Annotated in this window: 60 protein-coding genes, 1 tRNA gene and 2 rRNA genes (2 of these 63 cut by a window edge); 48 read left to right on the forward strand and 15 right to left on the reverse strand. The window is 43.5% G+C overall.

The features are described 5' to 3' along the window. From QWZ13_RS10460 to QWZ13_RS10470, 3 genes are all read left to right on the forward strand, one after another. Positions 1-1547, forward strand: a 23S ribosomal RNA gene (locus QWZ13_RS10460); it begins 1455 nt to the left of the window's first position. 163 nt (positions 1548-1710) lie between these two features. Next, positions 1711-1826: ribosomal RNA gene (rrf, locus tag QWZ13_RS10465) — 5S ribosomal RNA — on the forward strand. A gap of 96 nt (positions 1827-1922) precedes the next feature. Continuing rightward, positions 1923-2057 (forward strand): hypothetical protein, encoded by a 135-nt coding sequence (locus QWZ13_RS10470; protein WP_290281724.1) that lies wholly within the window; start codon positions 1923-1925, stop codon positions 2055-2057. Here the strand turns inward: QWZ13_RS10470 and QWZ13_RS10475 are convergent. Continuing rightward, positions 2054-2287: a hypothetical protein gene (locus QWZ13_RS10475; RefSeq protein WP_290281725.1), complete on the reverse strand. Its 234-nt coding sequence runs from the start codon at positions 2285-2287 to the stop codon at positions 2054-2056. The genes QWZ13_RS10470 and QWZ13_RS10475 overlap by 4 nt on opposite strands. Before the next feature lie 48 nt (positions 2288-2335). Continuing rightward, on the reverse strand, positions 2336-2845 hold the full coding sequence (locus tag QWZ13_RS10480) for a hypothetical protein (protein WP_290281726.1): 510 nt from the start codon (positions 2843-2845) through the stop codon (positions 2336-2338). Between the two features lie 236 nt (positions 2846-3081). Here QWZ13_RS10480 and QWZ13_RS10485 point away from each other — a divergent pair, with 236 nt between their 5' ends. The 8 genes from QWZ13_RS10485 (at position 3082) to QWZ13_RS10520 (ending at position 12299) form a co-directional block, all read left to right on the forward strand. Continuing rightward, entirely contained in the window at positions 3082-3384 is a 303-nt protein-coding gene (locus tag QWZ13_RS10485) for a ComEA family DNA-binding protein (RefSeq protein WP_353958978.1), read from the forward strand. A 195-nt stretch (positions 3385-3579) separates the two neighbouring features. Then, positions 3580-3819 carry a hypothetical protein gene (locus QWZ13_RS10490; protein ID WP_290281727.1) on the forward strand — a complete coding sequence of 80 codons (240 nt, stop codon included), beginning with the start codon at positions 3580-3582 and terminating at the stop codon, positions 3817-3819. Next, entirely contained in the window at positions 3812-4534 is a 723-nt protein-coding gene (locus QWZ13_RS10495) for a pseudouridine synthase (protein ID WP_290281729.1), read from the forward strand. Before QWZ13_RS10490 ends, QWZ13_RS10495 begins: the two co-directional genes overlap by 8 nt. 172 nt (positions 4535-4706) lie before the next feature. Beyond that, positions 4707-5462: an SDR family NAD(P)-dependent oxidoreductase gene (locus tag QWZ13_RS10500; protein WP_290281730.1), complete on the forward strand. Its 756-nt coding sequence runs from the start codon at positions 4707-4709 to the stop codon at positions 5460-5462. A gap of 38 nt (positions 5463-5500) precedes the next feature. Continuing rightward, the gene (locus QWZ13_RS10505; protein ID WP_290281731.1) at positions 5501-6676 is read left to right on the forward strand and encodes a thiolase family protein; all 1176 of its coding nucleotides are present in this window, start codon (positions 5501-5503) and stop codon (positions 6674-6676) included. 313 nt (positions 6677-6989) lie between these two features. After that, on the forward strand, positions 6990-8618 hold the full coding sequence (locus QWZ13_RS10510; protein WP_290281732.1) for a long-chain fatty acid--CoA ligase: 1629 nt from the start codon (positions 6990-6992) through the stop codon (positions 8616-8618). 42 nt (positions 8619-8660) lie between these two features. After that, positions 8661-12113 (forward strand): hybrid sensor histidine kinase/response regulator, encoded by a 3453-nt coding sequence (locus QWZ13_RS10515; protein WP_290281733.1) that lies wholly within the window; start codon positions 8661-8663, stop codon positions 12111-12113. 109 nt (positions 12114-12222) lie between these two features. Next, positions 12223-12299, forward strand: a tRNA-Arg gene (locus QWZ13_RS10520). Positions 12300-12351: 52 nt separating this feature from the next. On the opposite strand, the gene QWZ13_RS10525 is transcribed toward QWZ13_RS10520, so the two are convergent. Then, on the reverse strand, positions 12352-12747 hold the full coding sequence (locus QWZ13_RS10525) for a hypothetical protein (protein ID WP_290281734.1): 396 nt from the start codon (positions 12745-12747) through the stop codon (positions 12352-12354). 185 nt (positions 12748-12932) lie between these two features. After that, complete coding sequence (locus tag QWZ13_RS10530) at positions 12933-13124, reverse strand: hypothetical protein (protein ID WP_290281735.1); 192 nt, start codon at positions 13122-13124, stop codon at positions 12933-12935. 92 nt (positions 13125-13216) lie between these two features. Here QWZ13_RS10530 and QWZ13_RS10535 point away from each other — a divergent pair, with 92 nt between their 5' ends. Continuing rightward, positions 13217-13351, forward strand: coding sequence for a hypothetical protein (locus QWZ13_RS10535; protein WP_290281736.1), 135 nt, complete (start codon positions 13217-13219; stop codon positions 13349-13351). Here the strand turns inward: QWZ13_RS10535 and QWZ13_RS10540 are convergent. Next, positions 13334-13546: a hypothetical protein gene (locus QWZ13_RS10540; RefSeq protein WP_290281737.1), complete on the reverse strand. Its 213-nt coding sequence runs from the start codon at positions 13544-13546 to the stop codon at positions 13334-13336. The genes QWZ13_RS10535 and QWZ13_RS10540 overlap by 18 nt on opposite strands. A 287-nt stretch (positions 13547-13833) precedes the next feature. Between QWZ13_RS10540 and QWZ13_RS10545 the strand changes: the two genes are divergently transcribed. From QWZ13_RS10545 to efpL, 3 genes are all read left to right on the forward strand, one after another. Next, a complete protein-coding gene (locus tag QWZ13_RS10545; protein WP_290281738.1) occupies positions 13834-14589 on the forward strand; it encodes a tRNA-uridine aminocarboxypropyltransferase in 756 nt (251 codons plus the stop codon). Between the two features lie 175 nt (positions 14590-14764). Further along, on the forward strand, positions 14765-16177 hold the full coding sequence (gene nhaD, locus QWZ13_RS10550) for a sodium:proton antiporter NhaD (protein WP_290281739.1): 1413 nt from the start codon (positions 14765-14767) through the stop codon (positions 16175-16177). Between the two features lie 72 nt (positions 16178-16249). Beyond that, positions 16250-16822 carry an elongation factor P-like protein EfpL gene (efpL, locus tag QWZ13_RS10555; RefSeq protein ID WP_290281740.1) on the forward strand — a complete coding sequence of 191 codons (573 nt, stop codon included), beginning with the start codon at positions 16250-16252 and terminating at the stop codon, positions 16820-16822. 7 nt (positions 16823-16829) lie between these two features. On the opposite strand, the gene QWZ13_RS10560 is transcribed toward efpL, so the two are convergent. Continuing rightward, positions 16830-19052: a methyltransferase domain-containing protein gene (locus QWZ13_RS10560; RefSeq protein WP_290281741.1), complete on the reverse strand. Its 2223-nt coding sequence runs from the start codon at positions 19050-19052 to the stop codon at positions 16830-16832. Here QWZ13_RS10560 and QWZ13_RS10565 point away from each other — a divergent pair. From QWZ13_RS10565 to QWZ13_RS10585, 5 genes are all read left to right on the forward strand, one after another. Then, a complete protein-coding gene (locus QWZ13_RS10565) occupies positions 19028-19201 on the forward strand; it encodes a hypothetical protein (RefSeq protein WP_290281742.1) in 174 nt (57 codons plus the stop codon). The two genes, QWZ13_RS10560 and QWZ13_RS10565, sit on opposite strands and share 25 nt — an antisense overlap. Next, on the forward strand, positions 19165-19557 hold the full coding sequence (gene fliS / locus QWZ13_RS10570; RefSeq protein WP_290281743.1) for a flagellar export chaperone FliS: 393 nt from the start codon (positions 19165-19167) through the stop codon (positions 19555-19557). Before QWZ13_RS10565 ends, fliS begins: the two co-directional genes overlap by 37 nt. Positions 19558-19841: 284 nt before the next feature. Beyond that, the gene (locus tag QWZ13_RS10575; protein ID WP_290281744.1) at positions 19842-21299 is read left to right on the forward strand and encodes a sigma-54 dependent transcriptional regulator; all 1458 of its coding nucleotides are present in this window, start codon (positions 19842-19844) and stop codon (positions 21297-21299) included. Positions 21300-21406: 107 nt separating this feature from the next. Beyond that, positions 21407-22645: a sensor histidine kinase gene (locus QWZ13_RS10580; RefSeq protein ID WP_290281745.1), complete on the forward strand. Its 1239-nt coding sequence runs from the start codon at positions 21407-21409 to the stop codon at positions 22643-22645. After that, positions 22642-24078, forward strand: a complete 1437-nt coding sequence (locus tag QWZ13_RS10585) for a sigma-54-dependent transcriptional regulator (protein WP_290281746.1) — start codon at positions 22642-22644, stop codon at positions 24076-24078. Before QWZ13_RS10580 ends, QWZ13_RS10585 begins: the two co-directional genes overlap by 4 nt. A gap of 73 nt (positions 24079-24151) precedes the next feature. On the opposite strand, the gene QWZ13_RS10590 is transcribed toward QWZ13_RS10585, so the two are convergent. Beyond that, positions 24152-24313 carry a hypothetical protein gene (locus tag QWZ13_RS10590; protein WP_290281747.1) on the reverse strand — a complete coding sequence of 54 codons (162 nt, stop codon included), beginning with the start codon at positions 24311-24313 and terminating at the stop codon, positions 24152-24154. Between QWZ13_RS10590 and fliE the strand changes: the two genes are divergently transcribed. From fliE to flhB, 18 genes are all read left to right on the forward strand, one after another. Then, entirely contained in the window at positions 24313-24756 is a 444-nt protein-coding gene (fliE, locus tag QWZ13_RS10595; protein ID WP_290283334.1) for a flagellar hook-basal body complex protein FliE, read from the forward strand. The genes QWZ13_RS10590 and fliE overlap by 1 nt on opposite strands. A gap of 29 nt (positions 24757-24785) precedes the next feature. Continuing rightward, positions 24786-26555 (forward strand): flagellar basal-body MS-ring/collar protein FliF, encoded by a 1770-nt coding sequence (gene fliF, locus QWZ13_RS10600; protein WP_290281748.1) that lies wholly within the window; start codon positions 24786-24788, stop codon positions 26553-26555. Further along, positions 26548-27603, forward strand: coding sequence for a flagellar motor switch protein FliG (gene fliG / locus QWZ13_RS10605; protein ID WP_215999552.1), 1056 nt, complete (start codon positions 26548-26550; stop codon positions 27601-27603). The genes fliF and fliG overlap by 8 nt, the downstream gene beginning before the upstream one ends. A gap of 16 nt (positions 27604-27619) precedes the next feature. Then, positions 27620-28756 (forward strand): flagellar assembly protein FliH, encoded by a 1137-nt coding sequence (locus QWZ13_RS10610; protein ID WP_290281749.1) that lies wholly within the window; start codon positions 27620-27622, stop codon positions 28754-28756. Continuing rightward, entirely contained in the window at positions 28746-30158 is a 1413-nt protein-coding gene (gene fliI, locus QWZ13_RS10615) for a flagellar protein export ATPase FliI (RefSeq protein WP_215999554.1), read from the forward strand. The genes QWZ13_RS10610 and fliI overlap by 11 nt, the downstream gene beginning before the upstream one ends. Next, positions 30155-30598 (forward strand): flagellar export protein FliJ, encoded by a 444-nt coding sequence (gene fliJ / locus QWZ13_RS10620; protein WP_290281750.1) that lies wholly within the window; start codon positions 30155-30157, stop codon positions 30596-30598. Before fliI ends, fliJ begins: the two co-directional genes overlap by 4 nt. A gap of 164 nt (positions 30599-30762) precedes the next feature. Further along, positions 30763-31062 (forward strand): STAS domain-containing protein, encoded by a 300-nt coding sequence (locus tag QWZ13_RS10625; protein ID WP_290281751.1) that lies wholly within the window; start codon positions 30763-30765, stop codon positions 31060-31062. 33 nt (positions 31063-31095) lie between these two features. Then, a complete protein-coding gene (locus tag QWZ13_RS10630) occupies positions 31096-32778 on the forward strand; it encodes an ATP-binding SpoIIE family protein phosphatase (protein WP_290281752.1) in 1683 nt (560 codons plus the stop codon). Between the two features lie 5 nt (positions 32779-32783). After that, entirely contained in the window at positions 32784-33116 is a 333-nt protein-coding gene (locus QWZ13_RS10635; protein WP_290281753.1) for an Hpt domain-containing protein, read from the forward strand. A 68-nt stretch (positions 33117-33184) separates the two neighbouring features. Beyond that, positions 33185-34795: a flagellar hook-length control protein FliK gene (locus tag QWZ13_RS10640; protein ID WP_290281754.1), complete on the forward strand. Its 1611-nt coding sequence runs from the start codon at positions 33185-33187 to the stop codon at positions 34793-34795. A gap of 116 nt (positions 34796-34911) precedes the next feature. Continuing rightward, a complete protein-coding gene (locus QWZ13_RS10645) occupies positions 34912-35448 on the forward strand; it encodes a flagellar basal body-associated FliL family protein (protein WP_290281755.1) in 537 nt (178 codons plus the stop codon). Between the two features lie 8 nt (positions 35449-35456). Next, entirely contained in the window at positions 35457-36536 is a 1080-nt protein-coding gene (gene fliM / locus QWZ13_RS10650; RefSeq protein WP_290281756.1) for a flagellar motor switch protein FliM, read from the forward strand. Then, a complete protein-coding gene (fliN, locus tag QWZ13_RS10655; RefSeq protein ID WP_290281757.1) occupies positions 36529-37017 on the forward strand; it encodes a flagellar motor switch protein FliN in 489 nt (162 codons plus the stop codon). Before fliM ends, fliN begins: the two co-directional genes overlap by 8 nt. Continuing rightward, positions 37014-37454 (forward strand): flagellar biosynthetic protein FliO, encoded by a 441-nt coding sequence (gene fliO / locus QWZ13_RS10660; RefSeq protein ID WP_290281758.1) that lies wholly within the window; start codon positions 37014-37016, stop codon positions 37452-37454. Before fliN ends, fliO begins: the two co-directional genes overlap by 4 nt. A 19-nt stretch (positions 37455-37473) precedes the next feature. Continuing rightward, positions 37474-38202, forward strand: coding sequence for a flagellar type III secretion system pore protein FliP (gene fliP / locus QWZ13_RS10665; protein WP_290283336.1), 729 nt, complete (start codon positions 37474-37476; stop codon positions 38200-38202). A gap of 10 nt (positions 38203-38212) precedes the next feature. Continuing rightward, on the forward strand, positions 38213-38482 hold the full coding sequence (locus tag QWZ13_RS10670; RefSeq protein WP_215999564.1) for a flagellar biosynthetic protein FliQ: 270 nt from the start codon (positions 38213-38215) through the stop codon (positions 38480-38482). A 3-nt stretch (positions 38483-38485) separates the two neighbouring features. After that, positions 38486-39262, forward strand: a complete 777-nt coding sequence (gene fliR / locus QWZ13_RS10675; RefSeq protein ID WP_215999565.1) for a flagellar biosynthetic protein FliR — start codon at positions 38486-38488, stop codon at positions 39260-39262. Positions 39263-39272: 10 nt separating this feature from the next. Next, on the forward strand, positions 39273-40409 hold the full coding sequence (gene flhB, locus QWZ13_RS10680) for a flagellar biosynthesis protein FlhB (protein ID WP_290281759.1): 1137 nt from the start codon (positions 39273-39275) through the stop codon (positions 40407-40409). Here flhB and QWZ13_RS10685 read toward each other — a convergent pair. The 4 genes from QWZ13_RS10685 to QWZ13_RS10700 form a co-directional block, all read right to left on the reverse strand. Beyond that, positions 40406-41128, reverse strand: a complete 723-nt coding sequence (locus QWZ13_RS10685) for a heparan-alpha-glucosaminide N-acetyltransferase (RefSeq protein ID WP_290281760.1) — start codon at positions 41126-41128, stop codon at positions 40406-40408. The two genes, flhB and QWZ13_RS10685, sit on opposite strands and share 4 nt — an antisense overlap. Further along, a complete protein-coding gene (locus tag QWZ13_RS10690) occupies positions 41103-41438 on the reverse strand; it encodes a hypothetical protein (protein ID WP_215999568.1) in 336 nt (111 codons plus the stop codon). The genes QWZ13_RS10685 and QWZ13_RS10690 overlap by 26 nt, the downstream gene beginning before the upstream one ends. A gap of 159 nt (positions 41439-41597) precedes the next feature. Next, the gene (locus QWZ13_RS10695; protein WP_290281761.1) at positions 41598-41870 is read right to left on the reverse strand and encodes a PilZ domain-containing protein; all 273 of its coding nucleotides are present in this window, start codon (positions 41868-41870) and stop codon (positions 41598-41600) included. Between the two features lie 3 nt (positions 41871-41873). Then, on the reverse strand, positions 41874-42596 hold the full coding sequence (locus QWZ13_RS10700; RefSeq protein WP_290281762.1) for a hydroxyacylglutathione hydrolase family protein: 723 nt from the start codon (positions 42594-42596) through the stop codon (positions 41874-41876). Here QWZ13_RS10700 and yaaA point away from each other — a divergent pair. From yaaA to QWZ13_RS10715, 3 genes are read left to right on the forward strand one after another with little or no spacing between them, the layout of a single operon-like run. Beyond that, positions 42595-43434 carry a peroxide stress protein YaaA gene (gene yaaA, locus QWZ13_RS10705; RefSeq protein ID WP_290281763.1) on the forward strand — a complete coding sequence of 280 codons (840 nt, stop codon included), beginning with the start codon at positions 42595-42597 and terminating at the stop codon, positions 43432-43434. The genes QWZ13_RS10700 and yaaA overlap by 2 nt on opposite strands. A 12-nt stretch (positions 43435-43446) precedes the next feature. Continuing rightward, a complete protein-coding gene (locus QWZ13_RS10710) occupies positions 43447-44034 on the forward strand; it encodes a YajG family lipoprotein (protein ID WP_290281764.1) in 588 nt (195 codons plus the stop codon). Positions 44035-44093: 59 nt separating this feature from the next. Further along, positions 44094-44495 carry an MAPEG family protein gene (locus QWZ13_RS10715; protein WP_215999572.1) on the forward strand — a complete coding sequence of 134 codons (402 nt, stop codon included), beginning with the start codon at positions 44094-44096 and terminating at the stop codon, positions 44493-44495. A 44-nt stretch (positions 44496-44539) separates the two neighbouring features. On the opposite strand, the gene QWZ13_RS10720 is transcribed toward QWZ13_RS10715, so the two are convergent. Then, positions 44540-45445, reverse strand: a complete 906-nt coding sequence (locus QWZ13_RS10720) for a LysR family transcriptional regulator (RefSeq protein WP_290281765.1) — start codon at positions 45443-45445, stop codon at positions 44540-44542. Positions 45446-45808: 363 nt separating this feature from the next. Here QWZ13_RS10720 and QWZ13_RS10725 point away from each other — a divergent pair, with 363 nt between their 5' ends. From QWZ13_RS10725 to QWZ13_RS10750, 6 genes are all read left to right on the forward strand, one after another. Then, positions 45809-46873: a DUF5610 domain-containing protein gene (locus QWZ13_RS10725; RefSeq protein WP_290281766.1), complete on the forward strand. Its 1065-nt coding sequence runs from the start codon at positions 45809-45811 to the stop codon at positions 46871-46873. A gap of 65 nt (positions 46874-46938) precedes the next feature. Beyond that, positions 46939-47190: a glutaredoxin family protein gene (locus tag QWZ13_RS10730; protein ID WP_290281767.1), complete on the forward strand. Its 252-nt coding sequence runs from the start codon at positions 46939-46941 to the stop codon at positions 47188-47190. 15 nt (positions 47191-47205) lie between these two features. Then, complete coding sequence (locus QWZ13_RS10735) at positions 47206-47910, forward strand: hypothetical protein (protein WP_290281768.1); 705 nt, start codon at positions 47206-47208, stop codon at positions 47908-47910. Beyond that, positions 47840-48460, forward strand: coding sequence for a DUF6436 domain-containing protein (locus QWZ13_RS10740; protein ID WP_290281769.1), 621 nt, complete (start codon positions 47840-47842; stop codon positions 48458-48460). The genes QWZ13_RS10735 and QWZ13_RS10740 overlap by 71 nt, the downstream gene beginning before the upstream one ends. A gap of 6 nt (positions 48461-48466) precedes the next feature. Further along, positions 48467-49471 (forward strand): chemotaxis protein, encoded by a 1005-nt coding sequence (locus QWZ13_RS10745; RefSeq protein ID WP_435406990.1) that lies wholly within the window; start codon positions 48467-48469, stop codon positions 49469-49471. Between the two features lie 42 nt (positions 49472-49513). Continuing rightward, complete coding sequence (locus tag QWZ13_RS10750) at positions 49514-50305, forward strand: MOSC domain-containing protein (protein WP_290281770.1); 792 nt, start codon at positions 49514-49516, stop codon at positions 50303-50305. Between the two features lie 22 nt (positions 50306-50327). Here QWZ13_RS10750 and QWZ13_RS10755 read toward each other — a convergent pair whose 3' ends face one another. The 3 genes from QWZ13_RS10755 to QWZ13_RS10765 form a co-directional block, all read right to left on the reverse strand. After that, on the reverse strand, positions 50328-52217 hold the full coding sequence (locus QWZ13_RS10755) for a lytic transglycosylase domain-containing protein (RefSeq protein ID WP_290281771.1): 1890 nt from the start codon (positions 52215-52217) through the stop codon (positions 50328-50330). Between the two features lie 128 nt (positions 52218-52345). Further along, entirely contained in the window at positions 52346-55465 is a 3120-nt protein-coding gene (locus tag QWZ13_RS10760; RefSeq protein WP_290281772.1) for an efflux RND transporter permease subunit, read from the reverse strand. Positions 55466-55474: 9 nt separating this feature from the next. Continuing rightward, positions 55475-56572 carry an efflux RND transporter periplasmic adaptor subunit gene (locus tag QWZ13_RS10765; protein ID WP_290281773.1) on the reverse strand — a complete coding sequence of 366 codons (1098 nt, stop codon included), beginning with the start codon at positions 56570-56572 and terminating at the stop codon, positions 55475-55477. 43 nt (positions 56573-56615) lie between these two features. Here QWZ13_RS10765 and QWZ13_RS10770 point away from each other — a divergent pair, with 43 nt between their 5' ends. Continuing rightward, positions 56616-57180, forward strand: the beginning of a protein-coding gene (locus QWZ13_RS10770) for an ATP-binding cassette domain-containing protein (protein WP_290281774.1). It continues 1379 nt past the right edge of the window; the window shows 565 of its 1944 coding nt (coding positions 1-565); its start codon is at positions 56616-56618; its stop codon lies beyond the right edge, outside the window.

Here is a 57180-nt window from a genome sequence, read left to right on the forward strand (position 1 = left end):
GCTGAGAAGCGTAGTCGATGGGAAACGGGTTAATATTCCCGTACTTGAGTGTAGTGCGAAGGGGGGACGGAGCAGGCTAGGTCATCCACGCGTTGGTTGTCGTGGTTCAAGCGTGTAGGCTGAGTGTTTAGGTAAATCCGGACACTCGTGAAGGCTGAGACGTGATGACGGTGTCTCTACGGAGACCGAAGTGATTGATGCCATACTTCCAGGAAAAGCCTCTAAGCTCCAGCTACACTGAAACCGTACTCTAAACCGACACAGGTGATCAGGTAGAGAATACCAAGGCGCTTGAGAGAACTCGGGTGAAGGAACTAGGCAAAATGGTGCCGTAACTTCGGGAGAAGGCACGCTGCTGGCGGTGACGAGATTTACTCTCTGAGCTACTGGCAGTCGAAGATACCAGGCCCCTGCGACTGTTTACTTAAAACACAGCACTCTGCAAACACGAAAGTGGACGTATAGGGTGTGACACCTGCCCGGTGCCGGAAGGTTAATTGATGGGGTTAGCGTAAGCGAAGCTCTTGATCGAAGCCCCGGTAAACGGCGGCCGTAACTATAACGGTCCTAAGGTAGCGAAATTCCTTGTCGGGTAAGTTCCGACCTGCACGAATGGTGTAACGATGGGGGCGCTGTCTCCACCCGAGACTCAGTGAAATTGAAATCGCTGTTAAGATGCAGTGTATCCGCGGCTAGACGGAAAGACCCCGTGAACCTTTACTATAGCTTCACACTGGACTTTGAATGTATTTGTGTAGGATAGGTGGGAGGCTTTGAAGCAGCGACGCTAGTTGTTGTGGAGCCAACCTTGAAATACCACCCTGATACATTTGAGGTTCTAACGCAGGCCTCGAAACGAGGTTGCGGACCGTGTGTGGTGGGTAGTTTGACTGGGGCGGTCTCCTCCCAAAGAGTAACGGAGGAGTACGAAGGTGCGCTAAGCATGGTCGGAAATCATGCGGTTAGTATAATGGCAAAAGCGCGCTTGACTGCGAGACGGACAGGTCGAGCAGGTACGAAAGTAGGTCATAGTGATCCGGTGGTTCTGTATGGAAGGGCCATCGCTCAACGGATAAAAGGTACTCCGGGGATAACAGGCTGATACCGCCCAAGAGTTCACATCGACGGCGGTGTTTGGCACCTCGATGTCGGCTCATCACATCCTGGGGCTGAAGCCGGTCCCAAGGGTATGGCTGTTCGCCATTTAAAGTGGTACGCGAGCTGGGTTTAGAACGTCGTGAGACAGTTCGGTCCCTATCTGCCGTGGACGTTGGAAAATTGAGAAGAGCTGCTCCTAGTACGAGAGGACCGGAGTGGACGAACCGCTGGTGTTCGGGTTGTCATGCCAATGGCATTGCCCGGTAGCTACGTTCGGACGGGATAACCGCTGAAAGCATCTAAGCGGGAAGCCCCCTTCAAGATAAGTTTTCCCTGAGACTTTAAGTCTCCTGAAGGGCCCAGTAAGACTAACTGGTTGATAGGCAGGGTGTGTAAGCGTTGTGAGGCGTTGAGCTAACCTGTACTAATTGCCCGTGCGGCTTGGCCATATAACGCCAAAAGAGTTTTGATTGTTGATAGCTAACGTTTGAAGACATCTGTATATATAAGAACTTTCTCAGCTTAGCGGCTAAGAAAGAGAGAATCCTTCTAGTACCCAATTGCGTAAAGCGTGGTAGCGCATATACCACCACGAGTTACACAACCAGTTTGCTTGACGACCATAGAGCGTTGGAACCACCTGATCCCATACCGAACTCAGCAGTGAAACGACGTATCGCCGATGGTAGTGTGGGGTTTCCCCATGTGAGAGTAGGTCATCGTCAAGCGCCAAATAAACCCAAGAACCCAGCCTAGTGCTGGGTTTTTTGGTTTATGGCTTTTGAAATAGGTTTAGGGCTGCGAGCTGCGGGTAAGGTCAAAAGATGACCATTGAGCTGCAAGTTTATAGCTGCAAGCTGCTAGCGAGACAAACACATTGCATCACCTTAAAAGGTCGCGTCTCCGCAGGCTTCGATCGCTCCTACGCAACATTGGATATGAAAGTGCCAACCTATTAAGCCTTGAGGGTGTGGGTGGGTTGAGCGGGTATCTGAGCCATGGATGGCGAAGCTAAGCGGCGCAGGATGCGCGAACAGCGACCGCTCAAGCCATCCACTCCCTCAAGGCGACCACTGACACCTGAGGCGACTACTGGCACCAAAGGAAACGCAGCAGTAATTGAAGGTGACCACCGCCTCCGAAAACACCAAGCCGCAGTATTCAAAAACCGACCATGGCCACTAAACACAGAAGGCCCTATGCAAAAGTCATGGCAATTGCCGCGGGTGAGAAGTAATTACTCGTGCTCATCCTCTTCTTGGTGGCTGCTTTCTAATCGAGCGTTTAGGAACAGCATGGTTCTAACTACGTCTTCGCACAGGTTTGCGCTTAGGCCTTCAGTGTCCATTATCCAGCGGCGTTGATCGTCTACGTCAAAAGAGTCTAGGTGCTTGTAGAGGTCGTATTCGCTGATTATGTCGAAATCGCACTCTTTGTCGTAGGCTTCGAACAATAGGTCGAAGCAATATTGGGCTAAAATAGGGTCTTGGCAGTAAATTTCGCCATCTTCGAAGTCTAAGTCCCATTCTTTTAGAATGTCGACAACGGTTTCGCCTTTATCTATGACGTCCTGCATTGAAGGCGCGTCTATCGGTAGGTTTCCGGCTTCCCAATCTATTAGCCATTCAGGTTCAGGCTTTACTAGCACGCTTTTGTATTGGCCATCGGGTAGAGACCACGCAATCGCATAAGGGTAGCCGTGTTCAACATCGGTCACTTCGAAAGATACAAAAGAAGGGAAATTCATTAAGGCAATACTCTAAAAATAAAAGCGTATGGTCGCAAAAATAGGGATTGATATCCAGCGGCAAAGTGTCGAATTTAGGGTAAAGGTACATTCTAGTAATACCTTAGGTAGCGTATAACTATGCTTTAACTATTTATATTGAACGGTGATTGCTAGTTTACTAATCTGTTTCTCGCCGAAAGGATGGCCTGCCAGGAAGGCGGCTAAAGTTAAATTTAATCAAAAGGAAAATTGATATGAAAAAGCTAGCGTTAATGTTTGTTATTGTTCTCTCTGCTATCGCACCTAGTATGGTGTTTGCAGAATCTACAACAGCATCCAGTGCTGCGGAAGAAGTTGTATTGTTTGTTGATATTAATTTAGACAGCGCCGAAAAAATCTCAGACCTTTTAAAAAGTATCGGGCTTAAAAAGGCACAGGCTATTGTTGAGTATCGAGAAGCTAATGGTCCGTTTGAAACCATTGATGATCTTTTAAACGTTAAGGGTATTGGTCCGGCCACGTTAGAAAAAAATCGAGCGGCGATCAAGGTCAGCTAATCAAGGTGAATCAGTTTTAGAATACAGAAGGACAGTAATGCCAAGGAAAGCAACCTTGAAGGATCAAGGTTAGTCAAAGGAATGACATAGGCAAGGATGCCACAAAAGCCCAGTTAACTAAGGATAGTTAACTGGGCTTTACTCGTTTATGCATGATAAAATTAGCGGTATATTTTAATTGTACTGAGAACTCGAATGTCTGATACCAGTGAACGCATCGCACGCGATTTTTTCTCTAGAGACCCTGAAGAGCAGCAAGATTTACTTCAAAACACGTGGTGCAATAAGTGCCAAGAAGTCGACCTGGGTATGGTTAATCCGGTTGAATATGAATTCATGGAACGTATATTTATTGATGGCGAGTGTGCAAAGTGTGGAGAAGTGACGACCACTGAAATCGTCTATGAAGACGAGAATGATCTAGGGAATGAATAATTTAGACATAGTCTTTGAAGACGAAGATCTTTTGGTGGTTGATAAACCGGCAGGGTTGTTAATGCATCCGTCTTGGCTCGATAAACGAGAAAAAGACACATTGGCCAGCCGAGTGAAAACTTATCTAAATGGTGCGAAAGTGCACACGATACATCGGTTAGATAGGCCTACAAGTGGCTTGGTCGTTATTGCGAAAAAAGATAATGTCGCGAAATTACTCGCCGCTCAATTTGCTGAACGAGGCGTTAAAAAAACCTATTGGGCCATCACCAGAGGCTTCACACCGGAACATTTTATTGTTAATCACGAGCTTACCGAAGAACTCGATAAAATTGCCGATAAACACGCCTCTAAAGATCGAGAAGCGCAAACGGCAATAACCCATTTTAAACGTATTGGCATTTCTAGTGTAAACATAAACGTTGGCCGGTACCCTCAAGGGCGATATTCGTTGGTGGAATGTTCACCAATTACAGGGCGAAAGCATCAAATTCGGCGACACCTCAAGCATGAACGATTCCCTATAATCGGTGATTCTAAGTATGGTTGCCGACACAATAACCAGGCTGCCTTTGAGCACCTAAATATGAATTCATTGGCATTGCGAGCCGTACGGATTGAGTTCATACACCCAAGTACCGGTCTACCTATATCACTTGAAACCGATAAAAACAGCCAGTGGGCCCAGTGGTTTGATAGATTGGGCTGGCAGTGATGTTCATTAAAGATTCCACTGATTAATAGTCTCTATTTAGCTGCACTTATTGAATCAGCAAATTGTTTCATGCACTCTTTGACGCAATTAATGGCCATTCAAAAGCACGATAGAACCTAAATTTTGTTGTGATAGGCTGTTTGCTGATTATAAAAATTCGATTGAGGCAAAAATGGATATAGCAAATAAACATATAGTGATTACCGGTGCTGCACGTGGGTTAGGCTTTACAATGGCTGAGCACATAATGGCGAAAGGCGCAGTCGTATCGATTGTCGATATTGATCCAGAAGCGGTTGAACAGGCCGTTTCAAAGTTGTCCGAAAGTGGCAAAGCTTATGGTTATGTTGCCAATGTTGCCGATGAAGCTTCAGTTGAGTCAATGTTTGAATCAATGAAACGTGATCATAAAGAAATTAACGGTCTAATTAACAATGCCGGCATTTTAAGAGACGGGTTACTCGTTAAACAACGTGATGGGCAGCTTACAAAAATGCCTCTGTCTCAGTGGCAATCGGTAATTGATGTAAACCTGACCGGTGTTTTCCTGTGTGGTCGTGAAGCCGCCGCTTGGATGCTAGAAACCGAAACTAAAGGTGTAGTCATAAATATCAGTTCAATTGCCAAAGCCGGCAATATTGGTCAAACCAATTACAGTGCTGCCAAGGCAGGTGTTACGGCAATGAGTGTCACCTGGGCAAAAGAATTAGCGCGTTATGGTATTCGCGTTGCTGATATTGCACCAGGATTTATTGCAACCGAAATGACCAACGCTATGAAACCAGAGGCCAAAGAGCGTGTTGGCAAAATGGTTCCGTTGGGCGATTGGGGTCAACCTGTGCATATTGCACAAGGCGCTGTATTTATTCTCGAAAACGACTACTACTCAGGCCGGACCTTAGAAATTGATGCCGCTTTACGCCTGTAGCCGAGAAACGAACTAAAACAAAAAAGTAAGGATAATTTATGACTGACGTGGTGATTGTTGCAGCAAAACGAACTGCAATGGGCGGTTTTCAAGGCGTTTTTAAAGATGTTGCCGCGACCGATTTAGGCGCAGCTGCCATTCAAGGTTGTTTATCTGAAGTAGAGCAAGCTAAAGGCGCCATAGAAGAAGTCTATATGGGTTGCGTGTTACCGGCGGGTCTTAAGCAGGCACCTGCGCGCCAAGCTGCCTTAGGTGCAGGCTTAGACAAGGGCGTGCCATGCTCAACAGTAAACAAAGTATGTGGCTCAGGCATGAAAACTGTCATGATGTTGGCAGACCAAATTAAAGCTGGATCGGTTCAGGCTGGTATTGCTGGCGGTATGGAGTCTATGTCGAATGCGCCTTACTTGATGGACAAAGCGCGAGCAGGCATGCGTATGGGTCATCAATCTGTTTATGACCACATGTTTTTAGATGGTCTTGAAGATGCTTACGACGGCAAAGCTATGGGCAGCCACGCACAGCGAACCGCTGATGAGCGAAGTATCAGTCGTGAGCAAATGGATAATTTTGCTGTTGAAAGTTTAAATCGTGCAAATAACGCCATCAAAGAAGGCTATTTTGAAGCAGAAATTACACCTGTCACGGTTAAAAATAGACGTGGCGATGTAGTTGTGAGCGTTGATGAGCAACCTGGGCAAGCCAAGCCAGAAAAAATCCCTAATTTGCGTCCAGCTTTTGCAAAAGAGGGCACTATTACCGCGGCAAATGCCAGTTCAATCAGTGATGGTGCTGCTGCGCTTGTGTTAATGTCAGCTGAAAAAGCAGCCGAACTTGGCTTAAAGCCACTGGCTACTATCCGGAGCTACGCAAGCCATGCTCAGGCACCGAGTGAATTTACTTGTGCACCCATAGGCGCAATGAAAAAGGCACTTGATAAAGCGAATTGGAATGCTGCAGATGTCGAGCTAGCGGAAATTAATGAAGCTTTTGCCATGGTGACGATGCTGGGAATGCAAGATGTAGGCTTAGATCACGCTATTACCAATATTAATGGTGGCGCGACGGCCTTAGGTCACCCTTTAGGGTGTTCTGGAGCGCGAATCATGGTGACATTACTGCACAATATGATCCGCCTAGGTAAAAGCAAAGGCATGGCGGCTTTATGTATTGGCGGCGGTGAAGGTACGGCTATTTGTTTAGAACGTAGCTAGAAAGCTTATGGGAATAAAAGTCTTTTAGACTCTTTTAAGCTTCAAGCTGCAAGCTGCGAGTTTAAAATCAAAAAACTAATGTGTATTGAAGCTAATTCTCCTAAAAAGCCTTGCGATTTCTTCCAAGGCTTTTATTTTACCCGCAGCCCGCAGCCCGCAGCCCGCAGCCCGCAGCCCGCAGCCCGCAGCCCGCAGCCCGCAGCCCGCAGCCCGCAGCTTGAAAAAACCTCCTCCCTCATACAATTGTCCGATAGCTCTTTTTAAGCCACGCTGTACTATTGCTAATATACAAAAATGATAACAGGAGAGCGGTGTGGCTAACCATATGATGGATTTTCCGTTAAATACAATTGATATTCTAAAAAGTGCAGCGTTGCGGTACCCTGAAAAAGAAGTGGTATCGGCCCTGCCAGACGGGAGTATGCACCGCTATACCTACGCTGATTCTTACAAACGAGCCGCTCAGGTGGCGAACTGTCTAAAATCTCTGAGCGTTAAAAAGGGTGATCATGTTGCCACTTTAGCCGTCAATCACTACCGTCATTTCGAACTTTATTATGGCATTTCGGGCATGGGCGGTGTGGTTCATACGCTAAACGCTCGTTTGTTTGTAGAGCAACTGGAATACATCATTAATCACGCCGAAGACTCTTATCTCTTTATTGATCCTGAGTTTTTACCTCAGATTGAAGCGCTGGCGGGAAAAATTCCGACGGTTCGAGGTGTAATTATCTTATGCGATGAAGATAAAATGCCTGAGTCTTCTGTCTTTAAACTTCAAAATTATGAAACCCTTATCAAAGCTCAATCTGAAACCTATGAATGGCCACGTTTAGACAGCAAACATCCATGTGGTCTTTGCTATACCAGTGGAACAACCGGCAACCCGAAAGGCGTCATGTATGAGCAGGGTTCAACTGTTTTGCACGCTATGATGGGGGGTGGCAGTCACTTTTTGAATTTCGATGAGTGGACAGTGGCCATGCCTATCGTGCCTATGTATCACGTGGTGGCCTGGGGAATTCCATTTTCTGCGCCGCTTTATGGTGCAAAACTAGTGTTACCGGGTTGTGCATTATCGGGCGAGAATATTCATCGTTTAATTGAAGAAGAGCAGGTGAATAAATCTTATGCGGTGCCTACCGTTTGGTTGACGCTGCATAATTATTTGCAAGCCACTGGTAAAACGATAGAAAGTTTAAAGCTTGTTGGCGTTGGTGGTGCTGCATCTCCAAAAGCTTTGGTTAAAACCTTTGCTGAAAAATACGATGTGTATTGGATGGGTATTTGGGGAATGACCGAAACAAGTCCACTGGCTACCGGGGCTATTCTAACGCCAGAGATGTCTGATCTATCTGCAGAGGAGTGCTATGAATTACAATCTTCAGCAGGGAAACCCATATTCGGTGTTGAAATAGAAATATTTGATGCCAATGGTAATCCTTTACCACACGACGGTGTTACTCGGGGTGATTTACGTGTTCGCGGCCCTTGGGTACTTAGCTCATATTACAAGAGTGAAGGCAGTAATAGCTTCGTAGATGGCTGGTTTGAAACAGGCGATGTTGCGGTGATCAACCCAGAAGGTTATCTACGCGTCGTCGACCGAAGTAAAGACGTTATTAAATCTGGCGGCGAATGGATTAGCTCCGTTGAACTTGAAAATGCCGCATTAAATTACCCAGCCGTAAACGAAGCGTGCGTCATTGGTGCGGCGCATGAGAAGTGGGATGAACGCCCGATCATGTTGGTCACACTGCGCGAGGGTGAAGATTATAATGAAGATGATCTTAAGCGCGTATTGACGGAAAAAGTTGCGAAATGGTGGCTGCCCGATGCAATCATTGTGGTGGATGAATTACCGCATACTGGTACTGGGAAACTTAAGAAAGTCGATATTAGAAACGAATATCGTCAATATTTGCTTGAAAACTACAACTAAAAACAACAATCTAGTAGGTTCTTTCGAGCCTACTTAGTATTTATGTTTAATTTAGCGTTTATTACGTTCATTTCCTTGCTTTACATTGCGATCCTTTTTGGGATCGCATTGCTAGGCGACAAATACCCGATTGCAGATCGTTGGCACTCTTGGGTGTACGGCCTTTCTCTAACTATTTTTTGTACCAGTTGGACTTTCTACGGTGCAACATTGCAGTTTTCAGAAGCCGGTTGGTTTTTCTCTCCATCTCATATTGGCACCATTTTACTGTTTGCGTTTGGCATGGCATTTTGGCGTAAATTAATTCGAGTGGCCAAACAAGAGAACGTAACAACAATTTCAGATTTTATCGCCAGTCGTTATGGCCATAGCCGAATGGTGTCGATGTTAGCCGCTACCATTTGTTTAATCGGAATCATTCCTTATGTATCGTTGCAGTTAAAAGCTGTATCAACGAGTTTTAATTTAGTAACCGGAATCGATTTTCAAACCGACTCTTGGTTAAGTGATTCTGCCATCATCGTTTCTATTGCCATGGGTGGTTTTGCCATTCTATTTGGTACTCGGCATTTAGATACTTCTGAACATCATCCCGGCATGATGCTCGCCATCGCATTCGAATCGATTGTTAAACTGGTTGCCTTTATCGTTGTGGCCTATTGGGCCGTTAGCCAAGTAGGTGGAGGTTTTGGTCAAGTATGGGACGATTGGCAAAACGCGCCAGAAACCGCCATCATGCGCAGCAGTTTCGATCAATCTTATGTTTACATGACTCAAGTGTTATTGGGCGTTTTTGGTATTTTTGTCTTACCTAGACAATTTCATGTAGCCGTCGTTGAATACCGAAACGATCAAGACATTAAACGCGCCCGGTGGTTGTTTCCTGTATATCTACTTGCTATCAACTTTTTGATTGCCCCTTTGACTATTGTCGGCTTAAAGCACTTTTCCTCTAATGCCATAGACTTAGAATATTTAATTTTAAAATTACCGCTTTCGCTGGGTCGCAGTGATATGGCTGTTCTGGCTTTTATTGGTGGTTTATCCGCGGCTACTTCCATGGTTATTGTTGCCACGGTAGCGTTGAGCACAATGTTATCGAATGAAATCCTGTTGCCACTTTTGATCCGTATGGGCTGGTGGAACGCCGATTCAAAAAATATTGGTTGGCGTGTTTTACAGTTGCGACGCATTGGTATCATGATCATTGTTGTTGCGGCGTTTTTTTATTACCGCCTGATTGTTGCCTTTGAAGGTTTAGTGTCAATTGGGCTTATCTCATTCGCTGCTGCTTCGCAATTTGTACCTGCACTCGTTTTGGGGCTGTTCTGGTCGGGTGTAAACCGTAATGGTGCTATCTGGGGCTTGAGCATCGGGTTTTTAACTTGGTTCTATACGATGCTGTTACCCTTGTTCGCGCGCGCAGGGATATTGTCGTTTGAATTCAGTGAGTGGTTTTTTAGTTTAAATTTATTAAACCCTCATGCCTTGTTTGGGTTAACTGGTTTAGATCCGGTTGTTCATGGATTAGCATGGAGCTTAGCGCTCAATACCATCGCATTACTTTTAGGTTCAGCCTATGGCAAGGAATCGTTAAAAGACCGAATTCAAGCGTCTCGCTTTGTTCACTCTACCCACACCAAAACCAGTAACTTTTCTGATCGGCATATCACCATTGGTGATTTGCATTTGTTGATAGGGAAGTTTGTAACCAAAGAAAAACAACACAGCTTATTCGAAAGTTATGTGAACCCTTTAAACGGTCGACTGCTATCAGATGATGTTGCAGATCCTGAATTTTTACATTCAGCGGAACGTATGCTGACTTCAGTATTAGGTGCTCCAGCTTCTCGATTACTCTTCGAAAAAATTGAGCAAAAGGAAGGGCAGAACTGGCGTGATGTCACCAGTATTGTTGATGAGGCCTCCCAGGTTTTAAAATTTAATCGAGACTTATTGAACTCAGCGCTGCAGTCAATAAACCAAGGGATTAGCATTGTAGATCGCGATCTAAATATTGTGGCGTGGAACCAAACTTACCAGCGTATGTTCACTTATCCAGATGATATTTTGGCGGTCGGTCGGCCAGTGCAAGATCTATTAAATCACAATGCTTTTATAGGGGAGTGCGGTGAAGGTGACCCAGATTTGCTGGTGCAAAAGCGACTCAACCATCTTATGTCTGGTACGCCATATAAATATGAGCGAAAAAGATTAGACGGGTCTTATCTAGAAATTGAAGGCCGGCCAATGGATGAAGGTGGCTACATCACAGTTTATACAGATGTTACCGCTCGTCGGCTTATCGAAGATCAGTTAAGGCGCAGTAATGAATACTTAGAAGAAACAGTGAATCGAAGAACTGAAGCTTTGCAGGCCTCTAATAAAGAGCTGGAAAAGGCAAACCGCAATAAAACTCGATTCTTAGCCGCAGCCGGACACGATTTGGTTCAACCTTTGAATTCGGCTGCATTATTTGCGGCCAGCTTACAATCTAAGTTGCAGCGGGTGGATACTTCGGGCCAGCTGGTGGCTTTGTCAGAACAAATAGAGCAGTCATTACATTCGGCTGAAAATCTGTTGAATGAATTGTTAGAAATTTCAAAGCTAGACTCGGATGTTATTAAACCTAGCATCACAACTATTCCGTTATCGGATCTTCAGCACTCTCTGGTGGCTGATTTTAGCTTGATCGCTAAGTCGAAGAAAGTTGAATTGACGATTGTGCCCAGCTCTTTGTTTATTAAATCAGATGTGCGATTACTCAGACGAATATTGCAAAACCTTCTCAGCAATGCAATTAACTACAGCCATGGCGGCCGAGTAGTCATGGGTGTTCGTCGCAAAAAGGGCGAATGTAGAATTGATATTATTGATACTGGACCTGGCTTGAATGAATACCAAACCCGAGCTATTTTTGATGAATTTTATAGGGTGGCCGAAATTGCCTCAGATGAAAAAGGCTTAGGGCTAGGGTTAGCTATTGTTAAGCGAATGGCTGATTTATTGGGGCATAGAATTGAATTGGAATCAGTGCCTGGCAAAGGCAGTCGCTTTAGCGTTGTTGTGCCTGTCACTCAAGCGGTATCAGTGGCCGTTTCCCAGCCTAGCGTTGAGGAGTCTACGGTCCATGAAGCTAGGATATTGTGCTTAGATAATGAACAACTCATTGTTGAGGGCATGAAAAGTTTGGTCAGCGAGTGGGGCTACGATGTAGACGCTGCGATGAATGAAGCAGAAGCAAATAAGCTGATTGCTCTGAATAAGCCAGACTTGGTGGTGATTGATTATCATCTCGACCATGGCGAAACCGGCTTAAATGTACTCGATCGCTGGAATCAAAGTTGGTTTAGGAATATTCCGGCAATTGTTATAACCGCCGACTATACAGAAGAAGTGCGTCAAGCTACCAAAGCTCGAGGATACCAGCTGCTTAAGAAGCCTGTAAGACCAATGCAGCTCAAAGCTTTAATCGCATCAGTGCTTAAAAATTAGAGAAAAGCATTAAATATCAGTGGCTTGCGTGAAATAATTTAGAAAGATTATAGACTATCAAAGCAAGCCCTATTACAATGCACCCCGTTCTAACTCAGAACATCTCTGCGCGCCCGTAGCTCAGCTGGATAGAGTAGGTGGCTTCGAACCACTTGGTCGGGAGTTCGAATCTCTCCGGGCGCGCCATTTACAGAAAATCTCCTTCCCAATGTCTGCCACTTAATATCAGATAACGAACTCAGCTTAAATCGCCCGGTGAGATTGTTTTGCAAAGCAAAACTAGCAAACGCAGTTTGCGTACGAACGATAAAAGTTCGACCCGAAGGGCCGCGAAGCGCATCTCTCCGGGCGCGCCATTTACAGTAAATCTCCTTCCCAATGTCTGCCACTTAATATCAGATAACGAACTCAGCTTAAATCGCCCGGTGAGATTGTTTTGCAAAGCAAAACTAGCAAACGCAGTTTGCCTACGAACGATAAGAGTTCGACCCGAAGGGCCGCGAAGCGCATCTCTCCTGTTGAGGCAATCTGTGAATTTTTTAACGTCAGTGCGGTGATAGTAATTTGAATGGTCGCTGTTCGCGCATCCAGGCGCCGCTAAACTTCGCCATCCATGGCTCAGATTCCCATTCAAATTTCTATCACCACCCTTACTTCTGTGGTGGCTTTGTTTATAGTGTTAAATACTAGAAGCGCATCTCTTCTGTTGAGGTAACCTGTGTATTATTGGTCAGCCTGTGTGGTGATAGTAATTTGAATGGTCGCTGTTCGCGCATCCAAGCGCCGCTAAACTTCGCCATCCATGGCTCAGATTCCCATTCAAATTACTATCACCACCCTTACTTCTGTAGTGGCTTTGTTTATAGTGTTAAATACTAGAAGCGCATCTCTCCTGTTGAGGCAATCTGTGAATTTTTTAACGTCAGTGCGGTGATAGTAATTTGAATGGTCGCTGTTCGCGCATCCAAGCGCCGCTAAACTTCGCCATCCATGGCTCAGATTCCCATTCAAATTTCTATCACCACCCTTACTTCTGTAGTGGCTTTTTATATAGTGTTAAAGACTAGAAGTACATCTCTCCTGTTGAGGTAACCTGTGTATTATTGTTCAGCCTGTGTGGTGATAGTAATTTGAATGTTCGCAATTCGTGCATTCATGCGCGGCTAACCTTCGCCATCCATAGTTCTGACTCTCGCTCAAACTACTTTCAGCACCGCTTTTTATGCAGTACCTTCTAGAATTTGAAGCCGATTTTGAAGTTTGTTGATTATATTCTTAAGTATCGCTGTTTCCGATGGATTGTTGGAATCTGCGATCCGCCTGTTAGTGGTCTTGTCTTCATCAAGTAATGGAGACGTGTGTTCTTGGGAAGATGGGATCGAAGTTGAAATTATTGGTGCAATAGCCATTTCTTTATAATGTGTTAGTAGCATTCGCAGGGCGGCGTTCTCTTTTTCGCAATCGCTGGCTTTCTTTCTGTAGAGATCGATTGAGGTTTTTAAAATGTTTATATCCCTCTGAGTCCAATGAGCATTTTCCACATGATCTTTGTTTTGAATAGAAATGAGTGGTGCGACATTCTGCATCTTAATAAACCTTAAAGTTGCCATTTCAGTATTAGCACCAGTTATAAACGGCTTTTACTTAACTTAACCTTAATTTGATTCATTAATGCTGACGCTCAGATAAATAGTAAACAATCGTAGCCGTATGGTTGTGAATGACTATAATGCCCGCCATGAAAAAACATGCTGTTCACCTTTTGTATGATCAACGTATTGCTCGATCCACTCGACCATTTAAAGCTCGCGGTGCGGGCGTGCGCCGTTGTTTATTTTGCCGGATAGACGAACAGTTTTGCATTTGTGCGTTGAAGCCTGAAGTGCCTGCAAACGCGGGGTTTTTATTGCTTTACTATGATGATGAGGTACTCAAACCTAGTAATACTGGGCGTTTGATTGCCGATATTGTGAGCGACACATTCGCCTTTATATGGCAGCGTACGCACGTAGAAGAGGGTCTGCTAGAGGTTTTGGACGACCCACAGTGGCAGCCGCTGGTGGTGTTTCCTTCGGAGTATGCACAAGAAGGGCGAGCGATTGTTGAGTCTGCGCTTCATTTAGACCCAACTAAGCGCCCTTTGTTTATATTGCTTGATGGCAGCTGGCGAGAAGCCAAAAAAATGTTTCGTAATAGCCCTTATTTACAGAATTTCCCCATGTTGTCGTTTAACTCGGCGCAGCGATCACGCTATTTGGTTCGCAAAGCCATTCAAGAACACCACTTAGCTACAGCGGAAGTCGCGGCTATGGCTCTAGATTGGGCTGGTGAACATCGCTGTTCTCACGTGCTTGATGCTTGGTTTGATGTCTTTAGCTTTCAATATCAAAAGGGTGTCAAAAACACCAATTTAGGGGATGAAACATCGTTAGCTAGACTTGCTGCATTAGTTGATGCAGGTGGTCAGGTACCTTAATTTTACAAAATTTGCCTTTTTGGTTCTAAATTACGCATGAACAGTGATTTAGAGCATTGCATTATTGAAATAAGGTAGGATAATGCGCCCCCTGTTTATTGATCCTATCTGGTTTTCCTAAGTTTTCTAACGAATTAAGAATACTTAGGAAAATAGATAATGAGAGAGAAACCCAATGAAAGCATTTTTGATGCTCATCGCAAGTGTTCTTTTGCCGTCCTTAGCCATTGCCAGTGGCTCTAGCAGTGGTGAAAGCCTAGATTTAACACACTCCTTTTATGGGTATGCAGCAATCGGCATTTTTGTCGTCGCATATATGTTCGTCATTTTTGAGGAACAGTTGCATTTACCTAAATCAAAACCCGTTATTGTGTCGGCCGGTGCTATTTGGGTCATTATTGCTATAGCGTACTCGACCAACAATATTCCCCATGTTGTAGAAGAAGGCATTCGTCATAATTTCTTAGAATATGCCGAGTTATTTTTCTTCTTATTAGTGGCTATGACCTACATTAATGCCATGATGGAGCGGGGTGTTTTTGAAGCATTAAGAAACTGGTTAATTGAGCGTGGTTTCAGTTATCGTCAATTGTTTTGGATTACGGGTATATTGGCGTTCTTTATTTCGCCAATCGCTGACAACCTCACAACAGCCTTAATCATGTGTGCCGTTGTAATGACCGTTGGCAAAAACAACGCAAAATTCGTATCTATGGCTTGCATTAATATTGTTGTGGCTTCCAACGCAGGTGGTGCTTTCAGCCCATTTGGTGATATCACCACGTTGATGGTATGGCAAAAAGGGAATGTACAATTTATTCAGTTCTTCGCGTTATTTATTCCTTCGGTTGTTAACTTTGTTATTCCTGCCGCGATTATGCATTTTGCATTGCCAACGGGCACGCCAGGAAAAGCCGCTACCTTGAAATATGCATCGGGCCGAATAATGAAACCGGGCGGTTTATTGATTATCACCTTGTTTATTGTAACGATTGCTACCGCGGTGAGTTTCCATAATTTCCTAGGTCTTCCACCTGTATACGGCATGATGCTCGGTTTAGGTTATTTGAAATTATTGGGCTATTACTTAAGCCGCCGTTCACGCTCTTGGCAGCGTCGTGCGGAAAACCCACCGGGCAATGCGGTAGATCCATATGAGTTTGATGTCTTCTCTAAAATTGCTCAGTCTGAGTGGGACACATTATTCTTCTTCTACGGCGTAATTTTATCGGTGGGCGGTTTAGGGTTTATCGGTTACTTAGCCGTTGCATCTGAGCTGGTTTATATAGATTTAGGGCCAACCTATGCGAATATATTGGTAGGATTTGCTTCGGCCATTATCGATAACATTCCGGTTATGTTTGCCGTCCTCACGATGCAGCCAGAAATGGATCTTTATCAGTGGTTGTTAGTAACATTAACCGCTGGCGTCGGTGGCAGTATGTTGTCTATTGGCTCTGCAGCTGGCGTTGCATTAATGGGTCAAGCAAGAGGGAAGTACACCTTCTTTGGGCATTTAAAATGGTCTCCTGTGATAATGCTCGGCTATTTCGCATCGATTTGGGTTCACTATTTAGTCAACGGTTAACATTGGTTTTATTAAGCCAAAATTGACTCATAACTCCCGTTCTTTGCGGGAGTTTTTGTATAAGGAAGAAAAATGCCAAGAGCACCAGAGATAAAAAGCGGGCAAGTCATAGAAGTTGATGACACGCAGTATGTTGTGAAATCGGTCACTGTCAGCAGTCCATCCGCACGTGGTGCGGCAACATTGTACAAAATGATCGTAAATGAAATTAAATCCGGTCGTAAGCGAGATATGACCTTTAAGGGCGACGATGTTATTAACCTAGCTGACTACCGTAACTGTACTGTATCTTACCTTTATGCCGATGGTGACATGCATACCTTTATGGACAGCGAAGACTATAGTCAGCATACGCTTTCAGCAGAGGAGTTGGGCGATCAACTGCCTTGGTTAAGTGAAGGGCTTGGCGGAATTATGGGGATGATGGTCAATGAAGTAATGGTTGCCATTGTCTTGCCACAATCTATCGAGTTGAAAATAGTGGAGTGTTCGCCTGGTATCAAGGGAGCCTCGGCTAGCGCGAGAACCAAGCCGGCTACTCTTGAAGGGGGAGTCGTTGTTCAAGTACCGGAATACATCGACGTAGGTGAAGTAATCAAAGTAAACACAGAGACACAAAAATTTATGTCTCGTGCTAAGTCTTAATTTCACATTATCTTAAAAGCTTTGCTTTGGGCTTTTGAGCGTAAAACTGAAACATTCCAGCAAATGTGTCGGGATGTTTCTTTTCAAATTGTTGCCAGCAGTCTAGGTCAATTAAACGTTTATCTTCGGGGTAGTCGGCCAAGTAGTTTCTTTTTACTTGCTCTGGCAGTATAAAACCAAGAAAGCTTAGGTGTGCTTTATTGATCATTTGTTTTAGTTCATGTGGCTCATACTGGTGTTCTTGTACGTGAAATAATAAGTCACGACAGCCGCTGAGCGAGTAAAAATCTTGGCTGTTTAAGATTCCTTTAAAATCATAAGGCATGTTGCCTTCTAAAATAGCTTGGCGCATGGTTCTTATGCCTGAAGCGCTGATTGGTAAATCATATCGTTGAATTAAATCTCGCATTTGACGCACAATTTCACGTGCTTCAAAGCTGTAAAGCCCAATTTTAATTAAGCCATTAGGTTTTAAAATAGTTAACAGTTTTTCTAAACCTGCTTCGGGTTTATCCATGTGATGCAGTACCCCAGAGCACTCAATGACATGGAAATCTTCATCAAGTGCGTCGAGATTGAGAATGTCTGCGCATAAAAAGCGTATGTTATTAATATCGTATTTCTCAGCCATTCGTTTAGCGTACGCTAGGCTTTGACGGCTTAGGTCAATTGCAACTACCTCAACATTTCTAAAATATCGCGCAACCCTAAGAGCATGCCTTCCTGTCCCGGCACCTGCAACCAGCACTTTAACTGTACCCATGTTAAAAAAATCGGGTGCTCTAAATCCTGCTAATTCTGATTCTAACGCTCGCCCATAATTAGTCGGCGTGTTGTAGCCTAAATGCAGCCATCTTGGGTACGGGTTTTCTTCATATTGTTGTTTAACATTTCTAGATACTTCGTCGGCAATTGGGCTAATTTGTTCAATACTCTGTGCGATTTTAGATTCGGCATGCCGATTTAATATGGCGTTTTGAATAAGCGTGCGGCTGTATTTTGGCCAACTGAGTAAAGGAACATCTACTGTTTTTTGAATGCTTTTCAAACTCGATAGCGGTTCGTACATGGCGTACAAGCTCAGCAGATGCGCGAAATCAATTCCTTTGGTTGGGGATTGCAAGGTTGCTTCTATTAAATCTTGGAGGGTTTCTAAGATTTCGGCTTCTTCTTTATCATACATAAACACATGTTCATTATGTTCAGCGTTTAGAGCAATGTGGGTTGCTAGGGTGAGTAATGCTTCATCGCTATAGTGTGAAGAAATACTCATTAGTAAGGTTTGCTTTCGTAACAAAATAATAAACAGTTCTAGCTCGTTGTTCGTAAAATAGAGCTTTTCAAGTGCAAGTAATAGAAGCTCGTCTTTCACTAAATCTTGGATGTCGACAACCGCATTCGGGTCAGAGAGATGGTATTTATGATTTAGCAAGGACATCACTAGTGTTGAAAGCGATTGGTGATCTACTTGCTTTAGTTTTAACCATTTTATGGCATCTTGCTCTAAATCTTCTTGGTAATAATCTGCACTGATCGAAGCCACTACTTCGAACAACTTTTCTTTAACATGGGCATCATTCGGGTGCAGCCGATACAAGTGCCTATAGGCCTGAAACGCCTCAACAATACGGCCGAGCTTAGTAAGAGTGAACGCCATAGAGGTCGCCGCACGGGTCATGCTTGGGTCATAATCTAACGCTTTAGAAAACGCACCTAATGCATCTGTGAATAGCTTTTGTGCTAATTTTATATGGCCATAGGTAAACCAATGCCCTGCAGAATTTGCCTGCTGCTCGAGTGCTTCAGAGATATGGTGCTCTGCAAGTTTATAAAAGCCTTCATCTAGAGCTATACGTGCCAATAAGTTATTGGCGGTATCGCAATATTTTTCCGATTCACGAAGTTGCAGTGCAATTTGTTTTGCTTTGCCACGGTGAGCCACTGTTTGTTCGCTGGCCGACTGTGCACATAAACTCTTTTCATAGTGAAAAAGCGCACGTTTTTCGAGCTCTTTCCAGCGCTTCAATAGGCTGCGATTAGTCTCTTTAGCGGAGCCTTGTTGTTTTTTGAGTGCCTGCGTCATGATCTGTGTCCTAACTCTTAGCTTATCGCCATTTACTTTCAGAGGTTGCCGCTTTTTTAGGTAATAACGGCAATGAATCTCCGAAAAGGTGTGAATTCGGGCGTTTGCTTGAGATATTGCAGGTGGTGTGCCAACTTCGGCTACCAAAAGAAACAGTAGAGTCTGAAAAAAGAGCTAATATTATTTGGTCTTTGGCCGATAACCTTTGTAAGCCAGTTAAGGCAATACGAAACCGTTCTATTCGTTATGAGGTAAGACTATGTACGCACAGGGTATTAAAGAGTATCAATCTGTAGGCACGCAGACGTCGATCGTTGATGCTGACCCACACCGACTTGTTCAACTATTATTCGAAGGAGCGTTGGCTCGCATTTCAGCCGCTAAAGGCCATATTGCTCGAAAAGAGTACGACAAAAAAAGTAATCAAATAAATTCAGCTATAAACATTATCGGCGGATTACAAGAGTCTCTTAATTTAGATGCGGGTGAACTGGCACTGAATTTAGAGCGACTCTACGACTATATGATTAGACGATTATTTGAAGCTAATGTCCGCAATAGCGTAGAAATGCTAGAAGAAGTCAATAATTTGCTCACTCAAATAAAAACAGCGTGGGATGAAATTAGAGAGCAAGCCCTGCAAGGAACTTGAGTAAAATTCGGCTAACTTATTAAATTTATTAGATTAATTAACCCAATTGATTAAAAATTAGATTGGGTTAGTTGATTATTTATGCAATTTTTTTTGACAAAAGATTACCTTCGTTTTTAGTTCTGACACTCATACAAAATATTACAGTCATAAATTTGACAAAATGTAACTTTACGTCTTAACTCCCCAGATATGGCACAAGGTGAAGTGACAATCGATTGACTGATGCTTCTAGAACCTTGGTAAAAATTCTCAATATTTAATGGATGTATAGGGTTGTTGAGATGTGGAGAGAAATAAATTTATTGATCGTCGACGATAACGAACAACGACGTCACGATATGAAAGTTATCCTAGATTTTCTAGATGAAGACAGTGTGGTTTTATCTAGTGAAGATTGGATAACTAAAGCTCAGCAGGCCTTTGAGGATCCTACTATGTTAGTGGGTGTCGTATTTGGTGAGTTGAATCAATCTTTAGAGAAAGCGATCAACAGTTTAGTTGAGTGGGATGCAGGATTACCATTGCTTCTGTTGGGCGACCACCCGGAAAGCGAACTTTTAGAAGATGAACTTCGTTCTAGAATTATAGCAAAGCTAAGAACACCGTTATCTTATAATAAGTTGCTCGATAATCTTCACCGGGCGCAAATGTATCGCGAACAATATGACCTAACTCGAGGTCGAGATCAGCGCCGAGAAATTAATTTATTTCGTAGCCTTATTGGCAGTAGTCGAGCGGTGCAGTCAGTTAGAGAGATGATGGCGCAAGTTGCCGATAAAGAGGTGACCGTGTTAATTCAAGGTGAAAGCGGCACCGGAAAGGAAGTTGTTGCGCGTAACTTACACTACAACTCACACCGCCGTCATAAGCCTTTCGTGCCGGTAAATTGTGGCGCAATCCCGCATGAATTAATTGAAAGTGAATTATTTGGCCACGAAAAAGGGGCTTTTACTGGGGCCATTACCTCTCGAGCTGGACGTTTTGAAATGGCTGAAGGTGGAACTCTATTTTTAGATGAAATTGGTGATTTGCCGCTCAATATGCAAGTAAAGCTACTGCGTGTTTTACAAGAGCGAACGTTTGAACGGGTCGGGGGAACTAAGACTTATACGTCTGATGTGCGAGTTGTTGCGGCTACTCACCGTAACTTGGAAGAAATGATTGATCAAGCCGAATTCCGCGAAGATTTGTTCTATCGATTGAATGTTTTTCCGATTGAAATGCCAGCGCTTCGAGATAGGCATGAAGATATCCCGTTGCTTTTAAATGAATTAGTCTCGCGACTCGAAAACGAAAAACGTGGCTCCATTCGATTCAACTCCAGCGCAATTATGTCTTTGGTTCAGCATGACTGGCCCGGTAACGTGCGTGAAATGGCAAATTTAATAGAGCGATTAGCCATCATGCATCCCTATGGAGTAGTAGGCGTGCAGGAACTGCCTGCGAAATATCGTCATGTGGAGGCCGAATCTGAAAATATGCTTCCAAATTCTGTCGTTAATGCAATGGAAGAATCGGTTAAGCCACAAATTAATTTAGATCAATCAGCGTTGTTGCCAATGAATGGCATTGATTTAAAAGAATATTTAACAGAGCTGGAGAAAAACCTGATTCAGCAAGCATTAGATGATGCGCAAGGCGTGGTAGCGCGTGCGGCTGAAAAATTACATATTCGGCGTACCACATTGGTTGAAAAAATGCGCAAGTATGAAATTAATCGAAGAGATACCGTGAATTAGTTCTGTTAGTTAAAATATGAAGGCCGCTTTATGCGGCCTTTTTTATTTTAGGTTGGCATTGCAATTGCAGTAAGGCTATTACAGTCAAATTATTGAACAAAATGCATATGCAAACACAGAATGCCAATAAAATAGCGAATTCGATGCCTCTGGCAAAGCCAGCTGAGCTTAATAAAGCGTCGTTAAACGAATTGCAGCAGGCATTCAGTGCATTTACATCTATGTCGGAACAACTCTCCGATAGCTATCATTTACTGGAAAATAGAGTTGTAGAGCTGAGCGGAGAGTTGGCCTCATTATCTGAGCAGCGCTTAAACGAATTAAATGAAAAGGAAGCGCTTGCTGAGCAGTTAGAAAGCCTTTTGCACCTAATGCCTGCGGGAGTCATCGTTGTCGACAACAGAGGCTTTGTGCAACGCATAAACCCTGCAGCCGAGCAATGGCTAAGTCAGGCATGCACAGGCTCAGAGGCGGCTTCTTTCGTTGGCTTACCTTGGGGCAAAATTGTTAAAGAAGCATTTAACCCGAAGCAAACCGATTACCATGAAGTTAGTTTAAATGATGGGCGTTTAGTCAGTTTAGAAACAAGTGCATTAGACAATGCTGGTCAGCTGATTGTAATGACGGACCAGACTGAAACACGCATGTTACAAGCTCAAGTATCTCGTCAAGAGCGTTTAACGGCCATGGGGCAAATGGTCGCCTCATTGGCGCATCAGGTTAGAACACCGCTATCGGCCGCCATGCTTTATGCATCGAATTTAAAAAATCCTAAGTTAGACCAACCCACGCATCATAAATTTGTAGACAAGCTTGTCGGTCGTTTACATCACCTAGAAAAACAAGTTCAAGATATGCTCTTGTTTGTGAAAGGTGATTGCCAACTGCTAAATTTAGTGACTACCGAAAAGTTGTTTGAGCTGATGTCAGACGCGGCTGTCGGAGTTTCCAATCAGAATATCAGTGCAATCAATTGGGCTAATGCCGCACCAGGTGTAAAAATTCAATGTCAGGCAGACGCGCTGGTCAGTGCGTTTATGAATATTATTAACAATGCATTTGAAGCCGGTGGCGACGGGCTTTCATTAAATATATCGGCGTTGAAAGGCGGCCGATCTTTGGTTATTTCATTCAAAGATAATGGTCCTGGCATGAGCAAAGATGAATTAGAAAAAGCGCAAGAACCCTTTGTGACCACAAAAAGTTATGGCACCGGTTTAGGTATACCGGTGGTCATAGCTACGGTTAAAGCACATAAAGGGCAACTGTCTATACAAAGTGAAGTAGGAAAAGGCACGGAATTTATCATCACGCTGCCTATTTACCAGGAGAGCAACGAGCAATGAAAATTTTAATAGTTGAAGATGACGCCACTTTACGAGAGGCCGTACAAGATACGCTTTTGCTTCAAGACTATAACGTAATTGCAGCGCAAAGTGGTGAAGATGCCATAGTGCAATTAAAGCGACATGAATTCGATTTTATTGTATCCGATGTCAGTATGCCTGGTATCAGTGGGCATGAACTATTAAATTATGTTAAAGAGCATTTTCCTCATATTCCAATGTTATTGGTAACCGCCTATGCATCGGTCGATAAAGCCGTTGATGCAATGCAAAATGGTGCTATCGATTATTTAGTTAAACCATTTGAGCCTAATCAACTTATTGAATTAATTGAAACGCATACGTGCAAAGCGCCGGTTAACCACGATGAGCCAGTCGCTGTCGATACTGGCAGTCAGCATGTATTAGCCTTGGCAAGAAAAGTGGCGAATACAGACAGTACCATTCTCATCAGTGGAGAAAGCGGCACAGGTAAGGAGGTTTTGGCGCGCTACCTACACCAGTATTCCAGCCGAGAACAAATGCCATTTGTGGCTATAAATTGCGCAGCAATTCCCGAAAATATGCTGGAAGCCACATTGTTTGGGCATGAAAAGGGCTCATTTACTGGCGCGGTTGCCAGTGCTCCGGGTAAATTTGAGCAGGCCAACGGCGGTACAATACTGCTGGATGAAATTTCAGAAATGGATTTGGGCCTTCAGGCAAAATTACTCAGAGTGTTGCAAGAAAAAGAAGTCGAAAGAATCGGTGGGCGAAACATTATAAAGCTCGATGTACGAGTCTTGGCCACAACGAACCGATCGCTTATTGATGAAGTGAAAGCAGGACGCTTCCGTGAAGACTTGTATTATCGATTGAGTGTGTTTCCATTGCAATGGCAGCCTTTGCGCCAGCGTAAAGCCGATATTATTCCGTTGGCCGAACGCTTGCTTAAGAAGCACAGTCGTAAGATGCAAAAGCAAAATATTTTACTGGATGAATCCGCCAAGCAGGTGTTATTGAGTCATGCATGGCCAGGAAATGTACGTGAGCTAGATAACGCGATTCAAAGAGCCTTGATACTTCAGTCGGGTTCAAAAATCACTCAAACCGATCTAGGTTTGAGTGGCGAGCACCTCATCGATTTCGAACCGAATCGAAATTTAGCAATAGCTGGGGCGGACAAGCAATGTTTAGACAATGAGTCGGCTTTTGAGGAAATTGAAACCGCCAATATTAGCCATGAGGCACTGGGAAATAAATCTGAAGGCATTCATGTAGATCTTAAGCAAAAAGAGTTTGAAATTATATTAGATGCGTTACGAATTCATAATGGACGTAAGAATAAGGCCGCAGATCATCTTGGCATTTCTTCTAGAACGTTGCGCTATAAACTGGCCAAAATGCGAGAAATGGGCATGGACGTTGATTCTGCCATCGCGGCCATCCGATAAATAGTCTACTGAACCAAAAAAAGAACGCCTAGCGTTCTTTTTTTGGTTCTAAAGATCTAAAAAATCTACACACCTAGTCTTTGAATGGCATGAAATTATTAAAAGCGGCTAAAGTTGGCCTGCCTATTGCAAAATCTATTACAGAAGCGGACAAATGTGAATGAATCGACAATTTGTTGGCAGTTTTGGAATGAATTCGAAGGGATCGTTCTGTATTTAGACTAAATTTTGACAATGGGCTGGTGGGTCATGGTAGATCGAGTGGATATTCAGAGTGTTTTAAATCAAATGCAAAACTTGCGCAGTCAGATGCAGGTTCCTGAGAGCGCTAATCCAACAAATACTCAATTTGCAAATACCGTTGAACAAATGCGTAAGCAAATTTCTTCTGCTGAACAACCTTCTTCATTAACAGACAATTCGGTACAAGATTCTGTAACACCAAAAGGTAATGTGCCTTCTTTTGGCGAAATGTTTAAAGATGCCGTTGATACGGTTAATGACAATCAAAAGGTAGCGGGTGATTTAGCCACGCGTTATGAAATGGGTGACCCCAAAGTTGATCTACCCGAAGTTATGATTGCCCTTCAAAAATCCAGTGTGTCATTTCAAGCCATGACCCAAGTTAGAAATAAGATGATTGAGGCCTATAAAGAAATCATCAATATGCCTTTATAAACTCGGCGTTATAAAGGAAAGGAAATATTATGACTGAAAATGTGCCCGTAGCTAATGCGAATCAAATGTCTGAAGACTCAGTGAGCCAACAGGTTCCGCAAACTTCTTCAAATGCTCAAGGCATGGCGACTGAGCGAACTGAATTAATCGATAAAGATGAGTCCAGTATTTCGGCGATGCATCCAATAGTAGTGGGTTTCAACAAGCTCACTATGATGCGGCAATTTGGCTTACTGATCGGGTTAGCAGCCAGTATTGCACTGGGTTTAGGTATTGTACTTTGGTCTCAGAAAGAGTCTTATAGGCCATTGATGAATAGCAACAACAGCTACGACGCTCGTGAGCTTATCGAAGTGTTGCAATCGAATAAAATTGATTTTGACATCGATCCAGCCAGCGGTGTTTTGCTAGTTCGGCAAGATGATTTACATCAAGCTCGCCTGCTAGTTGCAGGTGCTGGTTTGTCGGATGATCAAACGGTCGGTTACGAGTTGCTTGACCAAGACCAGCCGTTAGGCCAATCTCAGTTTATGGAAAATGCACGTTACCTAAGAAGCCTAGAAGGTGAGCTTGCTCGTACTATTACTGCCATTAATCAAGTGAAGTCGGCTCGCGTTCATTTGGCCATTCCTAAACGGTCTGTATTTGTTCGTGATCAACGTGTTCCCACTGCATCGGTTTTCGCTGAGCTATACGCCGGTGCCGAATTAGATTCAAACTCTGTCAAAGCCATTCGAAACTTAGTGGCCACTTCCATTCCTGAAATGGATGCTAACGATGTGTCGATAGTTGATCAACGGGGAAGACTGCTCAGTGATGATGAGAAAAACCTCGAAGAGGAAATGACCAATCGGCAATTTGAATATCAACGTAAGGTTGAAGAAAGCCTGTTGGCGCGAGTCAATTCGATTTTAGCGCCAATCATTGGCACCAATAAATTTCAGGCAGAAGTTTCTGCTGATATCGATTTTACTAAAGTTGAGCAAGCAGAAGAGTTTTATAACCCCGATCTCATTGCCTTGCGCAGTGAACAAACCATTGCTGAAGAGCGCGTCGGTGAAGATCCTGGTGGCATTCCAGGTGCGTTATCTAACCAGCCGCCAACCGATGCTGAAGGTCCTGAAGTTACGGGCGCAGGCGCAGGCGCAACGGCACCTCCTACTTCGACTAGAAACGAAGCCACGCGTAATTATGAGGTAGATCGAACGTTAAGCTTCACACAGTTTCAGCAAGGTCGCGTTCGTCGTTTAACGGTCGCCGTTGTGGTGGATGACATTACCGCGACAGACCCTGAAACCGGAGAAGAGGTTGCGCAATCATGGGATGAAGAGTCAATTCTTCGCTTGCGAACACTGGTTCAAGACGCCGTGGGCTATGATCCTGCCCGTGGTGACAGTATTAATGTTATCAATTCGGCCTTTTTATCTACCGATGGTGATATTGAAGAGCCAGCCTTCTATACTCAACCTTGGTTCTGGGATATTGCCAAACAGCTATTTGCAGGCATCTTCGTTTTAGCGATGGTATTTGGAGTGCTCAGACCCGCCGTGAAAAATATTCTTTCACGAGGTGAAGATGAAATTTCTGGCACGGAGGAAGACGCAGCCTTGGCCGATTTAGACGTCGATGAAGATTTAATTTCTGATGATCGTGTCAGTTTAAGTAGTGTAGATGAGTTTACACTGCCAGGGCCGTCTGAAAGTTTTGAACGTCAACTTGATGCACTTAGAGGGCTCATCGCTGAAGACCCTGCGAGAGTCGCATTAGTATTGAAAAGGTGGGTAATGTCTAATGACTGAGAATAGAAACTTACCAGCTACCCAAGATGGCGAAGACCTGTCGAAGATACTTGATGGCGTCACTATGCAAACGCGTGCGGCTATGTTGTTAATGAGTGTCGGTGAGCAAGATGCCGCCGAAGTGCTAAAACATATGGGCCCCAAAGAGGTTCAGCGCGTGGGTACGGCTATGTCGACCATGCCAGAAGTAAAGCAAGACCAAATTGAAGGCGTGGTTCGATTGTTTTTAGAAGAAGTAGGTGGCCAAACCAGTTTGGGTATGGGCGCTAATGATTATATTAAGAATATGTTGACTCAAGCACTGGGTGAAGACAAAGCGGCTGGCCTTATAGATCGCATCTTATTAGGCGGCAATACCACAGGGTTGGATACATTAAAATGGATGGAACCTAGAGCGGTTGCCGACATCATTCGAAATGAGCACCCTCAGATTCAAACCATTGTTATTGCTTATCTAGAGCCCGATCAATCTTCGGAAATTCTTGCGCAATTCCCCGAAAAAGTTCGACTAGACATTATCATGCGTGTAGCCGCCTTAGAATCAGTTCAACCTTCTGCTTTGCAAGAGCTTAACGCAATTTTAGAAAAACAGTTCTCAGCCAGTGCCGGAACACAAGCGCAAAGCTTAGGTGGCGTGAAAACCGCTGCAGAAATTATGAACTTCCTAGAATCTGGCGTAGAAGCCGAAATTATGGATGGTATTAAAGAAGTGGATGAAGACCTGGCCACTGAAATATCAGACCTAATGTTCGTGTTTGATAACCTGATCGATGTGGATGATCGAGGTATTCAAGGTTTACTTCGAGAAGTCTCAACCGATTCACTCAAAATTGCGCTTCGCGGCGCCGACTCCAGTTTGGCCGAGAAAATTTTGGGCAACATGTCGAAACGTGCGGCTGAAATTTTACGAGACGATATGGAAGCCATGGGGCCTGTTAAAGTATCTGAAGTTGAAGTGGCACAGAAAGAAATTCTTGGTATCGCTCGCCGTATGTCAGATGCAGGTGAAATTGCACTTGGCGGAGCGGGTGGCGAAGACATGTTGTAGTGAAGGGTTTAACTAAATGAGCACTACAAAAAAAAAGGTGATGCGAGATGCCTCAGGGGTCAGTGAATTAAACCTACCCAAGTGGGACAAAAATGGCAATGCGGTTCAATCACCCGAGCCCAAAAAACCAACGGCTAAGGTTATTCCCACTGTTACGCCTGATATCGAAGAAGAGTCTATCAGTGCACCAACAGTGAAGGAGCTTGAAAAAATTCGTGAAGACGCCTACAACGAAGGGTTTGAGCAGGGTTACGAGCAAGGGCTTAAACAAGGCAACACTGAAGGGCATACTCAAGGGCTAGAAAAAGGCTTAGAAGAGGGTAAAGAGAAAGGTTTAGCGGAAGGCCGTGAAACTGGGCATGCACAAGCTCTAGCCGAAGGAAAGGCTGAAACGGCAAAGGCATTGGAGGTGTTTAAAAGCATTTCGAGCGCTCTGCAAGAATATCGCACCGAGGATGAGCTTGAAATAGAGAAAGCACTCGGGGTGTTAGCCGTCAAAATTGCTCGGCAGGTAGTTCAAGATGAGCTGCGAACCAAACCTAGCCACATTAAGCAGGTCGTACATGCTGCAGTTCAAGCATTGCCAAACCCAGACGAGAAACTCACATTACGCATAAACCCAGTCGATTTAGAGTTTGTGAAATCGACCGCCGAAACAAATTGGCAGCTGCAATCAGATGAAGCCATTCGTTCAGGTGGCTGTACGGTAAAAAGCGGATTTAGCTATGTTGACTACACGTTAGAACATCGATTTGAAACGGCTGTAAAACAGCTCATTAATCATATTGAAGTCGATGTGCCTGAACAAAAAATCTCTCAACCAATATCGGACGATTATCTCCTTGATAATACCTTACCTGAAGTGGCAGCCGTTGATGAGGCTGAAACTCAAGATGTCGATATTGGCGACGAACAACTCGACTATTCGAGTGACACTAAAATGGAACCAAAAAATGAAGCCAATGCTCCAGAGTCCAGTGGCGAAAGTGGTGAAACAGAGAATGAGCAATATTCAGCATCGCCCGATATAAACACAGATTCAGAAACCACTGCGCCGGTTGAAAGCAGTACAGATAAAGAGCTTGATGACACGGCTGATGGGCCTGTTGAAACAGGTTTATCGCCTCAAGAAAGTGATGATCATGAGCCATAGGTTTTCAGATTACTTAGCGGATTGTGAGCATTTTGTGGCGCACGCAGTAGAGCCAGTTTGCCAAGGCCGCTTAACCCGAATGGTCGGTCTAACGCTCGAAGCCGTGGGGTTAAGCGTCGCGATTGGTCAGCGTTGCCAGGTTATTGATCATCATCAAACGGTAGAAGCAGAAGTTGTTGGCTTTCAAGATGACAAAACATTCTTAATGCCGGTGCAGGCTGCTCATAATTTAAGAGCGGGCTCTAAAGTTATTCCATTGGAGTCGGCAAACGATCTGGTAATCGGCGAAGAAATGCTCGGTCGGGTAGTAAATGGCTTTGGTGAGCCCATTGATGGCAAAGGCCCTTTACGATGTCGAGAAAATCAAAGTTTAAACGGATCCTATATTAACCCGCTTCATCGTCAACCCATTCGAGAGCCTCTGGATGTAGGTATACGGTCTATTAATGCCATGTTAACGGTAGGCCGAGGTCAACGCTTGGGGTTATTCGCGGGTTCAGGTGTGGGTAAATCGGTGTTATTAGGCATGATGACTCGATTTACAACGGCAGACATCACAATCGTTGGGTTGATCGGTGAGCGTGGCCGAGAAGTAAAAGAGTTTATTGAAGAAATACTTGGAGAAGAGGGTCTAGCGAGGAGCATTATTGTCGCATCGCCTGCCGACGATGCACCACTTTTAAGGTTAAGAGCCGCTCAATACACGACCGCCATTGCGGAATACTTTCGTGCCCAAGGGAAGTCGGTTCTCTTGCTAATGGATTCTCTCACTCGGTATGCCCAAGCACAACGAGAAATAGCGCTAGCGGTTGGAGAACCTCCGGCCACCAAAGGTTACCCACCTTCGGTATTTGCACGGATTCCTCAGTTAGTTGAACGGGCAGGTAATGCCGAAGAAGGCGGAGGTTCTATCACGGCCTTTTATACAGTTTTAACAGAAGGGGATGATCAACAAGACCCCGTAGCCGATGCGTCTCGTGCCATATTAGATGGACACTTTGTGCTGAATCGAAAGCTCGCCGAAGAAGGTCATTACCCTGCGATCGATATCGAACAAAGCATTTCACGTGTGATGCCGCAAGTGGTTAGCGCAGAGCACTTACAGGTGGCGCAAAAGGCGAAGCAATTGTGGGCCACCTATGCTCAAAATAAAGATTTAATTTCCATTGGTGCCTATCAAGCAGGCTCCAACCAAGAAATAGATCAAGCGGTAAAAATGCAGCCGATCATTAGAGACTTTTTACGGCAAGGATTAAAAGAGCAGGTTACTTATGAACAATCTTCAGCACTGCTGAAAGGGATGTTGCAAGGTGGTGCGCCTGCCACAGCCCAGCAAACAGGATTAAAAGGTGGTCGCCCGCTACGAGGTGCGAAACCGACCGCACGGGGTAACCCACAATGAAACGCTCAGAACGGTTAAAAGTAATAGAAACCCTTGCTAAACAAAGAGAAGACCAGGCCGCTGCCGCTCTTGGGCAAATAAGAGCACAAGTAGAAGCCGAAGAAGGGCGCTATAAAGAGCTTGAATCGTATCGAGCAGAATACCTCGGTTATTTAGATGGCCAAGGTGGCCAGGGCATCAGTATTGAGCAGTGGCGACGAACGCAGGGATTCATTGATCAGTTGGGTGATTTAATGGTACGCCAACAAAACGCCGTTGCTCAGTGGAAAGAACGAGAAGACCAAGTCTTGCAAAAGTGGCAAGCGCTTTATCAAAAACGCAAAAATATCGCGAAGTTTATTGAAGGTATCTCAATTGAAGAAGTGATAGCGGCCGATAAGCAAGAACAACAGGCAATAGATGAGTTAGTATCGATGAGATATGGTCAGGAAGGGCCCTAGATGAAAGAGACTTGTGTAAATGAAGCCTAGAAACTTGAAACACAGTTAAATGCAGGTAATATTGTGCTAGATTAGGAATTTATTAATATGTGCCAAGAATATGGCAACTTTAATGAAAGCATCTACACTAATAAAAATTAGTTGTTTATCAATAAGGAAAAGGTATGGCCGTCACAGCGACAACTACCGACAGTACAATTATAATTAAAGTATCTGGGCGATTCGATTTTAGCTCGCATCAGGAATTTCGCCAAATTTATGAAACCGTCTCTGATGACATCAAGTCATACACGGTCGATATGGCTGAAGCGACCTATTTAGATAGCTCTGCTCTAGGTATGTTGCTGCTTATGCGTGATCACGCAGGTGGGGACAACTCTCAAATTGATATCATTAATTGTAACGACGACGTTAAAAAAATTCTTACAATTAGTAATTTTGGTCAGCTGTTTAATATCAGTTAATCACCATATCCCTTCTAAAAACGGGCCGGTTTTATGTCTAACGCACTCAATATACTTATTGCGGACGATAATGAAACCGACCGTCTTATATTGCAAAAAATTGTCGAAAAAGAAGGTCATCAGGTTGTTTTAGCTCAAAATGGCCAAGAAGCTATTGATCGATTTGTCGAACATAAGCCCGACTTGATCCTGCTTGATGTCATGATGCCTGTTCTCGATGGTCTCGAAGCTGCAAGACGCATAAAATCATTACTTGTCGATGATTTAGTCCCCATAATTTTCCTTACATCGCTTCAAGATGCTTCGTCCTTGGCGGAATGTTTGGAAGCAGGTGGCGATGACTTTCTGAGCAAGCCTTACAACCGTATTATCTTGAAGGCAAAGATTATGGCGTTTGGGCGAATGCGCGTGATGCATGAAAAGCTCCAAGTCCATAATCGGCAAATGCTAATCGAGCAGCAAGTAGCCAAAACCATTTTTGACAATGTGGCCCATTCGGGCTGTTTAAATTTAGATAATATCCGCTACAGCCTATCACCGCTCTCTGTTTTTAACGGAGATACGGTATTGGCCGAACGTAAACCAGATGGTGGTATTCACCTCTTTTTAGGCGATTTTACCGGTCACGGATTACCTGCCGCGATAGGCGCCATGCCATTAGCAGAAATATTTTATGGCATGACCGCAAAAGGTTTTTCAGTAGACGACATATTGCGTGAAATTAACAGTCGATTACAAAGCATATTGCCCGTGGGTGTTTTTTGCTGTGGTTGCTTCGTTGAATTAGATCTCTTCGAAAAGAAAGCTCGGATATGGTTAGGTGGACTGCCCGATATAGTCATGTACCGCAATAAATCACAGAGCTTTGAAACGTTGCCCTCTAATAATTTGCCATTAGGGGTGTTGTCTTCTAGTAAATTTGCTCCAGTAATCGTTGAAGTTTCCATGGATAACGATGATGAGCTTTTTGTTTGGTCCGACGGAATTATTGAGTCGCGCAACTCAGATAATGAAATGTTTGGGGAAGAGCGATTACTCGAGATATTTAAACGCTCGAAAGACCAATCTACCTTATTTGATACAATTCTAAATCAAGTGGATCAGTTCGTATCGACCGCTAGCGTGGAAGATGACCTTACCTTGGCGACTATAAAAATGATTGATATGGACTCAATTGGGTTGCCTGATTTTGAAAGTACCCGAGGCTCTTTGGTGGGTCCACAAGAGTGGGACTTTGATTACTACCTGCGTGGACAATCACTCAAAAGTTTTAACCCGTTGCCTATGATTCTAAATATCCTGACGGAAGTTGAAGGTCTTCGCAGCTTAAGTGGACAGCTCTATACCTTGATGGCTGAATTATATTCTAATGCGCTGGAACATGGTGTATTGGGCTTAGATTCAAAAGTGAAAGCTTCTTCCGATGGGTTTCAAAAGTATTATTTAGAGCGCGAATCAAAACTGGAAGCGCTTACAGAAGGGTTCGTTAGAATTTCGATAAAACATATACCTGTAGAAGGAGGAGGCGAGCTGGTCTTGCAGATAGAAGACAGTGGTCCTGGGTTTAATCATCAAGCTTTTATGCAAAAAGACACGCCATTAGAAGGCTATACAGGACGAGGCATTCCATTAATTAGAGGAATTTGTCGCGAATTTAATTACAATGGTTCGGGTAACAAGGTCACAGCAACGTTGACCTGGAATCAAAAAGGATAAATTCCATGTTCGATGAAGAAGTACTCAATGATTTAAAGGATTTATTAGAGGAAGACTTTAGCCAGTTAATAAATGCTTATGTTCGAGATTTAAAACTAAAAGTGCCTAAAATGATAGAAAGTCTCGAAACTGGCGATATTGCTGAGGTACAAAGCCTTTCTCATAGTTTAAAAGGGGCCAGTAAAAATATTGGTGTGCGAAAGTTTTCTGAATCTTGCAGTGCCATAGAGCAACTGGCTAAACAATCCGAGGTAGATGAGTTGAAAAACCTCATTCCATTAGCTCAACAGCAAGCGTTAGAGTTATCCGATAAATTGTCGGAGTTATATTTAAGCTAAAAAAACCAAAGTGGCCTTGTTATTGCAAATTACACTTAAGTAATAACATCTGTAAGGCTGAAACCTACATGATAAACCTACAAAATGGTGTCGCACTGAGCGAGCCAAACTCTTCTGGTAACCCCATTATAAGCGGGGGCGCGCAACTTTCGAGTGATCTGAAACCACAAGGGCCGACAACGTTTGAAGCGGCCTTTCAGACCTCCAAAAGCGAACAACTTTCGCCGCCCAATGTGAAAAAACTTGCCGTTGCCGTATTGCAAGCCAACGAATCGGCTCCTTTAGATGCGCCCTCTAAGGCATTGCTGTCCTCTTTGTCCTCTGAAGAGTTGATGCAATTATTAATGACCCAATCTGAATCTTCTATCTCTACTGAGCCTGCTGAAATACCTGAGTCGCTCCAAGAGTGGATAGCCGCCGAAACGGGCGCTAATCAAACGATAGACCCTCTAAAAGTGAACAAACTTGGTGTAAGTGCTCAGGCTGAAGGCGAAAGAGCCAATGAATTAGCCAACACAGCTTTAACTTTAGAATCCGAATCAGTTGCGAGTACAGTCGCGCCAAGTGAAGCGTTGAACAAAGAAGGGAAGTCTGTGGTTGATGGGTCAGCGTTGGCTGAAAAGGTAGGTGATCATTCCGTTTTGATGTCGGGCGAAAATTCAGCTGACGCCGGTGTACGTGTCGAACTCGAAACAGGTCATTCGCAACAAATGCAAAGCACGCTGTTAAGTAATGAAGACGGAATAAATGTTTTAACAGACGATGAAAAACTTGACGCAGAATTTCATAAACTTCAAACAAAATTGGGTGCGGAAGATGAGACTGGTCACAGTAACGTCACAAACATGACCGACGGTGAGACGGTGGTTCAATCTAGGAATCAAAACCTAGAGAATAAACAAACCGTTAAAGAGTCCATAGGTTTTCAGAGTGAAAGTCAGAAGGGATCCAACAAAATCGATGTGTCGGCTGTAGTGGAGCCAAAAGCGAAACCTGATTCAGAAATAAAGCCCTTAAGTATATTGGTTAGTTCAAGTGAACCGAAAACAACCGAAGAGCTTAAGTCACCCTTTATTGAGAACTCAACAGCGAAGTCTACCGAGAAACCACCAGAGACGAAAATATCGGACGTAATGATGAATTTTGCGGGTAACAAAGAACAAGAGCCTGACACTACGTCGCTGGTACGACCCATGAATCCTAACGAGCCGGTTAAAATAGAGCGAGTTCCGCAAGAGTTACCTCAGGCGCAAGCACTATTGCAAAAAGCAATCAAATTGCCTGAAGTTATACCGACGTTGAGTGATCGTATTCACACCATGATTAAAAAAGATATTCAACATGGTTTTATAAGATTAGATCCACCGGAGCTGGGAGCGTTAGAAGTCCGAATTCAGGTCACACAGGAAACCACTCAGATACAAATTGTGAGTCAATCGCCACAGGTTAGAGAAGCATTAGAATCTCAAAGTATAAGGTTGCGGGAATCGTTGGCTGAACAAGGATTAACGTTAGCTGACCTGGATGTCAGTGATCAGTCTTCTCAGGGTGCTGAAAATTCATCTGAAGATGGTCAAGATAACCACGCTAACGCGGATGATGACGAGATTGACAGCCAAAATATTGACTCAGAAGTTTCAAGTCAGTCGACAAATGGCCTAGTTGATCATTACGTATAAGCTAGAAAGCTGGATATACAGCCGTTTAACGCTACACTATGCAACATGAGTGTTTCTGGCGCGCAGCTTGCTAGAAAGAATCCAATGAACCACATTTATGGGTATGAGGTAGTTCGATGGCAGATGAAGAGCCAATTGAAGAAGTCGAAGAAGAGGGTGAGAAAAAGGGTGGTGGACTAAAGAAGATCATCATGATTGTGGTGGGCTTTTTATTAGTTTCAGGGCTATCAGCTGGAGGCATGTGGTTTTTTCTAAAAGATAAACTAGCCGACCCTGAAGCCGCAGCTATAGATGAAATCCCGATGGAAGAACCCATCACAACACCTGAAAACGGTGAAGCTATTTATCATGCGCTGCAACCCGCTTTCATTATTAACTTTAACACAAATGGCAAATCTCGATTTTTACAGACGGAGTTGACGGTATTAACCCGAGACCCAGAAAGCATCGAAGTAATGATTTTGCATAATCCATTAATTCGTAACAACTTGTTAGATGTTTTTACGTTGCACAATTTTGATGAATTAATGACGGCTGAAGGCAAAATGGCTTTAGCTGAAGATTTAACCAAAACCATACAAGATATATTGGTAAAAGAAATGGGTCGACCTGGTATTGAATCCATTTTATTTCGCAGCTTTGTAATGCAATAGGAAACAGTGTGCAAGATTTACTCTCGCAAGACGAAATTGACGCGCTCTTACACGGTATCGACGATGGTGCTGTGGACGACGACGACGGTGGTGATGTTGAAGGCGTAAAATCTTATGATTTAACCAGTCAAGATCGCATTGTTCGTGGTCGAATGCCAACGCTCGAAATGATAAACGAGCGGTTTGCGCGTTATACACGTATCAGCATGTTCAACTTTTTGCGACGCAGCGCTGATGTCGCAACTGGCGGCATACAAATATTGAAGTTTGGCGAGTATATCCACACACTTTATGTACCGACCAGTTTAAACTTGGTCAAAGTGCGTCCTTTACGGGGTACCGCTTTGTTTATTTTAGACGCAAAGTTGGTGTTTAAATTGGTTGATAACTTTTTTGGTGGCGATGGCCGGCACGCAAAAATTGAAGGTCGGGAATTTACGCCAACAGAAATACGTGTTGTACAAATGGTGTTATCTCAAGTTTTCCAAGATATGAAAGAGGCTTGGGGCGCCGTACTCGATGTTGAATTTGAGTATGTTTCCAGTGAGGTAAACCCATCAATGGCTAACATTGTTTCGCCAAGTGAAGTGGTCGTGGTAAGCACTTTTCATATTGAACTCGATGGTGGTGGTGGTGATTTACACATGACCTTGCCGTATTCGATGATTGAGCCCGTCCGAGAAGTATTGGATGCTGGTGTTCAGTCGGACATCGATGAAATTGATGATCGATGGGTAGAATCGTTACGGCATGATATTTTAGGCGCTAAAGTACCGACAAATGCAACCATAGTTGAACGTGAGATTAAACTGGGTGAATTGGTCGATTTGCAGCCAGGAGACATCATACCGATCGATATGCCTCCGACCATTACCTTTAAGGCAAACAGCATTCCATTGTTTGAAACAAAACTAGGGCAGTGTGGTGAAAATTTAGCGTTAAAAGTTGAACGTAACGTGAGTGGACCCAGCCGAGACATTGGTGATATGAAATCAAGATTACTGGGAATGCGCCGGAAAAAACGCGATGAACATGCAGTAGAAGTTATGGCCGATGCCGTAAAGGAAGAGGACGAGAGCAATGAGTGAAGAAGACAATAAAGATCAAGAAACAAACGAAGCTGGCTCTGATATAGATGTTGATGCGCTTGTCGATGAAGTTGCTGGTGGTGCCGAAGATAATGCGCTGGCCGATGAATGGGCCGCCGCGATGGAAGAGTCTGGTGATTCAGAAACAGATTCAGACGATGCGCAACCAGCGCCATTAGAGCAGTTTGATAGCACGCCTGCCGGTGATTTTAGCGAATCAAACCCTAACCTTGATGTCATTTTAGATATTCCAGTAACTATTTCGATGGAAGTCGGGGCGACACAAATACCTATCCGTAACCTATTACAATTGAACCAAGGCAGTGTTATTGAACTTGACCGGCTTGCGGGGGAACCGCTCGATGTTTTAGTGAATGGTCGATTAATTGCTCATGGAGAAGTGGTCATGGTCAATGAAAAGTTCGGTATTCGTTTAACCGATGTTGTCAGTCAGCAAGAACGAGTACAACGATTGCAATGAAGATATTTATCGTTTTAATCATGGGAGTTTTGACGTCGGCACAAAGCATAGCCGCGCCGCTTAACTATACGAGTAGCCAAGATTATGTGAAAGTATTTTTAATGCTGATATTAATAGTTGGCCTTATCTTTGCGTGTGCATGGTTAGTGCGACGGATGTCTGGCGGTTTGAGTGTAAACCAGCGCCACATTCAAGTGCTATCGGTAATGCCGTTAGGTACACGTGAAAAGCTAATGATAATAAAAGCGGCTCATGAAACCTTACTCATTGGAGTAACGCCTAATGGCATAAACACGCTTCATCGTTACGACGAACCGATAGACTTGAATGATGCGATACAACGCAGTCCGTTTGCAGATCGATTAAAAGGTTTGTTAAAAGGTGATGAGCGTGACTCAAGTTCTACCAATCAGGATAACACTTCTCAAGGTACTTAAAGGCTTTTTAGCTTCACCGCTGCTCATTACAGGTGTAGTTTTTTTTCTCTCCCAAATAGCAAACGCAGCTGGTATTCCGGCCGTAACCCTCGAAACAAACGAGGAAGGCGGTACGCAATATTCAGTGACCATCCAAATTTTGGCCATCATGACGGCCTTAACTTTTATTCCGGCCATTCTGATGATGATGACGAGCTTTACTCGCATCGTTGTCGTGTTTGCTATTTTGCGCCAAGCCATCGGTTTGCAACAAACGCCTTCGAATCAAATGCTCATTGGTTTAGCCTTGTTTCTGACGTTTTTTATAATGTCTCCAGTTTTTTATCAAGTAAACGAAGAAGCCATACAACCCTATATTGCTGAAGAAATTTTGCCGTTAGAAGCTATTGATCGTGCGGTTGTTCCATTTAGGACTTTCATGTTAGCGCAAACTCGCGAAACAGATTTAAACATGTTTGTTCGCATAGCAGGGGAGGAAGGGTCTTTTGCAAGCCCAGAAGAGGTTCCACTCAATATCTTATTGCCTTCCTTTGTAACCAGTGAATTGAAAACGGCTTTTCAAATTGGTTTTTTGTTATTCATCCCATTTTTAATTATAGATCTTGTTGTGGCCTCAATTCTTATGGCTATGGGTATGATGATGCTTTCGCCCATTATTATTTCGTTGCCCTTTAAAATAATGTTATTTGTGTTAGTTGACGGTTGGGCCATGGTGATGGGCTCTGTGGCCGCTTCCTTTAATATGTAAGGAGAAAATTATGGATGCAATGAATATAGGTGATCTCTTCTCCGAAGCGCTATTTATAGTTGTTTTAATAGTTGTGATCGTAATATTGCCGAGTTTAATTATTGGCTTAGTGGTCGCAACGTTTCAAGCGGCGACGCAGATTAATGAGCAAACATTGAGCTTTTTACCACGTTTAGTGGTCACGTTAATGATGCTAATTTTCGCAGGCCCTTATTTAGTGGGTAAAGTGACCGATTATGCAAATGCGATATTTTTAAACATTCCGACCTTGATAGGTTAAGTGATGTTATATGTCACCGATGAAGTGATTGCGAGCTGGGTAAGCCATTTTTTATGGCCGTTTTTTCGACTCAGTGGGTTTTTAGTCATCGTACCGATTATGGGGTCTAGGTTAGTGCCCGCGCGAGTTCGAATCAGTTTAGCATTCTTGATGACATTGATCATCTATCCACTGATGCCTGCTATGCCAGTTATAGAAGCCGTCAACCTACAAAACTTCATCATGATAGCTGAGCAAATAATTATCGGTACGACATTAGGCTTTATTGTATTAATGATGATGCAAGTCTTTGTACTGGCCGGTCAAACGATCTCAATGCAAATGGGCTTGGGGTTTGCGTCGATGGTAGACCCAAGTAACGGCATTTCTGTAGCGGTATTATCGCAATGGTATCAGGTGCTAGTAACCTTAGTGTTCTTAGCGATCAATGGTCATCTTTTGGTCCTCGAAGTTGTCATAGATTCATTCTATACCTTGCCAATCGGTGAAGGTTTGTTTGGCGCTGATCAATGGCGAGTGCTCGCCGAATTTGGTTCTTGGCTCTACAAGGCTTCTTTAACGTTGGCGTTACCAGCAATAACAGCATTACTGTTGGTAAATTTGGCGTTTGGTGTAATGACCCGTGCAGCACCTCAGCTTAACGTTTTTGCGTTGGGTTTTCCTGTCACCATGATGACAGGATTGGTGATTGTTTGGGTCAGCTATGCCGCCGCGGCACCGCTGGTTGAGCAATTTTTAGAAACACATGTTTCACTTATGCGTGCGCTCATAAGATTTTAAGGAACAACAGATGGCAGAAGAAGATCCTTCCCAGGAGAAGACCGAAGAACCCACGCCCAAGAAAAAGGAAAAGGCGCGGGAAGAAGGCGACGTAACTCGGTCGAAAGAGCTTAATACCAGTGGTATTTTACTGACGGCCGCCTTGTGCCTGCTTGTTTTTGGTCCATTTATCGCTTCGTCGTTCCTTAAAGTGATGGCGTTTTGTTTCAGTTTTGACCCTAGAGCAAGCTGGGACACTTCCATTGCCACTGATTACTTGCAGGTGGTGATTTATGAAATGGCTTGGGCGGTCTCCCCAATGTTTGCTTTCTTGTTATTAGCCTCGATTGTTGCCCCTATCAGTTTAGGTGGATGGAATTTCTCTACAAAAGCTATGGCACCAAAATTTTCTCGTATGAACCCTTTATCTGGATTAAAGCGAATGTTTTCAATGAACTCATTGGTTGAACTAGGAAAGGGTTGGGGCAAAGTCTTGGTTGTCGGCGCGGCCGCCGTTATAGTTTTAATTGGCTTAAAAAATGAATTCTTATCCATGGTTTTTCAACCCACGCATCAAGCCATTGGACATTCTGCAAAAGTACTCGCGTGGTCCTTTTTGTTTATTTGTGCCAGCACTATTCTCATTGTGTTAGTGGATGTTCCTTTTCAAATTCACAGTCACGCAAAAAAATTACGTATGACCATGCAGGAAGTAAAAGAGGAATTTAAAAACACTGAAGGTAAACCCGAAGTAAAAGCAAAAGTTCGTCAACTTCAGCGAGAGATGGCTAATCGACGAATGATGAGTGATGTTCCAGATGCCGATGTCATCATTACCAACCCAACGCACTATGCAGTTGCACTCAAGTATGAACCCAATGCTATGCCAGCACCGGTTTTGTTAGCCAAAGGTGTTGATGAAGTGGCCTTGAAAATTCGCGAAATTGGCTCGGAGTATAAAATTCCTATTGTAGAAATGCCGGCTTTAGCGCGGTCAATTTTTCATCATACAAAAATTGGCGGTGAAATCCCTGAAGGCTTATACATTGCTGTTGCCCAAGTGCTGGCTTACATTTACCAAATTGATATGTGGAAAAAAGGGCAAGCCGCCGAGCCGCCTAGAAAACCGACAACGCCAGTGCCTGAAGACTTAAGGCGAGATGATTAAACCCATTGTGCAATCAACCAGGCCAGAATAAATAAGGGCCCTTGGTGTACTAAATAAAACACCAAACTGTGCTTGCTCAAAAATAATAATGGTTTAGATAAGGTTGGGTTTTTTAAATGTGGAAGGTTAAACCCGCGACAATAGCCAACATATATCCCTATCCAAATCATACCGATCCACGGAACAAGGCGGGTTAAATCTTGCGTAGCTTTCGGTAAATTCAGAGGCTCGTTGAGGTGTTCCCACAAGGGTTGCAAGTTAAACCAATCGGTAGTGTTGTAAAGTATAAAAGTAGCAATACCGAATACCAACGCCGCTTTTGGCCACCGAAGCAATGGTAGCGATAATAGGCTGGCTAAGGCGATAAAGTGCAGAACGCCAAACCATACCCAACTGGTTGGGTACATAAACCAAGTCACGAGACTGATGATTCCAGCACCCCCGACTATTTTTAGTTCACGCTTCCAAAACGCAGGCCAGCAAATAGAAGGATGATTGGCCGCAAATAAGCCGTAGCCCACCGATATAAAGAATAGCGTGACAATTAGGTAACGAAAGATCGGAAAAAAACCACTTTCTGAATTGAAGGAAACGAGGCCATAAAGGCTTAGATTATAGCTGAAATGGAAAATTGCCATTAAGATCAGTGCCAAACCGCGGCACTGATCGATAAGTAGGTTTCGTTTTATACTGTTATTTGAAGAGATTGAGGAGTTCATCACCCGTCATTTCATTGAAATCTTTCTTTTCTTTCTTAACCACAGGCTTAGGTGAAACCTTTTTCGCCTGAATCTTTTGAGCTTGCTCTATACGCTTTTGAGCGCTTTGCTTACCATTGGTCGTGTCTTTTTGACCTGTTTCATCTAAAAACTTTTGGTAGGCCGATTTTTGACGAGACTTTTTGTGCTTTTCAAGGCGATTGTGCGTAGGGATTTTTCCCTTCTCACCTTGTTTGATAAAGTCTTTCTTTGACCCAGTTTTTATACCGAGCTTTCCCTTCATGGTACGGGAACCTTTACTGCGAGACATGTTAAACCTGTATGTGTGTGAAAACTGGTGGCATTATAGCCTGAATTAATCGAAATATAACGGTTTTATTGTATAAAATATCAACAATTAATGAGTATGGCTCGTAAACTTCGTTTGACTCTATGATTCAGCCTATTTGGCAGAGGGTAGCGAGTAGGGTTAACGAGGTACAATGGCTAATCCCATGGAGTTTTGTCCAACCCAGGCAACGTGTAGCTCTAAAATAGGGGCTTCTATCGGTAGGTCTTGTAGTTGGCCGGTCACCAACATACCTTTGTGCCAAAATTCGCTGTCAAATTGCTCATTGCTGAAAGCAATTCCGCCGTCGGAAATATCCCAAGTTTCACCAATGATTTGGTCTCCTGAGTCTAAAGTAAGTTTGATGGTCATTTTTACCGACGTTCTCGGATGATTGCGCTTTTCTTGACTCATGGGTTACCACTTATCCCTTAAGGCTCTTAATTCAATAAACGCTTCGCGGTCAGGAGCGTTTAAAAAGAGGTTAATTTCTTTTTCCTGTGCCCAATTAGATATTAGACGAGTATCCGGTGTTTGCTGAGAAACTTGTTCCAAAAGGCGTGCGGCCGATTCTAAGTTTGGCTTTTGCTGTAAGGTAAATTTTAAATTTGTTTCAATGTAATCGTGCCCAGTATATACCTTAACAGTGTCTGTCATAAGGTGCTTTAAGCGTTGTACCGTGTGGTAAAGCTCAGTTGCATCGCCCGATTTAGTATTACCAATACCCGCGTTGAACACGGTGTCACCAAAAATAGCCCAATGGTCTCGCTGCCAAAAGATGCCGTGTCCAGGCGTATGGCCAGGCGTAAGTAAATGTGAAATGGCGCAATTGCCTAAAGTTATCGTTTGATTGTCTTTTAGCCATGTATCAGCATCAAACTTGCCTCTGCAGGTTTCAGGGGCATAAACATGGGCGTTGGTGAGCCTTTGAAGAGGCGTCAAGTCTTTGATGTGATCTGGATGTTCATGGGTAATCCAAATTTGCTCAACCTCTAGATTTTGCTCATTTGCGAAATTAAATAGCAAATCGGCATTAAATGGATCAACGATGGCGGCTTTACGACTATCGGGACACACCACCAAATGGTTATAATTTAACGCAGAGTTTGGGATAAAGAGTCTAACAACATCAGCAATCATGGCTGTGGCTCAGTTATTTATTGATTTATTAGATAGTGTAGGGGAGAAAGGCGAGATGTTGAAGGTATTGGCGGTAATATCGCCGTCAAAAAAGCTGGATTTTGAGCAAGAGAGTCCTATTGATCACTCCACTCAGTACCGTTTTTCAAAACAAGCACAAACATTGATCGAAGAATTAAAAAACCGCACACCTGAAGATATTAAAAAACTGATGAAACTCAGTGATAATCTGGCGCATTTAAATGTTCAGCGCTATCAAGATTGGTCTGCGAAGATGACTAAATCAAACAGTAAGCAGGCTTTGTTTGCATTTACAGGAGATGTCTACACTGGGTTGAGTGCACAATCGTTAGAAGAACCGCAAATACTGAAAGCGCAACAAAGTGTTAGAATACTTTCTGGTCTTTATGGGTTACTTCGCCCTTTAGATAGAATACAACCTTACCGCCTAGAAATGGGCACTCGGTTGAAAGTGGGTGAAGCTAAAAACTTATATGGGTTTTGGGGCTCACAATTGACTCAAAAATTGAATGAGGACATTAGTGACACTGAAGCCGACTTAGTATTGAATTTAGCTTCTCAAGAATATTTTGGTGCCATACAAAAACAAAATATTAATGCTCGAGTGGTGACACCTATTTTTAAAGATAAAAAGAACGGTGAGTATAAGATTATTTCCTTTTTCGCAAAAAAAGCGAGAGGTTCAATGGTCAGGTATATACTTGATCGCCCCATTAAGTCTATAAATGATGTGAAGTCATTTAACTACGATGGCTATCGTTACTGTGAAGAACGTTCCGCCAATGACGAATGGGTCTTTATTCGCGATGAACAATAATAAGGCAACATTATGAAAAAAACTAACCACCTGTTTTTAAAAAACTTTCTGTTCGTTTGCGCAACATTGATAACGGTAGGCTGCGCACAATTATCCCCTCAACAGGTTGCATTTACACCAGCAATTGAAGCTGAAGGCTTAATCAGTGGTACTGGTACGTTGAGTTTAAAGGCGACGGATATACGTCCATCGAATGTTATCGGCGTCCGAGGAGGCGCATATACTTCAACAAGTACGATAACACCGAAAACGCCATTGACGACGGTAGTGGAATCAATTGCACGACAAATATTAGAGCGTGGTGGTTTTATGCTGACAGACTCATTGCCGGATCAAGCCCTTGAAATTCAAATAAAAGAGCTTAGTTTTGAAACGACCGATCAAAAAGCCAGTATAAAGCGTAATACGGCGGTAGCAGCGATATCTGTGGTGGTTGAGAAAGGCAGTGTTACCTACAAGAATAACTACAAGACGACTCAATATATCGAAACCCTTGGGTACCCAAGTGAAGCGGAAAACGAAGCTTTGTTGAACGATGTTTTTGATTCTGTGTTAGAACGTATGTTTCGTGATCCAAAGTTAGAATCTTTTTTACAATAACAACCAAAAACCTGCACTGGGAAATTAAGTGTGGTCAATTAGCCAAATAAGGAAACCCTATGATATACCCAATGTTCGCCATGATTATGCTGACATTTTTTATTGGTCTTTATACTTTTTATGTGCGAGTACAAAGTGTGCGTCGACGAGAAGTTAACTACCGGGCTTATTTGCTTATGAAATCTGAGCAGTTCCCTGAACAGGTTCAAAAAGCAGGTCGCAGTTTTAATAACCAGTTTGAAATTCCGATGTTGTTCTATGTAGTTTGCTTAGCGTTTTTGGCGCTCGACATTAACTCTGAGTTTGCATTGGTGATGGCTTGGGTGTTTTTTGGATTAAGAGTTGTCCATGCTGGAATCCACTTAACGTATAATCATCTAATGCATCGATTCAGTGTTTTTTGGATGTCTGCATTAGCGGCTTTGGCGATGTGGATTAACCTAGTTTTGAATATTGCATAGTGTAATAGGGTGCACTCGTTATGAGTGCGCCCATCAGAATTTACTTATACATCGTCTAAATTATGCTCAATAAAATAATTGGCCATAAAATCTACAAAGGCGCGACTTTTCGCCGATAGGTATCGGTTTTCAGGGTATACAACATGAATAGTTCTGGTCGGAATATTCACTTCCGGCAGCAAGTTTACTAATTTTCCAGATTCAATGTGTTCTCTGATCATGTAGTAAGGCAGAGCCGAAATACCCATGTCATTCAATGTCGCTTCGCACAACGCGTCTAAATCATTCACGGTGAAACGACGATCTTTGTTGATCAGAGCGGCTTCCTTCAAAAAGCGCTTGATCCAACGAGGTTCAGCGAAGTCGATACCAGAGACCATCAGTATGTAATGGTTGGTCAGCTCCTGAAGGGTTTCTGGCCGACCATGTTTTTCTAAATATTCCTTAGAAGCAACAATGATTACCTTTTGGCGCGCGACAGGACGTGCGACGAGTCGGCTGTCTTGTAAAGAGCCAAGGTGAATGGCTAGGTCTATACCTTCACGAACGAGATCCATGCCTTTATCGGCTAAGGTTAAGTCGAAATTTACATCTGGGTATTGTTCTAGAAACTTAGCGAAAATTTTCATCAGCATTGCGCGACCAAACGTCGGCGTTGCAGATATCTTTAAGGTGCCCCGAGGACTGGTTTCTAAATCTTTTACCATGTGCTCAGCTTCTTCTAAGTCTTCCAATAACCGGCTACAACGATTAAAAAACAATTGTCCGGCTTCAGTTGGGCTGACTGACCGCGTTGTTCGATTAAGTAAGCGAACGCCTAAACGATCTTCCAGTAAACTGATTTGTTTACTGACGGCGGAAGGGGTAAGGCCTAGCTGGTGAGCTGCGTTGGTAAAGTTATTTGCTTTAACCACAGTGGTAAAAATAATGAGTGAGTCCAATCGAGCCATAGAAACATCCAGTGATTTGATGAAGATCGCACAATCTTATAGGCACTTTGATGAATAATCCATATTTATCTATGAAAATAATTTGAAAGTGGTTGAGAGTGCAGATTTGAGCATATTTAGCTGTATTTAGCTCCATATTAATAGAATATCGGCCAAAATTTATACGTTTAAGGCGGGTGAATCGACAGAAGAATCAGTAAATATTCGAATTCTATTGAATTTATAGGGTAATTCATAAGCGCTTTATCTTTTGAAGCTTACAAACCGTTACCAAGTGCTTTTAAAGTTATAATGAGATTGGCCGATACCTCGAAGGTAAGGTTATACCTGTACTAGGTGTAACATTGGTTAGAGGGATTCCCTATGCACCACCCAATATCAGGCTATTCCGGTACTACGGTGAATTACGACCGTCCAAATCGAGATCAGCGCGCAGAAGCAGCTAACCGAATGCTCGATAAAAACCCAATATCTGTAAATCAGGCGCAAGAAGCCGAAACCGTTGAAGCGCCATCAAAAGCGATCAATTTTGATGTAGATGCTTTGGTTGACCAGATCTGGGGGTTTGCCCAACAACGAATTTCAGATGCGAAAGCCAATGGAGCATCAGAAGATCAGATTGAAAGTATGTTTGAAGCCGCCGAGCAAGGTGTAAAGCAAGGCTTTGGCGAAGCAAAAGAGATTTTAGACGAACTCGGTCAATTAGACGAACCGTTGACTATGAAAATAGATTCAGCCTTTGGTCAAATTATGGACCGCCTAGATGAACAAGACTTGAGTGTTCCAAGTAATCGATCTGAGCCAATTCAAGCGCCTATTCAACGTTCATCGGCCAGTTCAAATGTTGATCGCCAAATCAATATGTATCAATACGAGCGCCAAACCTTTTCATTAAATTTGACCACCAATGAAGGTGATAAAATTATGATCCGATCGGTTGCTGAATCTTCTAGTACATTAGAAGATAAGCGATTTGGGCGTGAATCCTCAACGGTATGGGGTAGCCAGCAGTCTTCGGGCTTTCAATTGATGATAAAAGGAGATCTAAACGAACAGGAAGCGGCAGATCTTGATGCCTTGTTAGCTCAGGTAAATGAAGTAGCGAATGAATTTTATGAAGGCGATTATCAAAAAGCATTCGATATGGCGACTGAGTTAAACATAGACGGCAGTAGCATGCGGTCCATGGACTTAAATATGAAAGAAGTTGAAGCTAAAGGTGTTGGCGTTTATGCAGAAGTGGCCGAGCAACCCGCTAAAATTCCGGCTGGTTTATCTCCATTGAAAGAGTATGCCGAGAAGCTACTCGCTAGTCAGGAGCAATGGTTTGAGCAGTTTAACAGCCGAGATGCCTTTTTGACGGTTATTGAAAATCATCCGATGAACCGTGGAGAGTTATTCGATACGCTTTCATCATTACTGTCTTAAAGACTCTGAATTTCACACAAATTCCTATAAACTAAGCACCTCATCATTTGATAGGTGCTTTTTTTGTGAATCTCTTCTTGTACCACACAGCGGGCTGTCACCTTTGTGAATTGGCAGAGCAAGAGCTCTCCAAGTTACCTCTTAAAGATACTGTCTCACTTGTTTTAGTTGATATTGCCGATTCCGAGCCATTAATGAAGCAGTATGATGTTAGAATTCCTGTCATAAAGCTTGAGTCAGTCGATAGCGATTTAGGCTGGCCATTTTCATGTGAAGATGTGGTTCATTATCTTGCACAAAATAATATCGAACTGTAGTAAAGGGTAGTTTAGATGTCTTATAAATCAGTCTGTTTAGGTGCGTTTTTCATGGCATTTTTGGCGGGGTGTACTTCGATGCCAAAGAAAACGGAAACCATATATGAAGCCTTGGTAGTCGATACCAGCTTACGTAGCGTGGTAAATCAGTGTGCTGCTTTAGGTTCTGAAGAAAAGAAAATGATTGTAGAGGCACGAAATTCTTGGTGGCAAAGAAATGCGAGCCATGTAATGGCCGCTGATTGGGGGTTGCTCAAGCTCAATTGGGATGGCGCTCATGCAAACGCACAAAGCCAACGTGCATTACTGAGTATGGCACTTTTGGAGAATATTCAAGAGGAATCTAAGCTCGAGAATACTCGTTTAATAAAAGGCAGTGTAACCACAAAACAGTGCCAAAAGCTGGCGGAAAAAATGAGCAAAGGAAAGCTCGATTTAGCGAAAAGCAAGGCCGATAAAATCGTTTTAAAAGCCTTGAATGATGACAGAGTCAATGTAGAAGGCCAGGCTCAAATTGCTCAGTCTATCAATAATCGTTATCGAAAATACGGACGCTCATTGTTCGTCGTTGAAAAAACGCTCCGAGAGGCGGGTTGCAGTAAGCCGACCATTTCTTTAATTCGTAACGCATGGCCAATCGAGGTCTTTGATGCAACCTGCAACCAGTCAGAATACTTATTGGTTCAGTGCGATTGGGGACGGTGTGAAATTAAACGCTAAGTCATCGGTAAGTTTAACAAATAGCCTTACATATCGATGGACCGCAGTTGCCATTTTCGTATTTGCACTACTGGTGGCAACAGCGATTTGGTTTCAAAGAACTCATGTTGGATGGTTAATAGAATCGGTACCTGAGCCGATCACTTACTTGCATTCTTGGCAAACGGCTATTGATCGGAATGAAACCCTTCAACATCCCGCCGTCATTCACCACTTGCCAGATCATTGCTTATGCACTTTGTTAACAATTGGGCATGCTACAAACATTTCTCGAATGGCTGAGCAAAATGGATTTAGCATCGCGCAAGTGGGCACACATCATAAAGGTCTAGGGAAGTCTGTTGAATTGGTGATCCCAAAGCTATCTCCAACAATTGCCATTACCGATGCAAATGGTCAAATTAAATATCTAGGTGCCTACAGCGAAGGTGTCCGATGTACCAATGCAAACAGTATGGTCGATTCATTCTTGGAGGGCGTTTCGCACCTTCCAAGAGCGACAATAGTGGGCTTAGATGTAAAAGTTTGTCGTTGCCAGCTGAATCCTTAAGGCATATTGAAATATATTGACTACACTGAAGTACATGGATTGCTGTTGCAGTTGTATGGTTTTTTCACACGGAGTCTCACCATGTCAGATATGCTAAAAAACGTCGATAGCCGGACGAATTTAGTCGGCCAAAATAGGCTAGAGTTATTGATGTTTCGCTTAAATGGACGTCAAGTGTATGCAATCAACGTATTTAAAGTGCAAGAAGTGCTTACGCTACCTAAGTTAACGCTATTGCCGCAGCGTCATCCTGCTGTCATTGGTGTCGTATACTTAAGAGGTCGGTCAATCCCTGTGATTGATTTAAGTGCCGCGATTGGCTTAAGCCCTGTGCGTCATGGTGAAGAATCAACCATTATTGTTTCCGAATATAATTCGACCGTTCAGGCGTTTTTAGTTGGCGAAGTCGATAGAATTGTGAATATGAATTGGGATGAAATTCAGCCACCGCCTTCTGGTGCAGGAAAATACCATTACCTTACGGCCATTACACAACTCGATAAGGCCATTATCGAGATTATTGATGTAGAAAAAGTGCTTTCTGAAATATCACCGCTTAAAACAGAGCTGCCTGAGCATATTATGGGCGAAGACTTTGTCGCCAAGACGCAAGGGCGAGAGATCTTGATGGTTGATGATTCCTTAACGGCTCACGCACAAGCTCGGGCAACGTTTGAGAGCTTGGGCTTGAAAGTACATCAAGCGATGGACGGTATCGAAGGCTTAGACATTCTTAGAAAGCTTGACTCAGAAACGAATGGGCCGCTTCATGAAAGGTTGTTAATGGTCGTAACTGATGCTGAAATGCCTCGAATGGATGGCTATCGGCTGACTACCGAGATACGCTCAGATCCTAGCTTAAAAGACTTATATGTCATTTTGCATACATCTTTAAGCGGTGCATTCAATGAGGCGATGGTCGAAAAAGTAGGCTGTAATGCTTTTTTGTCTAAGTTTAAAGCTGAAGAGTTAGCCAACGCGGTTAAAAATCGAGTTAACGAATTAGACTAATTTAGGTAGTATGGCTGTCGTCGTTTACAAAAGGTAACAGTCATGGTCACAAGCGTAATAGATGAACTCTATATTTATCCTATTAAATCTTTACCTGGCCTGTCGGTAGATGAATTAAATTTTGGGTCGTTAGGCGTTGAAAACGACCGCGAGTTTGTTTTAGTCAATGCCCAAGGCCGATTTATTTCACAACGTTCTCACCCAGCTCTAGCGGCTTTTCATCTGTCCGATAACCACAGCACTTGGCAGGTGTCTTCATTAAATAAAAACTGTATTGAAATTCCGAAGCAATCTTACACAGATAAAGCCATGGCTATATCCGTATGGAAGGATCAAGCCACGGCTTATGAGGTTGATCCTTTGATTTCTCGTTGGTTTAGTGAGCTTTTAGATGAAACGGTTCACCTAGTGCGCTTTGATGAATTAAGCAGCCGCAAAGTTGAGAAGGGAGGCTTTCAGGGGCATTTTGCATTCGCTGATGGATTTCCTTTGCTGGTTTGTAACTCGAACTCTTTAAGCGAAATAAATCAAAACGCCCCTAGTGATTTGTCAATGCAACGTTTTCGCCCCAATATCGTGTTGGCGATGCCTGAAAATGAAGAATATAAGGCCCGTTCGATTTCTTTTGCAAAGGGTGGTGAACTGAAATTAGTTGAGCCTTGTGTACGGTGTAATATTCCTGCGATAAATCCAGAAACGACCGTCTTTGAAAAACCTATTCATGAGTATTTGAAGGCTGCAATTAATCGCGGGGGTAAGCCCGTGTTTGGTATGAATGCCATCATTCATCAACTGCGAACAATACGAAAAGGCGAACAATGCATCATTGAATAATGCGTGCTTTCAGTGAACCGAGTTATTGCAATGCGGCTATACCTGAATTTGGTTGAGTCCACTGATTCATTTGCCAGACATTTCCCGTATGCAGAGCATACACTTGGCTGTAAACCAAAACAGACTTCACATAATTCCGAGTTTCATCGAAAGGAATGGACTCTATCCAAATAGAAATATCCCCAGAATAACGTTTTTTCCAAGCAATCACTCGGCTTGGTCCGGCATTGTATGCCGCGGTGGCGTAAACAGGGTGGTCAAAGCGAGAAAGCAACTCTCTTAAATAGTGGCTTCCCAATGCGATGTTGGTTAACGGGTCGTCTAGGTCTTCTGTGCCGGTATAGTCTACATCGTATTTTTTTGCGGTAACTTTAGCCGTAGCTGGCATTAGCTGCATTAGGCCACGTGCACCGACTGGGCTTCTAGCGGCCTGCATATAGCGACTTTCTTGACGAATGACACCGTAGATCCAGAAGCTAGGAATGTCGAGTAATTGAGCGTGGTAATCAATAATCGGATCGAATGCTAACGGGTAGCGTAAATGGATTAAGTCGTATCGTCTGCTCCAGCCAGCCGCTTGTGACGCCTTACTGTACCAACCCGATTCTAGTGCGAGTTCAGCGGCATCATGCTGAGTTTGGTCATCTTTTTTTCTAAGCCATAGGTTCCATTCAACTTGCGCTCGTTCTATTTCACCTAACTTGAATAACGCTAGGGCTCTCACCATCGCTGGCTCTTTTCTGACTCTATCGGCGTTGGCGTTTGGGTAAGGCGTATGGTTAGCCAGTTGGGTCGGCTGGTTTAATACCCCTGCAGCTAGGTAGCCATAGTAGCTGCGCTTCTTACTTAACTGATGCAGTGGGTTGGTCGTTTCATCAGCAACGCCACTGTGCAACATGGCATAACCTAACCAATACTCCCATTGATCTGAATGTTTAAGGGTATCTGACAGTTCAGAATACATTTGAATGACTGAAGAAAATTGCTTTTCGCTTAACGCAATTTGTAATCGCCAGTGTTGGACAGTTTCATCTGATCGGCTAGGGTCTGCAATCGTTAACCAATAGTGAGCCTCAGGCAAGCCTTGTTTTGCCATCGCTACCCCTAAGTATTTAGAGGCCTTTTTAATTTGGTCTGGTGAAAATTTAGGTGTTGACTTGACCAGCGTAAGCCAAAGGTTAGAAGCTGATTTCGGGTCTTTAAAAGCCATACGATTAACGGAGGCGAGGGCAAGCTCACGCATGGCTTCGCTATTAGGATTATAATTTTTGCTGATTATGCTTTTAGGGTTTTGATACACCTTTGCTAAGAAGGTGCCTTGTTCAAAGCTTTCAGCGGTTGGATATAATTTATTAAGATAGCGCAGCAGGCTTCCATTTCGTTGGTAAAAAGCTAATAACTGCCTTTGCCAAATTAAGTTTTCCTGATTAGGTTGCAGTGCAAGCCAAGACAATAAAAAAGGGTCACAATGGTCTGGACGTGATGTTCCGCTCATCCATAAGTTAGCAATTTCTTCTTGAGAAACTTTTTTGCCAAGAGTTTGTTGCGCTGCAAAATAGTGGCATTTTTGTTCGGCCGACGTAGCGCTCGCAAATTCGGAAAACGTGAGGCGTGCATCGTTTCTGCGAATGATTTCTTTTTGCCAAATGGGTTTTAGCAGCCAATAGGCGGCCTGATTATTTGGGTCACTGCGAAAATTCTTAATTTGTTTGTAACTTACGTTTTCAATGTTTTTTTCAAACCAAAGGCCTAATAAGTGCGGATATAAAGGGTCGTTTTTTAAGCGTGCTAATTCAGCCTTATTCAATTCGCCAGAGAATATTTTAGATTTTAACTCTTCATACGAGGCGTTTGAAAAGGCACTGAAAAGGACTGTTGAACAAAAAACAAACAAACGAATAATATTTAACATGATGACACAGCAAACTTAACCATAATATAGGTTAAGGCTAATCGGTTTAATGGAAAATACAAGCGCTTAATAAATTTAGCCTAACTTGAAGAGCTATCTCAAGTTAGGCTAAAAAATAGTAGCGTTGTTTATTTGCTACTGTTACGGAATCGCTCACCTAAAACTAGTAGGCAGGGCGTTAATACTAAGGTAAGAACGGTTGCGAACAACAAACCTCCAGCAATGGCGGTTGAAAGTTGAGTCCACCACTGCGCTGAAGGCGCACCAACTGAAATTTCTTTACCTAAAATATCAATGGTAAGCTGAAATACCATCGGAACCAGGCCTAAAATGGTTGTGGCGGTGGTCAGTAGAACCGGTCGTAAGCGTTGCGCACAGGTCATTAAAGCGGCTTGTGTTGGTTCTATGCCTTGTTTACGGATAACGTTAAAGGTATCAATCAACACAATGTTGTTATTAACAACAATTCCAGCCAATGCAATGATGCCTATGCCGCTCATCATAATTCCAAAGTTACTGCCCGTTAACACAATTCCCACTAATACTCCCACGGTAGAGAGGGCAACAGAAGATAAAATCAGTGCAGTTTGGAAAAAGCTATTAAATTGTGTAACTAGAATGATAATCATCATAAAGAACGCCACACCAAATGCTTTGCCCATAAAGGCGCCCATTTCCTCTTGTTCTTGTTGATCGCCAATAAACCTAAACGCGACATTTTCAGGAAAAGCACCAGAATCGTAGAGTGATTCTAGCTCAACGGCTAACTCGCTAATGACTGAAGCCACTTGATAGTCGGCTTTCACGTTCGCTTCTACATCTAGCGTGAGTTTTCCTTCAGTGCGAAAAAGATCACCTTGTTTATTTTGCGCTTTTCGCTCGATAAAATTGCTTATCGGTAATTGCTCGCCGCGCACGGTAATGGTTAGGTCATCAATCTTATCTAAATCGCGTCCGTTGAAAGGGTAGCGAGCTCTAATTTCAACCTCATCATCGGCATCACTCGGTCGGTAAGAGCCAATTTTTAAACCGTTGGTTATCATCTGAATAGACGAACCTACGGTTTGTAAATCGGTGCCAAAGCGGCTAGCGGCTTCACGATCAACATCGATTCGCCATTCTAAGCCATCCAATGGACGGTTATCTGAGACTTCTTTGATCTTCTCATTCGCCTGCATTTGATTAACTACCAAGTCAACGGCTTCATTCAACGCTTTTATGTCGTTTGAGAAGAATTGCAGTTGTATGTCAATGCCGGTGGTAGGTCCCATTGCGGCGGCTTTAGATTCTGCAACGACACCTGGTATCAGCGATGCTGCATCTAATGCTTGTTCAATGATGACGGCTGTCCTAGGCCGTGTAGGCGACCAATCAATGAACTCCAGCTGCATTACACCAATGGTATCTTCTGTGTAGTCTCTAAGTGGGGTTGCGTTCACTTTGGTGGTGACGGTTTTAATCGTATCGAGTTCAAGCAAGTTTCTTTCTACTTGTTTGACCAGCTTATCTCGTTCTGCCAAAGATAAGTTGCCGCGAGCTCGAACGACAATAGAGCCAAAATCGGCGTCTATTTCAGGGAAGAATTCAACGTCAGGGCTTCGGACAACAAAAGCACCAACAATGATCGCAATGAGCAACGCTACCAGTCCAATAGCAAGGCCAGGGCGAGGCAATAAAAACCGAATGAATCTAACGTATTTACCTAGGAACCCAGGAATATTCTCAAAGTTACCATGATCAATGGCATCTACCGTTTGCTGCTGTTTTTTAGTAATCGGTAAAGGCTTACCAATGACAAAGCCAATGGCAGGCACGGCAATTAGAGCCATGACCAAAGACGCCGTCAGAGTGATGATGACCGTTTTGGGTAAAAAGCCCATAAATTCACCAGCAATGCCTGGCATAAATAATAACGGCATAAAGACGGCTAGGGTTGTCGCGGTTGATGCAATAATCGGCCATGCCATGCGTGTGGCTGCTTCTCGATAGGCTTCTTTACGATTAGCGCCTTCTGTCATTCGGCGGTCGGCGTATTCCGTTACGACAATGGCGCCGTCGACGAGCATACCGACCGAAAGAATCAGTGCAAAAAGCACTACGATATTGAGCGTTATGCCGAGCATTTGCAAAATCATCATGGTGGCTAAGAAAGAAGCAGGGATTGCAATCCCTACTAATGTCGCACTGCGTACGCCTAAGAACCAAACAATGATGACAAAAACAAGGATTGTCGCGGTGAGAACGGAGTTAAAGAGATCGTTTAATTGCTGCTCAATCATCACCGAGTTGTCTTGGGTATAAGTTACACGAATACCTACGGGCCAAAGCGGAGATACTTCTTCAACTATTCTTTTAGCTTCATCAATGGTTGCGATGATGTTTTCACCGACTCGTTTTTTAACTTCTAACGTAACCGCAGATTGACCATTTACTCGTGAAATGCTGTTTGCGTCCTTATAGGTACGTTGACCATGTGCAATGTCACGAAACCGTACGACAACATCGCCGTCTACCTTGACGGGCAAATTTAAAATGTCTTCTTCTGTTTCGATTAAACCCGGAACTTTAAAAGAAAATCGGCCCGCACCGGTATCCAAATTACCGGCCGTGACCAGTTGGTTGTTTTTAGAGACTAGGGTGAACAGTTCAGCATGTGAAATGTTGTAACTGGCCATCAGTGCCGGATCAATAATTATTTCGGCAACTTCATCGCGCTTTCCGGCGATGGTCGCTTCTAATATCCCAGAAGTGGCTTCTAGCCTATCTTGTAAATCAGTAGCGACTTTAAATAGGACGCGCTCATCAATATCACCAGACAGAGATATATTAATGACCGGAAATAAGGCAAGGTTGACTTCATTGACGGTTGGCTCATCTGCATCGGCCGGCAATTTGGACTTTACTTTATCGACACCGTCTCGCACATCCACTAAAGCTTCATCAATGTCGACGCCGATTTCAAATTCAAGCATGACAGAAGCATGGCCTTCACTGGCGGTGCTGGAAATCTCCTTTAAGCCCTCCAGAGAGTTGAGTTCTTGCTCTAAAGGGCGCACTAGCAATCTATCGGAGTCTTCCGGTGAAATGCCTTCCAAGCCCGTACTCACATAAACAAAGGGTACAGTTACGTCGGGTTGCGCTTCTTTAGGGATAGATACCAACGCAAAGGCCCCAACTATGAGGATAAGTGTAAAAAATAACAGAACGGTACGAGTACGGTTCAATGATGCGTTTATTAAACTGACCACGAAAACCCCTTATAGTCCAACAGCTTTAGATTGAACAAATGGTTTGATGGTCGGATTGACCGTTTCATCGATATTAACGAACCCTTGGCCTACAACAATAATGGCCGCTTGATCAGGCAACCCTGTGACCCAAACGCCATCGGTGGCCGATCGAATAATGTCTACTTTATTGAACTGTACTTGGTTTTTGTCGTTAACTGTTTTCAACCCTAAGTCGCCACTTTCGTTAATGAACAACAAAGCAGGGCTGATGTAATGTCCCTTGGCTTGATCTATGGCGATGGTGGCTTTTGATGTAACGCCAGATACCGAACGGGTTACGTTCAAAACCTTGAGTTCAACCGTAAAAGTACGGGTTGAAGGGTTTGTCGTAGTACCAATGTAAGTAACTTCAGCATCGGCGATGTCACCATTGATCAAATCTACTTTGCCTTTTTGGCCTAATGATAGGCTTAGGATGTCTTTTTCAGAGACTGAGCCTACAAATACCATTTCAGAAAAGTCATAGATGTCTGCTACCGGTTCGCCTTGGCGAAGGTATGCGCCAATCTCTACATGTAATGATTCCAACTGGCCATCGAAGGGGGCTCGTATGTTTTTATGCGCGATTTGAAGGTTTAAACTCGCTAAATTGGCTTTTGCTTGTTCATAGCTGGCCAAAGCTGCGGCCAGTTGAGCACCATTTTGTAAGCCCTGTTTTTTCAATTTTTGGGCACCTTCGTATTCGAGCCTTTCTTTTTCGACCGATGCGTTGGCTTGAATTAATTTGGCATTTAAATCACCCATATCAATTTTGGCGATAATGTCACCTTTTTTAACTCGGTCACCCTTTGTTTTTAACAATTGGGAAACTTTTCCTGAGGTTTCGCTGCTCACCGTAACCCAACGTTTTGCCTGAGTTATGCCATTTATGGTTAAAGTTTGTTCAACTCTCTGTGATTGACTATTTATCACTTGAACTTTGGGCGTTAAATCCGTACTTTGCTGTGCATTATCTTTAGGCGGGTTAACATCAGAATCGTTTGATGAGCCTGTCATCATCCAAATGATTAATACCACTAAGATAGTAATAGCTATAATAGGGCCGGTATAACGGGTTTTAGACACGAATAATTACCTCAGTTTAAAATCGGCGACACAGTAATAGGGAATGCTCCCTCAAAAAAGTGCCGAAAGTCAGTCTAATATGAGTCTTATAATATTTGATCAAGTTTCATTTGCATTAGGTGCAGCGCCTTTGCTCAATCAATGTTCATTTTCAATAGAGAAAAATGAGCGTGTAGCATTGGTGGGCCGCAATGGTGCCGGTAAATCAACACTACTAAAATTAACCTTAGAACAATTTAGCCCCGATAGCGGCATAATTAAGTATTCCAAAGGCTTAAAGCTCAGCTATTTGCAACAAGACTTGCCAGTTGGTGATGATGAGCCAGTGGGCAATGTCATTTTAACGCGCGTAGGTCCTGTTGGTGAGGCCATTTTACAATACAATTCCATAGCCAATTCAGATCAACCTAATTTAACAGAGTTGGAGCGCTTACAGCATTTCATTGAAGAACATGATGGTTGGAACCTGCAAAACCAAGTGTTGGCTATTTGTACCAAGTTAAAATTAGACCCTGATAAAAAATTTAATGCTATGTCAGGCGGCTGGCGTCGTCGTGTCCTATTAGCGGCCGCCTTGGTTGTAGAGCCCGATGTTCTCATTTTAGATG

Origin of the sequence: Reinekea marina (assembly GCF_030409715.1) — a bacterium.
Lineage (GTDB): Bacteria > Pseudomonadota > Gammaproteobacteria > Pseudomonadales > Natronospirillaceae > Reinekea > Reinekea marina.

Excerpts from the sequence above, each read along its gene's own strand:
- QWZ13_RS10470 (WP_290281724.1), top strand. The coding sequence starts at position 1,923 with ATGACCATTGAGCTGCAAGTTTATAGCTGCAAGCTGCTAGCGAGACAA.
- QWZ13_RS10480 (WP_290281726.1), bottom strand. The coding sequence starts at position 2,845 with ATGAATTTCCCTTCTTTTGTATCTTTCGAAGTGACCGATGTTGAACAC.
- QWZ13_RS10485 (WP_353958978.1), top strand. The coding sequence starts at position 3,082 with ATGAAAAAGCTAGCGTTAATGTTTGTTATTGTTCTCTCTGCTATCGCA.
- QWZ13_RS10490 (WP_290281727.1), top strand. The coding sequence starts at position 3,580 with ATGTCTGATACCAGTGAACGCATCGCACGCGATTTTTTCTCTAGAGAC.
- QWZ13_RS10495 (WP_290281729.1), top strand. The coding sequence starts at position 3,812 with ATGAATAATTTAGACATAGTCTTTGAAGACGAAGATCTTTTGGTGGTT.
- QWZ13_RS10500 (WP_290281730.1), top strand. The coding sequence starts at position 4,707 with ATGGATATAGCAAATAAACATATAGTGATTACCGGTGCTGCACGTGGG.
- QWZ13_RS10505 (WP_290281731.1), top strand. The coding sequence starts at position 5,501 with ATGACTGACGTGGTGATTGTTGCAGCAAAACGAACTGCAATGGGCGGT.
- QWZ13_RS10515 (WP_290281733.1), top strand. The coding sequence starts at position 8,661 with ATGTTTAATTTAGCGTTTATTACGTTCATTTCCTTGCTTTACATTGCG.
- QWZ13_RS10540 (WP_290281737.1), bottom strand. The coding sequence starts at position 13,546 with ATGCTACTAACACATTATAAAGAAATGGCTATTGCACCAATAATTTCA.
- QWZ13_RS10545 (WP_290281738.1), top strand. The coding sequence starts at position 13,834 with ATGACTATAATGCCCGCCATGAAAAAACATGCTGTTCACCTTTTGTAT.
- nhaD (WP_290281739.1), top strand. The coding sequence starts at position 14,765 with ATGAAAGCATTTTTGATGCTCATCGCAAGTGTTCTTTTGCCGTCCTTA.
- efpL (WP_290281740.1), top strand. The coding sequence starts at position 16,250 with ATGCCAAGAGCACCAGAGATAAAAAGCGGGCAAGTCATAGAAGTTGAT.
- fliS (WP_290281743.1), top strand. The coding sequence starts at position 19,165 with ATGTACGCACAGGGTATTAAAGAGTATCAATCTGTAGGCACGCAGACG.
- QWZ13_RS10575 (WP_290281744.1), top strand. The coding sequence starts at position 19,842 with ATGTGGAGAGAAATAAATTTATTGATCGTCGACGATAACGAACAACGA.
- QWZ13_RS10580 (WP_290281745.1), top strand. The coding sequence starts at position 21,407 with ATGCAAACACAGAATGCCAATAAAATAGCGAATTCGATGCCTCTGGCA.
- QWZ13_RS10585 (WP_290281746.1), top strand. The coding sequence starts at position 22,642 with ATGAAAATTTTAATAGTTGAAGATGACGCCACTTTACGAGAGGCCGTA.
- fliE (WP_290283334.1), top strand. The coding sequence starts at position 24,313 with ATGGGCTGGTGGGTCATGGTAGATCGAGTGGATATTCAGAGTGTTTTA.
- fliF (WP_290281748.1), top strand. The coding sequence starts at position 24,786 with ATGACTGAAAATGTGCCCGTAGCTAATGCGAATCAAATGTCTGAAGAC.
- fliG (WP_215999552.1), top strand. The coding sequence starts at position 26,548 with ATGACTGAGAATAGAAACTTACCAGCTACCCAAGATGGCGAAGACCTG.
- QWZ13_RS10610 (WP_290281749.1), top strand. The coding sequence starts at position 27,620 with ATGAGCACTACAAAAAAAAAGGTGATGCGAGATGCCTCAGGGGTCAGT.
- fliI (WP_215999554.1), top strand. The coding sequence starts at position 28,746 with ATGAGCCATAGGTTTTCAGATTACTTAGCGGATTGTGAGCATTTTGTG.
- fliJ (WP_290281750.1), top strand. The coding sequence starts at position 30,155 with ATGAAACGCTCAGAACGGTTAAAAGTAATAGAAACCCTTGCTAAACAA.
- QWZ13_RS10625 (WP_290281751.1), top strand. The coding sequence starts at position 30,763 with ATGGCCGTCACAGCGACAACTACCGACAGTACAATTATAATTAAAGTA.
- QWZ13_RS10630 (WP_290281752.1), top strand. The coding sequence starts at position 31,096 with ATGTCTAACGCACTCAATATACTTATTGCGGACGATAATGAAACCGAC.
- QWZ13_RS10635 (WP_290281753.1), top strand. The coding sequence starts at position 32,784 with ATGTTCGATGAAGAAGTACTCAATGATTTAAAGGATTTATTAGAGGAA.
- QWZ13_RS10640 (WP_290281754.1), top strand. The coding sequence starts at position 33,185 with ATGATAAACCTACAAAATGGTGTCGCACTGAGCGAGCCAAACTCTTCT.
- QWZ13_RS10645 (WP_290281755.1), top strand. The coding sequence starts at position 34,912 with ATGGCAGATGAAGAGCCAATTGAAGAAGTCGAAGAAGAGGGTGAGAAA.
- fliN (WP_290281757.1), top strand. The coding sequence starts at position 36,529 with ATGAGTGAAGAAGACAATAAAGATCAAGAAACAAACGAAGCTGGCTCT.
- fliO (WP_290281758.1), top strand. The coding sequence starts at position 37,014 with ATGAAGATATTTATCGTTTTAATCATGGGAGTTTTGACGTCGGCACAA.
- QWZ13_RS10670 (WP_215999564.1), top strand. The coding sequence starts at position 38,213 with ATGGATGCAATGAATATAGGTGATCTCTTCTCCGAAGCGCTATTTATA.
- fliR (WP_215999565.1), top strand. The coding sequence starts at position 38,486 with ATGTTATATGTCACCGATGAAGTGATTGCGAGCTGGGTAAGCCATTTT.
- flhB (WP_290281759.1), top strand. The coding sequence starts at position 39,273 with ATGGCAGAAGAAGATCCTTCCCAGGAGAAGACCGAAGAACCCACGCCC.
- QWZ13_RS10685 (WP_290281760.1), bottom strand. The coding sequence starts at position 41,128 with ATGAACTCCTCAATCTCTTCAAATAACAGTATAAAACGAAACCTACTT.
- QWZ13_RS10690 (WP_215999568.1), bottom strand. The coding sequence starts at position 41,438 with ATGTCTCGCAGTAAAGGTTCCCGTACCATGAAGGGAAAGCTCGGTATA.
- QWZ13_RS10695 (WP_290281761.1), bottom strand. The coding sequence starts at position 41,870 with ATGAGTCAAGAAAAGCGCAATCATCCGAGAACGTCGGTAAAAATGACC.
- yaaA (WP_290281763.1), top strand. The coding sequence starts at position 42,595 with ATGGCTGTGGCTCAGTTATTTATTGATTTATTAGATAGTGTAGGGGAG.
- QWZ13_RS10700 (WP_290281762.1), bottom strand. The coding sequence starts at position 42,596 with ATGATTGCTGATGTTGTTAGACTCTTTATCCCAAACTCTGCGTTAAAT.
- QWZ13_RS10710 (WP_290281764.1), top strand. The coding sequence starts at position 43,447 with ATGAAAAAAACTAACCACCTGTTTTTAAAAAACTTTCTGTTCGTTTGC.
- QWZ13_RS10715 (WP_215999572.1), top strand. The coding sequence starts at position 44,094 with ATGATATACCCAATGTTCGCCATGATTATGCTGACATTTTTTATTGGT.
- QWZ13_RS10720 (WP_290281765.1), bottom strand. The coding sequence starts at position 45,445 with ATGGCTCGATTGGACTCACTCATTATTTTTACCACTGTGGTTAAAGCA.
- QWZ13_RS10725 (WP_290281766.1), top strand. The coding sequence starts at position 45,809 with ATGCACCACCCAATATCAGGCTATTCCGGTACTACGGTGAATTACGAC.
- QWZ13_RS10735 (WP_290281768.1), top strand. The coding sequence starts at position 47,206 with ATGTCTTATAAATCAGTCTGTTTAGGTGCGTTTTTCATGGCATTTTTG.
- QWZ13_RS10740 (WP_290281769.1), top strand. The coding sequence starts at position 47,840 with ATGCAACCTGCAACCAGTCAGAATACTTATTGGTTCAGTGCGATTGGG.
- QWZ13_RS10750 (WP_290281770.1), top strand. The coding sequence starts at position 49,514 with ATGGTCACAAGCGTAATAGATGAACTCTATATTTATCCTATTAAATCT.
- QWZ13_RS10755 (WP_290281771.1), bottom strand. The coding sequence starts at position 52,217 with ATGTTAAATATTATTCGTTTGTTTGTTTTTTGTTCAACAGTCCTTTTC.